This is a genomic window from Pseudomonas sp. RtIB026, assembly GCF_016861355.2.
Classification (GTDB): Bacteria; Pseudomonadota; Gammaproteobacteria; order Pseudomonadales; family Pseudomonadaceae; genus Aquipseudomonas; species Aquipseudomonas peradeniyensis.
Genome location: NZ_AP023348.2, coordinates 4638586 through 4694895, shown reverse-complemented (window position 1 = coordinate 4694895; position 56310 = coordinate 4638586). Strand labels below are relative to the sequence as shown.

Here is a 56310-nt window from a genome sequence, read left to right as displayed (position 1 = left end):
GTCGCCTTCCGGGCCGATCCAGATCAGGCTGGGCGGGCCTGGTACCTGGTAACGCTGCAGCAGTTCGCGGCTGGCCGGGGAGTCGGCGGTCACGTCCAGGCGCAGCAGGTGCACGCCGGCCAGGCTGGCCTGGACATCGCCACGGCCGAACACCTGCTTTTCCATGACCTTGCACGACACGCACCAGTCGGCATAGTAATCCACCAACACCCATTGACCACGGGCCTTGGCAGCGTCGAGTTCAAGCTGCAGGTCGGCCGGTGCGCTCACGGTGACGAAGGCGTCGTGGGCGTTGGCCGGAGCTTGCGCGGTGCCCTTGCCGGCGAAGGGTTGCAGGGGTTGCCACAGGTCGCTGCCCCCGGCTGCGGCGCCCACCAGCAGCAGGCCACCCCACAGGGCACCGAGCAGGGGAATGGCGCGCAAGGCGGGCAGGCGCTGCAGGGCCGGCCAGGCGGCCCAGCCCAGGGCGATCAGCCAGGCACCGGCCAGGGCCAGCACCAGGGTCTGTGCCAGCAGGCCACGCACCGTGTACAGGGCCATGGCCAGGAACACGAAGCCGAACAAGCCCTTGACCAGGTTCATCCAGGCCCCGGGGCGTGGCAGGTAGCGGTTGCCCAGGGTCACCAGCAACAGCAGGGGCACGCCCATGCCCAGCCCGAGGGTGAACAGCACCAGCGCGCCTTGCACCACGTCACCGCTCTGGGCGATGAACAGCAGGGCGCCGGCCAGCGGCGCGGTCATGCACGGGCCCAGCAGCAGGCCCGACAGGGCGCCCAGCAGTGCCGCACCGTACAGGTTGCCGCCACGGGTGCCTTGCCCGGCGCGGTCCAGGCGGTCGCGCAGGGCGGCCGGCAATTGCAGTTCGAAGGCGCCGAACATCGGCAGGGCCAGGAGCACGAACAGGCCGGCCAGGCTGCCCAGCAGCCAGGGCTGTTGCAGCCAGGCCTGCAGGCTTGCCCCCAGCAGCGCGGCGATCACGCCGAGGGCGGCGTAGACCAGTGCCATGCTCAGCACATAGACGCCGGCCAGCCACCAGCCGCGCCGGGCACTGGCGCCATTGCCCATGACCAATCCGGCGAGGATCGGCAGCATCGGCAGCGAGCACGGGGTGAAGGCCAGCAGCAGGCCCAGGCCGAAGAATGCCAGCAGGCTCCAGGCCAGGCTGTCCTGTTGCAGGGTACCGGCCAGGGCCTGGTCGCTGGCCTGGTCGGCAGCGGCGGGTGGCGCAGCGCTGCCGCCCAGGGCGATTGGCGTGGTCTGCGGCGGGTAGCACAGGCCGGCGTCGGCGCAGCCTTGCCAGCCCAGGCGCAGCTCACCGCTGGCGTTGGCCGGGAGCAATAGCTCAAGCTCGGAGCGGTAGACCGCGCTGTCGCCGAAGAACTCGTCATGGTGGTTTTCGGCCTGGGGCAGCGATGGATGCTGCTCGGGAGGCAGGCCGTCGAACTTCAGGCGCTTCTGGTAGAGGTAGTAACCGTCCTTGATCTGGAAATGCAGGCGCATCTGGCCGTTTTCCAGGCGATCGTGGGTCAGGGCGAAGGCCTCGTTGACCGGCAGGAAGTCAGGCTTTACCGCAAAGGGGTTGGCCTGGAGGGGGCCGGCGAGCAGGAATGTCAGGAAGAGCAGGAGAACACGCATGTCGACGCCTTGGCAGAGCTTTGAAGAGCGCCATGCTGGCCTTGGCTTATTAACTGAAGGTTAAGTTGGTCCTAGGACCAGGCCTTTCAAGGTGTTCGCCATGAGCGTTGTGGTGCCTGTGAGACCGAGCGCCGCCCGCGCGGCGCTCGGTCTCACAGGCGTAGCAAGGCTGCGTCTGGCCCTGTTCGCCTCGATGCTATCAGCCCGACGAACATCTCCAAACCCGTTCATAATCCCCCCTTAATCGCCACCCTGTGCAATGCCAGCTTCCCCACCCAGGAGATCCCTTATGCACGTTCTGCTCTGCGAGGACGACGACCTGATCGCCAGCGGCATCTGCGCCGGCCTTTCGGCCCAGGGCCTGACCGTGGACCGGGTGGCCAGCGCCTCGCAGGCCCGGCAGATGCTCGGGACCGCGAAGTTCGACGTGATGATCCTCGACCTGGGCCTGCCCGACGAGGACGGCCTCAAACTGCTGCGCCGCCTGCGCCAGCAGGGCGAGACCCTGCCGGTGCTGGTGCTCACTGCCCGCGACGCGGTCACCGACCGGGTCGACGGCCTGCAGGCTGGCGCCGACGACTACCTGCTCAAGCCCTTCGACCTGCGCGAACTGGCCGCCCGCCTGCACACCCTGCTGCGTCGTGTGGCCGGGCGGGCGGTGAATATCATCGAGCACGGTCCGCTGCGCTATGACCCGAGCAGTTGCGCGGCGACCCTGGCCGGCCAGGTGGTGGATCTATCGCGCCGTGAGCAGGCGTTGCTTCAGGCCTTGCTGCAGAATCCGGGGCGGGTACTGTCCAGCGAGCAGCTCAAGGACTGCGTCTACGGTTTCAGCGACGAGGTCGAAAGCAATGCGTTGAACGTGCATATCCACCACCTGCGGCGCAAACTGGGCAACAGCATCGTCGAGACCGTACGCGGCCTTGGCTACCGCCTGGGGCCGGCCCAGGCACCGGAGGAGCGCGCGTCATGAGCCTGCGGGTTCGCCTTTCACTGATCCTCGGCAGTGTGTTCATCGTCATCTGGGCGCTGGCGGCTGCCTGGATGCTGCGCGACCTGCGCCAGCAGATGATGTTTTCCCTCGACCAGCGCCTGGTGGCGTCGGCGCGTATGGTCGCGGGGCTGATCGACCAGTTGCCGCAACCGTTGACCGCCAAGGGCCAGGACGCGCACTTTTCCGCCGACCAGTTCAGCGTGCCGGACGGCATGGCCTGCCAGGTCAGCTCGCTGCGTGGCGAGATCCTCGCCAGCAACCACAAGCACGATGGCACCATGGACGACGAGCGCAGCGGCTTCCGAGACCAGACCATCGACGGCGCTTCCTGGCGTACCTTCACCTACAACCATGGCGATGTGCGCATCACCACCGCTGACCGTCACCAGGAACGCGAGGCGCTCAATCAGTCGATTCTGCTGGCGGCCTCGGCGCCGGTGCTGATGGCCTTGCTGGGCAGCCTCGGGCTGTTGTGGATCGGTCTGGGCAAGGGGCTGGAACCACTCAATCGCATGCGTGACGCCTTGCGCAGGCGTCGCGCCGACAGCGTCGAGCCCTTGCAGGTGGCCGGCTTGCCCAGCGAGCTGCAACCGCTGCTCGACACCCAGAACCAGCTGTTCCTGCGTATCGCCCAGACCATCGAGCGCGAACGCCGCCTGACCGACGACGCTGCCCACGAACTGCGCAGCCCGTTGACGGCCATCAAGACCCACCTGCAAGTGGCGCGGATGACCGATGGCGCCGTGCGCGAACAAGCGCTCGAGCATGCCGAGCAGGGCACCGACCGCATGCACCGCACCCTGGAGCAGTTGCTGATGCTGGCGCGGGTCGAGGGCAGCCTGTCGTTCGACGATGGCGTGCAGTGCAGTGCCGAGCAGGTCGCCCGGCAGGCCATCGAGGACGCCGGCGGCGGTGACAACCGGCGCATCCACCTGCGTTTGCCCGAGGCCGCGGCCAAGGTCTACCTGAGCATGCCAGCGCCGCTGGCGGTGGCGGCGCTGCGCAACCTGCTGGACAACGCCCTGCGCCATGGTGGCGATGCCGCCGTGGAGCTGGAGGTACAGGCGCAGGACGGGCAGGTGGACTTCCTGGTGCGCGACCATGGGCCGGGCATTGCCCAGGAAGATCTCGAGCACCTGACCGAACGTTTCTGGCGCAACGGCCAGAGCGGTGGTTGCGGCCTGGGGTTGGCGATCGTCCAGGCCATCGTCCAGCGCTGCGCTGGCAGCCTGCGATTCGACAGCCGGGCCGATGGCTTGCGGGTGAGCCTGCAGGTGCCGGCACGTTCGGGGAGTTGAGTTCGGCGTTGTACCCATCGCGGGGCAAGCCCGCTCCCACGCAGCCCTCTTCTGCCGAGTCGGTGCATGAGCCCGTGGGAGCGGGCTTGCCCCGCGACAGAGGCCGCACATCTACAACAAATCCCACGGCAACCGCTAAATCCGCACCTCGCTGAAGCGTTTTTCAAACGATAAGAACCCGACACACATCCGGTTACAGGGCGCGTGGCGGGCACATTCGCTTGCTTGCGAGGGTTTTTCCGATGTCGACCGCTTCCAGCCTTGCCCAGGTGCTGCCGGCCACTGCGCCGCGCCCCCTTTACGAATTCGAGGATTCGCCCTTGCTGCTGCGCCAGCAACAGCAGGAATCCAATGCCCGCAGCTACCCGCGGCGCATCCCCCTGGCGCTCAAGCGCGCCCGTGGCCTGTACGTCGAGGACGTCGAGGGCCGCCAGTTCATCGATTGCCTGGCAGGCGCCGGCACCCTGGCCCTGGGTCACAACCATCCGGTGGTGATCGACGCGATCCAGCGCGTGCTGGCCGACGAGCTGCCGCTGCACACCCTGGACCTGACCACGCCGGTCAAGGACCAGTTTGTCCAGGACCTGTTCGCCCTGCTGCCCGAGGGCCTGCGCCGGGAGGCGAAGATCCAGTTCTGCGGCCCGACCGGTACCGACGCGGTCGAAGCGGCGCTCAAACTGGTGCGCACGGTCACCGGGCGCAGCACCGTGCTGGCGTTCCAGGGGGCCTACCATGGCATGACCCAGGGCGCGCTGAGCCTGATGGGCAGCCTGGGTCCGAAAAAACCGCTCGGCGCGCTGCTGAACAATGGCGTGCAGTTCCTGCCGTATCCCTATGACTACCGCTGCCCGTTCGGCCTCGGTGGCGAGGCGGGCGTGCGCGCCAACCTGCACTACCTGGAAAACCTGCTGTGCGATCCGGAGGCCGGCGTGGCGCTGCCGGCGGCGGTGATCGTCGAGGTGGTGCAGGGCGAAGGCGGCGTGATTCCCGCCGATATCGAATGGCTGCGCGGGCTGCGTCGGATCACCGAGCAGGCCGGGGTGGCGCTGATCGTCGACGAGATCCAGAGCGGTTTCGCCCGTACCGGCAAGATGTTCGCCTTCGAGCACGCCGGCATCGTGCCCGACGTGGTCACCCTGTCCAAGGCCATCGGCGGCAGCCTGCCACTGGCGGTGATGGTCTACCGCGACTGGCTCGACCAATGGTCGCCGGGCGCCCATGCCGGCACCTTCCGTGGCAACCAGATGGCCATGGCCGCAGGCTCCGCGGTGATGAAGTACCTGGTGGAGCACCGCCTGTGCGAGCACGCCGAGGCCATGGGCGAGCGTCTGCGCGGGCATCTGCAACGGTTGCAGCAGGACTATCCGCAGCTTGGCGACATCCGTGGCCGTGGCTTGATGCTGGGGGTGGAGCTGGTGGATCCGGCGGGCAAGCACGACGTCCAGGGCCATCCGCCGGCCTGCCGCAAGCTGGCGCCGAAGGTGCAGCGTGAATGCCTGCGTCGTGGCCTGATCCTCGAGCTGGGCGGTCGTCACGGAGCGGTGGTGCGCTTCCTGCCGCCGCTGATCATCAGCGCCGAGCAGGTTGATGAAGTGGCTGCAAGGTTTGCCGAGGCCGTCGCGGCGGCGGTGTCGGCTGGCTGAGACTCCAAGGCCGGACGCAAACCCTGTGTAGGAGCGGCCCCGACGATCTTTGCATTAACGCTGAAATCCTGGGGCCGCTTCGCGGCCCTTTCGCGGCGCAAGGCCGCTCCTACAGGACGCAGGTACTAGTCGAAGGTGCGTCCGGCACGCCAGTAGCCCATCAGCGTCAGGCTTTCCCTCGGCAATCCGCGTTCCTTGATCAGATGCCGGCGGATATCCATGACGGTCCCCGATTCCCCGGCGATCCAGGCATGGAAGTCGCCATGCTCGCCGCTGGCCTGTTCCCACAGGATACGCTCGTCTATATCCACGTCCTCCAGCTCGACCGTCGACGCACCGCGCACCGCCGGCAGGCTGGCCAGCTCGCGCACGGCGTGCTGCATGCCCTGGCCGTGCTCGCTGCGCAGCAGGTCGCGCGGCAGCCAGTGCAGGCGGGTGGCCGGGCTGTGGCGCAGGTCGAGGCAGTCGGCCTCCAGCGGCACTTCGATGAATGCCTCCACCAGCAGTTCCGGCGCGCTCGCGGCCAACTGCTCGAGGATGCCGGCGATGGCCGGCAGGGCGGTTTCATCACCGATCAGCAGGATGCGCCGGGCACTGTGCGGTGGCTTCCACTCATAGCCGCCGGGGTCTTCGGCGTAGGCCAGGTTGGGGGCGACCATCTGCAGGCGGTCACCCGGGCGGGCGTGGGTGGCCCAGGCCGAGGCCGGGCCATTGACGCCGTGCAGGACGAAGTCCACATCCACCTCGAGGGCATCGCGGCGCAGGGCGCGAATGGTGTAGGTGCGCATGGGTGGCATGTCCTGCGCTGCCAGCTCGCGCCGGGCCTGTTGCCATTGCTCGTGCTTGGGCAGGCTCGGCGGCGCTCCGGCGGGCGTCGGGAATAGCAGCTTGACGCGTTGGTCGGGGGCCAGGGTGGTCATCTGCGCCACGTCCTCGCCGGTGAAGATGAAGCGGCTCAGCGAAGGACTCAAGGGTTCGATGGCCTTGAGGTCGAGGTCGAAGACCCGGTAGGGCGTGGCCTTGACCGGTTGGGTCAGGCGATCGAGCAGGGAGGTCATGGCTATGCCTCTGTCAGCGGGAGATACCCAACAGACGAGCGCGCCGGTTGGTTAATTAGAAGGCTAAATTTCCCCGGTCCGCCTACGTCCTAGCTTGGATAGAAGTCGCGGCACGCGAAGACGGATTGAGGCGCAATGACAATTTCCCGACGAGGATTCATCGCTGGCCTGGCTGTGGCGGGCGCCACAGGCACGGCGGCCTATTACGCGCACAAGCAACTGACCCACGACCCTGAAGACGATATCGTCACGCCCGGCGAAGCCAGCGTGGAGCTGGCCGACTATGCCGGGCAGGTCCTGGCGGACCAGCTGCGCGGCGTTTGGGAGATTCGCTTCGACGGTGCCGAGCGTGGCCTGGACGGCCTGCCCGTGCAGGGGGTCGAGATGTTCCTCGACGTTGCCACCAAGGGCCGTGGCCTGCGCGGATATGTCGATACCGGCGAGGGGCTGCGTGGCGTCGCGGAGCCTGCCTACCGTGTGCTCGGTGACCTGGTCGGTGCCAGCAGCGCCGAGGTGCGTTGGCGCCTGGTCAACCAGCACGGCGGGCCGGGTTATGAGTGCGTGGCCAGCCTCGACGAGGTCTGGGCCGAGTTTGCCAACGCCGGCAGCGGTACGTTGAGCGGCCGCGTGCAGCGCCTGGACCGGCCACTGACCCTGCCGCTGCCTGACAGCCGTTTTGTCGCGGTCAAGCGGCTGTTCCCCGAGGCCCGCGAGCGTCTGCCGTATACCCCCGAAATGCGCGAGTGGGTGATCGGCGCTGAACATCGCCTGTTCCACCAGCTCTGGCACGCCACCCGCGACAAGTGGCACAAGCTGCCGGAGAAAAAGCAGGATGCCCTGCGTGGTCTGGGCTGGCAGCCGGGGCCACGGGACCGTGAGCGCGACGCCCGTGGCCCGCGCAAGCACCGTAATGGCTCCGGTGTCGATTTCCTGTTCATGCACCGGCACATGCTGATGTATGCGCGCACCTTGCAGGACCTGCCTTCCTGGCAGCGCTTCCCGCTGCCGCAGCCGAGCGTCGAGTTCGATCGGGCAGGTTTCGCCCGCTACTTCGACAACCACGACGGCTGCTGCGTGCCGCCAGGCTGGCAGGCCCCGGGCGATGACGCCTATGGGCAGTGGGTCGGGGCGATCAAGGCAGGAGAAACCTATTGCAGCAATTTCCAGGTATGGGAGTCGCAGTACCAGGACCCGGTGTACCTGTCGAAACTGACCCTGGGCGCCTTTGGCTCGGAACTGGAGATGAACCTGCACGACTGGCTGCACATGTGCTGGGCATCGGTGCCGCGCGACCCCAACAATGGCGCACCGGTACCGTTCGCCCGCGACCAGGCGGATTTCGCCGCGCGCTGGTTCGAGCCTGAGAACGACTTCCTCGGTGATCCGTTCTCATCCCATGTGCACCCAGTGTTCTGGGGCTTCCATGGTTGGATCGACGACCGCATCGACGACTGGTTCCGCGCCCATGAGCGCCACCACCCCGGTCAGGTGCGACGTCTGGAAGTCAATGGCGTGCCGTGGTTCGCCCCGGGGCGCTGGGTGGAGGTCGACGATCCGTGGCTGGGCCCGGATACCCATGGTTGCAGCACGCAGCCAGGCATGCGCCTGGGCAAGTCGGTGGAGATGGATGTGGAGACCATGAAGCTGGCCTTGCGCATCACCTTCGGCGCCGACGACAAGATCGAAAACCTGTTGCGCAAGGTGCCGCAACGGCCTTGGTATGCGCGGCACCTGTCAATGAAGAATATTGTCTCCTGAAGCGCCCCTGTAGGAGCGGGCTTGCCCCGCGAAAGCGCCAGACCTGAAAGCATCGTTGTCTGGTCTGGCGCTTTCGCGGGGCAAGCCCGCTCCTACAGGTTTTGCGGCGCCTGCCAGCCTCCGCCCAGTGCCTTGTACAACGCCACGCTCCCGCGCAACTGCTCCAGGCGCAGCTGCGCCTGCTGGTCCTGGGCCAGGTACAGTGTGCGCTGGGTCTCGAGTACGGTGAGCAGGGTCTCGGCACCGGCGGCGTAGCGTTGCTGGGCCAGGTCGAAGGCGATGCGCGCCTGTTCCACTTCCTGGTCCTGCCAGCGGCGCTGGCGCTCCACGCCGGCGATGGCATTCAGGGCTTTCTCCACATCCGAGAACCCGGCCAGGATGCTGGCGCGGTACAGCTCCAGCAGCTCCTGCTGTTCGGCACTGGCCACGTCCCGGGCGGCACTCAGCCGACCGTTGTTGAAGATCGGCGCGGTGAGCCCGGCGGTGAGGGTGTAGTAGGGGCTGTCGAAGATATTGGGCAAGGTCCGGGCGCCACTGCCCAGGTCCGCTCCCAGTATCAGGCGCGGCAGCATCGCCGCCCGGGCCACCTGGATATTGGCGCTGGCCGCCGCCAGGCGGGCCTCGGCGGCGGCGATGTCCGGGCGGCGGCCGAGCAGTTCGCTGGGCACGCCGCTGCCGATGGCCGGCCACTGCACGTTGCCGATGGTTTCGCGGGTGGCGGGCAGCGCCTGCACCGGATCGCCCAGTAGGGTGGCAAGGACGATGCGATTGTCCTGGCGGCGCTGTTCGAGCAGCGGCAGCTGGCGCTCCTGGGCGGCTACCAGGCTGCGCTGCTGGGCCAGTTCCAGGCGGGTGGCCGAGCCCGAGCGTTCGCGGGCTTCGACCAGGCCCAGCACATCGCGGGCGTTGTCCAGGTTCAAGCGGGCGATGCGCAGTTGCTCGTCGAATGCCAGGCCCTGCAGGTAGCTGTCGGCCACGGCGCTGACCAGGGTCAGTTCCACGGTCTGGCGGTCGAAGCGGCTGGCGTCGAGGCTGCGCAGGGCGCTGTCGCGGGTGGCGCGCAGGCCGCCCCAGAAGTCGATCTCGTAGCTGGCGCTCAGGCGGGTGCCGAACGAGGTGCTGGTGCGTTCGCTGCTGCTGGCGTCGAGCTGGCTGTTGCCGTCGCCGCGCAACAGGCGCTGGCGGCTGCCGTTCAGACCCAGCTTCACCTCGGGCAACAGCGGTGCACCGGCGATCACCGCGCTGGCCTGCGCTTTGCGCACCCGCGCGGCGGCCGCCGCCAGGTCGTGACTGTTCAGGCGGGCGCGCTCGACCAGACGGTCCAGCTCGGCGCTGGCAAAGGCGCGCCACCACTGGCTGTCGGGCAGGGGCTGGGCCGTGGTCGGCCCCTGCCAGGCGGGTGGGGTGTCGATGTTCGCCGCCGGGGGCGGCGGGCTGCTGCAGGCGGCCAGGCAAAGGCTCAGGGTCAACAGGCTGATGCGGCTGGGGATCGTCATGAACTATTCGCTGGTAAGGGCCTTGACCGGGTCGAGGCGGGCGGCCTTGCGGGCCGGCATGAAACCGAACACCACGCCGGTGATCACGGCGCAGGCGAAGGCGCCGAGGATGGCGGGCAGGGCGAAGGCCACGGCGATGTCGGCCAGCAGCAGGCTGGCGCCGATGGCCAGGGCCAGGACAATGCCGGTCACCCCGCCGACCATCGACAGCATCACCGCCTCGGTGAGGAACTGGCGCAGGATGTCACGCTGGCGTGCGCCGGTGGCCATGCGGATGCCGATCTCGCGGGTGCGTTCGCGCACGGTCATGAGCATGATGTTCATCACGCCGATGCCGCCGACCAGCAGCGAGATCGCGGCGATCGCCCCGAGCATCAGCGACAGGCTGTTCTGGGTGCGGGCCTCGGCCTGGATCAGTGCGGCGTCGTTGGTCAGGACGAAGTCATACTTGCCCTGGTGACGCTGCAACATGAGGCGTTCGATCGCCTGCTCGGTTTCCTTCACGCGGCTGGAATCCTGGGCGGCGATGGTGACGTACTCCGGATCGCGGCTGCCAAACAGGCGAATGGAGGCGGCGGAGTAGGGCACCACCACGCGCTCGTCACTGTCTTCGCTGCCGGAGCTGGCGCCCTTGCCCTGAAGCACACCGATCACCTGGAACGGCACGTTGCCGATCAGCAGGTACTGGCCGAGCGGGTTGCTCCCCACGCCAAACATCTTCTCGCGCACCTTCTGGCCGATCACGGCCACGGCGGCGGCGTTGGCTTCGTCGGCCTCGCTGTAGAAGCTGCCTTCGACCACCGGCCAGTTGAAGATCTCGGGGAACCCGGTGTTGTTGCCGCCGACATAGAACTGCTCGCCCTTGTTGCCGTGGCGCACCATGAGCTTGTCGCCGATGACCGGCATGACGCGCTTGACCTGCGGCAGTTCGCCGATGGCGTCGACATCGTCAAGGGTGACGATGCCCATCAGTTCCTCGGAGGAGTGCTTGCCGTTGAGGTAGAGGATATTCGAGCCGAAGGCGGCCATCTGCGCCATGACCTGGCGCTTGCTGCCTTCGCCGACCGCCAGCATCACCACCACCGAGGCCACCCCGATGATGATGCCGAGCAGGGTAAGGGCGGTACGGAAGCGGTTGATCCACATCACCCGCCAGGCGGCCTGCAGGGACTCGACCAGCTCGCCCTTCCAGGCACCGCGCTGGGTGGCACCGAAGTCCAGGCGCTGGCGCAGGTCGTCGGCCTGCAGCTGTCGGGGCGGTGCATCGACCGAGGACGGGGTGGCCGAATCGCTGACCACCTCGCCGTCGCGCACCTCGATGATCCGCTGGGCGCGGGCCGCGACTTCACGGTCATGGGTGATGAGGATGATCACATGGCCCTGGCTGGCCAGTTCGTCGAGCAGGGTCATCACCTCGGCGCCGCTTTGGCTGTCGAGTGCGCCGGTGGGCTCGTCGGCGAGGATGATGTGCCCGCCGTTCATCAGCGCGCGGGCGATCGACACCCGCTGCTGCTGGCCGCCGGACAACTGGTGCGGACGGTTGCCGGTGCGGCTGGCCAGGCCCAGGCGCTCGAGCAGGGCGTGGGCGCGGGCATGGCGTTCGGCGGGCTGAGTGCCGGCGTAGATGGCCGGCATCTCGACGTTCTCCTGGGCCGAGCCGGAGGGGATCAGGTGATAGCCCTGGAACACGAAGCCGAAGGCTTCGCGGCGCAGCCAGGCCAGCTCGTCGCTGTCCAGCTCGGCCACGTCCCGACCGGCAAAGCGGTAGCTGCCCGAGGTGGGGCGGTCGAGGCAGCCGAGGATGTTCATCAGGGTCGACTTGCCGGAGCCCGAGGCGCCGACGATGGCGACGAATTCTCCGGGGTGGATGCTCAGGCTGATGCCGCGCAGCACCTCGACCCTGGGCGAATCGACACCGCCGTAGACCTTGCGGATGTCGCACAGCTCGATCAGGGGCGTGGACATATCAACCCCCACTGGCGGCGGGTAGGCCGATGACCAGGCGCTCACCTTCGTTCAGGCCCTCGAGGATCTGCACCCGCAGGCGGTCACTCAAGCCGGTGCGCACCTGGCGCGCCTCGATCTGGCCCTTGTTGTTCAGCACCTGTGCCAGACGCACGCCGTCGCCAGGGGTGTCGTCGAGCGCGGCCAGGGGCGCGCTGAGCACCTGGCTGGCCTGGCCGGCGACGAAAAACACCTGGGTGGTCATCTCCGCCATCAGGGCGCCGTCGGGGTTGTCCACGTCCAGCAGCACGGTGTACTGGACCACCTTGGTGCCAGTGGTGCCGGCCGTGGCGCTGGCCGGGCTGCCCCCGCCCTGGCTGGATTGGTCCAGCGGCTTGGGCGGCACCGGCAGGATCTGCCGGACGGTGCTGGTCCAGCGCCGCTTGCCGCCGGCCAGGGTGTTGAAGTAGGCGGTCATGCCCGGTTTGACCTTGCCGATGTCGGCTTCGGACACCTGGGCCCATACGGTCATCGGCGACAGCTTGGCGATGCGCAGGATCAACGGTGTCTGCTGCTGGGCGTTGAGGGTCTGGCCCTCGCGGGCGTCCACCGCCACCACGGTGCCGCTCATGGGCGCATAAATCCGCGTGTAGCCCAGCTCCGCTTCGTCGCTGCGAAGGCTGGCCTGGGCCTGGCGGATCTGCGCCAGGTACATGTCGATGCGGGCCTGGGTCACCTTCAACTGCGCCGCGGCCGTTTGCAGGTCTTCCTGGCGGCTGGCGCCGGTGGTGGCCAGATCCTGCTGGCGCTTGTACTGCTGCTGGGCGAGCAGGTACTGCGCCCGTTGTTCGGCCAGCTGGGCCTTGAGGTTCTCGATCGAGAAGCGTCCGGCATCGAGCTTGGCTTGTTGTGTTGACGGATCGATTTCAACCAGCAGTTGGCCCTGACGCACCTCGTCGCCGGCTTCCACATGCAGCTTGCGGATCTGCCCCGAGGCCTGGGCGCCGACATCGACATAGCGGCGTGGTTGCAGGGTGCCCAGGGCAGTGACGCTGCTCTCGATATCGGCGCGGGTCACTGGCACGGTGCTGACCGGTGCGCCGCCCAGAGGCAGCGCCTGCCAGGCCACCAGGCTGCCGAGGCCGGCCAGGCCCAAGGCGCCGATCAGCACTCGGCGGCGGGTATTGGATGTGCGTGTCATGCGGGCTTCCAGCCGGAGATAGTGGCCGAGTGCCGCGACGGGGCATGCGCTCGGGGGTCCCAGTTAAACGAATGATCTTGATGACGATTTAGCGCAGCGCGGGGGTGGTCTGCGTGTTGCTGCGAATAATTATAATTTGTAAGATCGCACGCTGACATCATCCAGAACACTGCCCCTGACTACCAACGCTTGAGCAGGGAGACGCCAGGTGCCGTCGTGGAACATTACTATCGCGAATTGGTGAGCTTCCTGTCCGCCCGACTCGGTAATCGCCAGGCGGCCGAAGACGTCGCCCATGATGCCTACATCCGGGTGTTGGAGCGCACGGAGGGCGAGCATATCGAGCATCCACGCGCCTTCCTTTATCGCACGGCCATGAATCTCGTGGTCGATCATCATCGTCGACATCTGGTGCGTCAGGCCGAGCCGCTGGAGGTACTGGACAGCGATGAGCGCTGGCATACCCCTGCTCTGACGCAGAGCATGCAGCTCGACCAGCGCCTGGCGCTGATGCAGCAAGCCCTGGGCGAACTGAGCGGGCCTTGCCGCGACAGCTTCCTGCTGCGCAAGCTCGATGGCCTGTCGCATCAGCAGATCGCCGAGCGCCTGGGTATTTCCCGCAGCCTGGTGGAAAAGCATATTGTCAATGCCATGAAGCATTGCCGCGTGCGCATGCGCCAGTGGGAGTCCTGAGCGAGCCGTCCGTGGAATGTGAAAATTCCGTGAGTTGGCGACTTGATTTCTCCCGGGTTCACGACAACTATCAATAAAGACCCCCCGCTCAGGCGTCCCGTCTGACGTTGCCGTTGCCGGCGCAGTATGGTCATGGAGCCACCGTCACCACCCAACTGCCCAGGTTCGGACGATGCCTAACAAATCCATGCGCATCCTCATCGCCGATGAGCACCCCGGCCAGCGCCTGCAGCTGGAGAAGATGCTCAATGGCCTGGGTTATTACCGGATCGCCCCGGTGGAGAGTTTCGACGACCTGCAGCGTCTGGTGCACAGTGCCCTGGAACCCTTCAACCTGCTGGTGGGCAACATCGAGCTGGCCAGCCATGCCGGGGTCGACCTGGCGCGTTTTTGCCGGGTCAGCTCGCAGATCCAGCACGCGCTGCTGTACCACTCGCCACACCTGAAAGTGCCCGCTGTACCGCCCAACGATCGCCACGCCGTCAGCATCAGCCTGCCCCATGCCCCCGACAGCGAGGCACTGGAATCCTTCATGGCAATCATCGATATGCCGGTGCTGGTCGGGCAGTTGCCGCTGCCGCCGGGGCTGGCGGGGGCGTCGAACCATGCCCGGCGGCGCACCAACCTCGCGCAGACGGTGTTCTGTCGTAACCCCTGAGCAGGGGGTGGATTTGCTATCCTCTGGCCTTTTGCCTCGTTGCGGAAGCTGCCATGACTGCCATCGATACCACCCGTCCGCCACGGTTCAGCCGTCGCGATCACCGGACCCTGGGGCTGGCCGCGCTGGGTGGCGCCCTGGAAATCTACGATTTCATCATCTTCGTGTTCTTCGCGCTGACCCTCAGCCAGCTGTTCTTCCCGCCTGAAATGCCGGAGTGGCTGCGCCTGCTGCAGAGCTTCGGGATCTTCGTCACCGGCTACCTGGCCAGGCCGCTGGGTGGCATCCTCATGGCCCATTTCGCCGACCACCTGGGGCGCAAGCGGGTGTTCAGCCTGAGCATCCTGATGATGGCGCTGCCGTGCCTGCTGATCGGGGTGATGCCGACCTACGCCGACATTGGCTACGCCGCGCCGCTGATCCTGCTGGCCCTGCGCATCCTGCAGGGTGCGGCGGTTGGCGGTGAGGTACCCAGCGCCTGGACCTTCGTCGCCGAACATGCGCCGTCAGGTCGTCGCGGTTATGCGCTGGGCTTCCTGCAGGCCGGGCTGACCTTCGGCTACCTGCTCGGTGCGCTGACCGCGACCTTGCTGGCGCAGCTGTTCACGCCCCAGGAGATCCTCGATTACGCCTGGCGCTATCCTTTCCTGCTTGGCGGCGTGTTTGGCGTGATCGGTGTCTGGCTGCGTCGCTGGCTGAGTGAAACCCCGGTGTTCCTGGCCCTGCGGGCGCAGCAGGAGCAACCGGTGGCCTTCCCCCTGCGACGGGTGCTGGGCACTCATCGACGGGCCTTGATTCCAGCGGCGCTGCTGACCTGTGTGCTGACCTCGGCGGTAGTGGTGCTGGTGGTGATTACCCCGACCGTGATGCAACAGCGGTTCGGCATGACAGCCGGGCACACCTTCGCCCTGAGCAGCGTGGGTATCGTCTTCCTCAATATTGGCTGCGTGCTGGCCGGCTTGCTGGTGGACCGTATCGGTGCCTGGCGGGCGCTGATGCTCTACTGCCTGCTGCTGCCGTTGGGCATCGGCGCCTTGTACGCCAGCCTGGTGGGCCAGTGGGGGCAGCTCTGGGCGGCCTATGCATTGGCTGGCCTGTCCTGTGGCGTGGTAGGGGTGGTGCCGTCGGTGATGGTCGGGCTGTTCCCGGCCGAGATCCGGGTGTCGGGCATCTCCTTCACCTACAACGTCGCCTACGCCCTGTGGGCCAGCACCACGCCGCTGGCGCTGATTGCCCTGATGCCCTGGAGCCCATGGGTGTGTGTCGGTTTTTGTCTGGTCATGGGCATGGTCGGATTGCTGACGGCGCTCTATTTCGGACGCCGCGAGCCGTTGGAGTTCGCTGCGCAGCCGCTGGCGCTCATGTGCGGTGACAAATGAGGCGGTAATGACTGCTGGGCAGTGAGGCAGACTTCCGGGTGGGGGTTATTAAAATAACCTATTGGCCAAGAATAACCTTAAAGGTTAATTTCTCATGGAAAAGAGAACGCCGCACTGCCCGCTGGAAAGGGTGCGAATGTTGATGAGCCAGGGCCGGGTCAGGCCCACCCGGACAGCTATCCAGGACTGTGATGCGCTCGGGCTGAGCCCTCGCCAGATGCTTGAAGTCGTTCGAGGCTTGTCGGCACACGATTTCTACAAAAGCATGACGACCTATCACGATCATCGGATCTGGCAGGATGTCTATCGTCCCCGAACCGTCTTTGGCGATCTCTACATCAAGCTGACGGTGGTCGATGACGTGCTGATCGTGTCATTCAAGGAGCGTTGAAATGAAGTGTCCCGTGTGTGGTGGTGCTGAGCTGGTCGCCCAGGCTCAGGACATGCCTTATCGATACAATGGCCATTCGACGGTGATCCGTGATGTCTTCGGCGATTATTGCCCTGTTTGCGGCGAGGCGGTGCTGAGCATGGCTGAAGCTGAGCGCCTCGGTGATCTGATGCTGGCCTTCAAGCGACAGGTCAATGCCGCCGCTGTCGACCCTGCCTTCATTGCCAGCGTTCGGCGCAAATTCGACCTCGATCAGCGTGAGGCGGGCGAAATCTTTGGCGGCGGGGTCAATGCCTTTTCCCGTTACGAGAACGGCAAGACCCAACCACCGGTCGCACTGATCAAGCTGTTCAAGCTCCTGGATCGTCATCCGGAACTGTTCGAGGAAGTCAGGACTGCCTGATGCGTCCAGGCAGTCAACAGGTCCTACAGGCAGGGTAGGGATTTTGAGCGTCGGCAGCTCTGCACCCCTACAGCGCCTTCGAGGTTGTGCACGTAATTTCGACTGATCGTTGACGGACCCTTCCGTTCATACAGTCAGGAGAAATATGCATGTCCAGTTTCAACATCACCTGGATGACGCGGGCCCAGCTGCCTGCGTTTCCGCCACAGATGAGCTTTTCGGCTGCCAATCCCGCCAGCACGAAACCGGATGATCAGGCCAGGACTCCGGTTATCCGCTGGGGCCGTAGCCTGGCCTGCGTGCTGGAGTCCCGTCACCACCACGACCAGGCCTGGGTGGTGGTCTACGGTGATGGCAAGCAATTGACCGGCGTACACCCGCTGCATGACTTTCGCCATATCAGCCGTATCCAGCTGGCCGCCAACAGCCATGCCGTACTGTTGACCGACAGTGCGCAGCGCCAGCAAACGGTCGAATTCATCCAGCTGAAGGCACTGGATGGCAGTGGTGGTGCCGGGGACCCCGTGAACGGCCTACCCAGCGGTATCCCGTTCATGCTTACCAATGGTCGTGATTACCTGATGGCGGACGAGGAGGGCGTGTGCCTCGCCGTGAACCCGGATCCCAAGGCCATGCAATGGCTCTACAGGGACGGGCAACTGGTCAATGTCACCACCGGGCAGGCCTTGGGGCTCGGGATCTGCGGCAAGGCGAGCGCAGCCTCGGGAGATCGCTGGCGGCTGTCTTCCAAGGGTGAGCTTCTCTATGGCGATGGCACCCGTACCTTGTGCAGTGCTCCGATTTCGGGTGAGGTCTGGCTGCAGCGACGAAGCGAGGTGCTGCCTTCCGACGCCTGGCGGGTGCAACTGCCCCAGCTCCCCCGCCGGGGGCAGGCGCCGAGCATGGTCGTAGACAAACTGAGCGTGTGCCTCGCTGTCTCTGCCGACTACAGTGCCGGAACAGGCGATACCCTTTCGTTCTCGATCAATGGCAGCGAGCACCGCCAGCCGTTGGCCGGCAACTTCGAGCGTGGGGCGCACTTCAAGGTCGAGGTCGACCTGGCCAAGATGTTCCAGCGCAGCGTGATCTATGCCGATGAGCTGCGCTCGGTCGAGATCTACCAGGCCAGTGCCGGGGGGTACGGTCCGGCCTGGAAGATGCAGTCGCTGGACCTGAAGGTCAATGACCAACTGAACAACCGCGTGGTAGGGAGTGACAACCGCTGGATCGAGGCCAGGGACGGCGTGGCATGGCAAGGCCGGGTGAACTGGCTGGACTGGCGCAAGGCCGATATCTCGGCGCCCCTGGACTTTGCCGGCTACACCTACCCGGTGCAGTTGCAGCAATGGCTGATCGACGTGCTGAAATGGCGCAGCTATCAGCCTGAAACCCTCGATGGCGTCTGCCAGCTGATCGGCGAGGAGCGCGGCCAGATACTGGCGTATGAGCTCAAGAGCGGCAGACTGACCTATCTGCGCCCCAATACTGCCCAGGATGCCTACACCTGGGTCTATACCCCGCAAAAAAGCATTCTGGTCAAATTCTGGGACCAGTCCCTGGACCGTACGCGCTATACCCGGCACAGCCAGCTTGGCGGTGGCCAGCCGGTGGTGTGCGCCGGAGAAATGCGCATCGACCGCAAGACCACCAGCAATGCGGTGAGCGACATCCTTGGTCTGGTCAATGATGCCTCCGGACACTACAAGCCCGATGGCGGGCAGTGCCTGGGGCATGTCCTGGAACGGCTCGAACAACTGGGGCTGGACACCACGCACACCGTGGTTTCGTACAAGGGATAGCGACCATGAAAAAGCCCCCGGGTCTCACGACCAGGGGGCTTTTGCTTGCCGCCAGGGCAGGGCTTACATGTTCGGGTAGTTCGGCCCGCCGGCGCCTTCGGGGGTGACCCAGGTGATGTTCTGGGCCGGATCCTTGATGTCGCAGGTCTTGCAGTGCACGCAGTTCTGCGCGTTGATCTGGAAGCGCTTGTTGCCGTCTTCCTGGGTGACCACTTCGTACACGCCGGCCGGGCAGTAGCGCTGTGCTGGTTCGTCGTACAGCGGCAGGTTGCTGGCGATCGGGATGTTCGGGTCGGTCAGCTTCAGGTGGCAGGGTTGTTCCTCTTCATGGTTGGTGCTGGAGAGGAATACCGAGCTGAGCTTGTCGAAGCTGAGCTTGCCGTCCGGTTTCGGGTAGTCGATCTTCTGCGAGTCCGCCGCGAGCTTGAGGCAGGCGTAGTCCGGCTTGGTGTCATGCAGGGTGAACGGCAGCTTGCCGCCGAACCAGTTCTGGTCGATGTAGTTGAACGCACCACCGAGCAACGGGCCGAACTTGTGCAGCGCCGGGCCGAAGTTGCGGCTGGCGAACAGCTCTTCATGCAGCCAGCTGGCCTTGAAGGCGCTGACATAGCCGTTGAGCTGGTCACCGCCTTCGCTGCCGGCGATCAATGCGTCGGCCACGGCTTCGGCGGCGAGCATGCCGGACTTCATCGCGGTGTGGCTGCCCTTGATCTTGGAGAAGTTCAGGGTGCCCAGGTCGCAGCCGATCAGCGCGCCGCCATTGAAGACCATCTTCGGCAGCGAGTTCAGGCCGCCCTTGCAGATGGCGCGGGCGCCGTAGCTGATGCGCTTGCCGCCTTCGAGGTACTGGGCCATCACCGGGTGGTGCTTCAGGCGCTGGAACTCGTCGAACGGTGACAGGTACGCGTTGGAGTAGGACAGGTCGACGATCAGGCCGACCACCACCTGGTTGTTTTCCAGGTGATAAAGGAAGGAGCCGCCGGTGTTCTCGGCGCTCATCACGTCCAGCGGCCAGCCGGCGGTATGCACCACCAGGCCCTGCTCGTGCTTGGCCGGGTCGATTTCCCAGATTTCCTTGAGACCGATGCCGTAGTGCTGGACGTCGGACTCGTTGTCCAGGTCGAAGCGCTTGATCAGCTGCTTGCCGATATGGCCACGGCAGCCTTCGGCGAACAGGGTGTACTTGGCGCGCAGCTCCATGCCCGGGGTGTACAGGCCTTCTTTTGGCTGGCCTTCGCGGTCGACACCCAGGTCGCCGGTGACGATGCCACGCACCACGCCGTTTTCATCGAACAGTGCCTCTTGCGCGGCGAAGCCCGGGTAGATCTCGACGCCCAGGTTCTCGGCCTGCTGGGCCAGCCAGCGGCACAGGTTGCCCAGGGAGATGATGTAGTTGCCGTGGTTGTGCATGGTCTTGGGCACGAACAGGTCGGGGACCTTGGTCGAGCTGTCGGCACTTTTCAGCACATAGATGTCGTCGCGCTTCACTTCGGTGTTCAGCGGCGCGCCGAGTTCTTTCCAGTCGGGGAACAGTTCGTTCAGGGCGCGTGGTTCGAACACCGCGCCGGAGAGGATGTGGGCGCCGACTTCGGAGCCTTTCTCGACCACGCAGACGCTGATCTCGCTACCGGCTTCGGCGGCCTTCTGCTTCAGGCGGCAGGCGGCGGACAGGCCCGCCGGGCCTGCGCCGACGATGACCACGTCGAATTCCATGTATTCGCGTTCCACAGGTTCTCTCCTACTCAAGGCTCATCGCGTTGCTTGTCTTTTATGGGTGTTCACGGTCACGTGCGGCGTGCAGAGGCTGTAGCTTCGCAGGTGATGGACTACACCGTTTTGTCTTGGCCGCGCATTATATCTACACCACTTGGCGGGTCCAATACAAACGTTTGTTTGAATTTGCCGGAGGCCCGTAGAATCGCAGGTAGGCGGCTGGAGGCTGGCCAATTTGCCGTATTGACCGGATTGGGTGTTACGGTCAAGATACGAGCGCTTTCGCGTTCGCCGTAGGCTGACCGTCGGGCGCAGGTGCACCCCTAAAGACCAGGCGTGGAGCAGGGTTTACGGGCCGAATCAGGTTTTGTAGTGGAGTCTACACGCCACGACAGAAAATGACCCGCGGGTTTTGTCCCTGAAGGTCGCAACAAGACTGATTGGTCAACTGAACTTTGTCGGCGTCGGAACGTTTTTAGAGGTGCCCTTGTACCCACGCGCATTCGCCGGGCAGTCCCCAGGCGATCTTCTTTTCACCGGAGAGTAACGAGGAATCCATGAAGGTTCTTGTAGCTGTCAAACGAGTGGTCGACTACAACGTCAAGGTTCGCGTCAAGGCGGACAACTCCGGCGTCGACCTTGCAAACGTCAAGATGTCCATGAACCCCTTCTGCGAAATCGCCGTGGAAGAAGCCGTCCGCCTGAAAGAGAAGGGCGTGGCGAGCGAAATCGTCGTTGTCTCCATCGGCCCGACCGCCGCCCAGGAGCAACTGCGTACCGCCCTGGCCCTGGGCGCCGACCGTGCCATCCTGGTCGAGGCCGCTGACGAACTGAACTCCCTGGCCGTGGCCAAGGCGCTGAAAGCCGTTGTCGACAAGGAGCAGCCGCAGCTGGTCATCCTCGGCAAGCAGGCCATCGACAGCGACAACAACCAGACCGGCCAGATGCTGGCCGCGCTGACCGGCTTCGCCCAGGGCACCTTCGCCTCCAAGGTCGAAGTCGCCGGCGACAAGGTCAACGTCACCCGTGAAATCGATGGCGGCCTGCAGACCGTTGCGCTGAATCTGCCAGCCATCGTCACCACCGACCTGCGCCTGAACGAGCCGCGCTACGCGTCGCTGCCGAACATCATGAAGGCCAAGAAGAAGCCGCTGGAGACCATCACTCCAGACGCGCTGGGCGTGTCCATCGCCTCCACCAACAAGACCCTCAAGGTCGAAGCGCCTGCCGCCCGCAGCGCCGGTATCAAGGTCAAGTCGGTGGCCGAACTGGTCGAGAAGCTGAAGAACGAAGCGAAGGTAATCTAAATGACTATCCTGGTTGTCGCTGAACACGAGAACGGTGCCGTAGCCCCGGCCACCCTGAACACTGTCGCCGCTGCCGCCAAGATCGGTGGTGATATCCACGTGCTGGTCGCCGGCCAGAACGTCGGTGGCGTCGCCGAGTCCGTCGCCAAGATCGCCGGCGTGGCCAAGGTGCTGGTCGCCGATAACGCCGCCTACGCCCATGCCCTGCCGGAAAACGTCGCGCCGCTGCTGGTCGAGCTGGCCAAGGGTTACAGCCACGTGCTGGCCCCGGCCACCACCAATGGCAAGAACATCCTGCCGCGCGTTGCCGCGCTGCTGGACGTCGACCAGATCTCCGAGATCATCGCCGTTGAATCCGCCGACACTTTCAAGCGTCCGATCTATGCCGGTAACGCCATTGCCACCGTGCAATCGAGCGCTGCGGTCAAGGTCATCACCGTGCGTACCACCGGCTTCGACGCCGTGGCCGCCGAAGGTGGTTCGGCCGCTGTCGAAGCCGTCGCTGCCGCCCACGACGCCGGCAAGTCGGCCTTCGTTGGCGAAGAGCTGGCCAAGTCCGACCGTCCTGAGCTGACCGCCGCCAAGATCGTCGTTTCCGGTGGTCGCGGCATGGGCAACGGTGACAACTTCAAGCACCTGTACGCCCTGGCCGACAAGCTCGGCGCCGCCGTCGGCGCCTCGCGCGCCGCGGTCGACGCAGGCTTCGTGCCGAACGACATGCAGGTCGGCCAGACCGGCAAGATCGTCGCGCCACAGCTGTACATCGCCGTCGGTATCTCCGGCGCGATCCAGCACCTGGCCGGCATGAAGGACTCGAAAGTGATCGTCGCGATCAACAAGGACGAGGAGGCGCCGATCTTCCAGGTCGCCGACTACGGCCTGGTCGCCGATCTGTTCGAAGCGGTTCCGGAGCTGGAAAAGCTGGTCTGATCCGCCTGCTTCACTTATAAAGAACCCGGCCCGCCCTTGGCGGTCCGGGTTTTTTCATGGATTTTTTCAGGGGCGGGGAGAGGTTGCATGGCGTTTCGCTGGAGCAAGGGGGGGCTGGCCTGCGTGCTGGCGCTGCTGTCGACGCAGGCCCTGGCGGTGGGCAAGTGCGAGCGTCTGGTGGCCACCGGCAGCCCGGATGCGCCGCCGTACTCCTGGCAGGATCCGCAAGACCCGAAACACCTGATCGGCGCCAATGTCGACCTGCTGCGCCAGGTGGCTGCCGAGCTTGGGGTGAAGGTCGAGGTGCTGCACGCCGGCAAGCGCGAGCAGGCTCTGGAGGAGGTGCGCAGCGGGCGCATGGACCTGTTGCTCGACACGCCGATGCAGGTCACCCAGCTGACCAGTCTGGATTACATCCATCCGGCCTTGCAGCTCAACGAATACCTGGTCTGGACCCGCCATGACGCCACCCTGGTGTTCGATGGCCCGGCTGACCTTGCCCAGTACCGCGGCGCCCTGTCCGAGAAGGCCCGCCTGACCCCGGCCTTCGATGCCTTTGCCAGGACCCAGCTCAAGCTGGAGCCGGCGCAGAACCTGACGCAGGCCTTCCAGAAACTGGTGCTCGGCCAGGTCGACTATGTGCTGGCTGGGCGCTACTCGGGCATGGCCATGGCGCAGAGCCTGGGCGTGGGCAATGACCTCATCGCCCGGGGTTTGCCGGTGGATCGTCCGGGGCTGTACCTGGCGGTCTCGCACAACTCGGCGTGCAACGACAGCTGGTTGCGCGGACAACTGGCGAAAAAACTGACAGAATTGCCGATCTCCGGGGCGAGCGAAGCTGTGCTGCAGCGCAATGTCGAGCGTTGGAAGGCGCAGATGCAGGCGTCGCAGGGTGCCCCCAAACAGTAGGAAGCGTGAGTGAGAATCCAACCCTTGATGCTTGCCCTGGCCGTGCTCGGCCTGGTCGGCTGTGCCAACGACCCGGCACCCAATGAACAGCTGCGCCTGTCGGAACAGGCCTTGGAGCAGGCCAAGGCGGTCGGCGCCAATGAGCAGGTGCCGGAGTTCAAGTTGGCCGAAGACAAGCTGGCCCGGGCCAAGAGCAACATGCTCGGCGAAAGCCACCGCGATGCGCGCATGCGCGCCGAGCAGGCCGAGCTCGATGCGCGCCTGGCCGAGGCGCGGGTGCTGAACCAGAAGAGCGAGGAGCAGCTGCAGGCGATGCAGTCGCGGATCAAGCGCCTGCGTAAGCAACTGGAGGTGCAGCCATGAAGTCTCTCAAGCCCATGGCGGCCCTGGCCTTGCTGGCCCTGGTCGGTCTGCAGGGCTGCGCCAGCCAGCGCAGCGAGTCGGCACTGGACGATGCCAGTGCTGCGTTCCAGAAGGTCAAGGACGATTCCGACGTGCTGCGTAGCGCGCCTCGCGATGTGATCCGCGCCGGCGAGTCGTTGGCGCGCGCGGAGCGCCTGGCGGGCTATGTCGGCACCGGCAGCGATGTTCGTCATTACGCCTACCTGAGTCAGCGCTACAGCGAGATTGCCAGCGAGCATGCCAAGCTGGCGTTGAACCAGGAGCGCCTGGCCAAGCTCGACCTGGAGCGCCAGCGCCTGCAGTTGGCGCTGCGCGAGGCCAAGCTGGCCAGCGTCCAGCAGCAGGGCAAGTTCGTCGAAGCGCAGATTGTCGCGCTGGCGTCGGAGCAGACCGATCGCGGTCTGGTCATGACCCTGGGCGATGTGCTGTTCGATACCGGCCAGGCTGATCTGAAGAACTCGGCCAGCCGTACTGTATTGAAGCTGGTGCAGTTCCTTCAGCTCAATCCACGGCGCGTGGTGCGGATCGAGGGTTATACCGATAGCACCGGTGCGGCGGAGGAGAACCTGAAACTGTCCCGTGATCGTGCGCAGTCGGTGGCCGATATGCTGGTTGATCTGGGGGTGGACGAGAAGCGGATCCAGGTCGAGGGTTATGGTGACCAGTACCCGGTTGAGGCCAATGCTTCGGAGCGGGGCAGGGCGCAGAATCGTCGGGTCGAGATCGTCTTCTCCGATGACAAGGGTAAGCTCGCGCCAGCGCGTTGAATTCTGTTTTGATTTCGAGCAAGCCCGTTCCTGCAAGAAGTTATACATAACTTGTGGAAGCGGGCTTGCACACGATAGGCTTCATCCAGTCAATTCATAGCCAGCCGGCTAACTACCACTTCGCATTTCTTGATCTTGATCTTGATCTTGATCTTGATCTTGCTGTTGCTTCTAAGTGCGCAATAGTTCAGGCGCCGCCAATTGCGACTTCAGGAGGCCGAGCGGAGTTCTTGCGCAGGGAGGTGACGGGCATGGATGCCCGTCAAGCGCTGCGCCCCAGGATGGGGCGTTCAGCGCGGTCCTCCCGGGAGCAAGAACGGAGCGAGGGGACCCCGGAGCGAAGCGTAGGGGCCGGATGAATGGAGCGAGGATTTTTTGGTTCCTTTTTGATCCTTCAAAAAGGGACCCGCCGTAAGGGCGGAAAGGTGACTTTGCGTCACCATCGCAAATGAATGCGCATATAACTTTCAAAACTCATGCTCTAAAAGTCAAAGTCAAAGTCAAAGTCAAAGTCAAAGTCAAAGTCAAAGTCAAAGTCGGCTAGTGCTGGTTTTAATAGTTGTAAGTGCATTCATTTGTGATGTCGACGCATAGTCACCTTTTCGCCCTTACGGCGAGTTCCTTTTTGAAGGATCAAAAAGGAACCAAAAAATCCTCGCTCCATTCATCCGGCCCTCCGCTTCGCTCCGGGTCCCCTCACTCCGGCCTTGCTCCCGGGAGGACCGCGCTGCAGGGCCCATCCTGGGCCCCAGCGCTTGACGGGCATCCATGCCCGTCACCTCCCTCCGCAAGGCCTGCGTTCGGCCTCCTGAAGTCGCGAAGGTACGGGCGGCGCCTGGACTGGCGCAGCTGTCGCTAGCTGGGTGTGGCGCTAGACTCTCGATCGGCAACGGCAACGGCGGGCAGCGTCACCACTCTGTGCGTTCGTCGGCGCGCCGACTCAAACATCGATCGTTTCTCTGTCACGCAACTGTATTGTTGACTATCCTGCGATCTGTCCCAGTACACTTCGCAACTGTTACGGTATTCTGCCTCGGCAGTGAGTCGCACAAGAACAACGATCCCGTCCGCGCTTCGAGAACACGCCATGACCAACCTGCTGCTGTACCAGCGTATCGCCCAGCAACTGGCCGACGACATCCGCCGGGGTGTCTACCAGCCGGGCGAACGGGTGCCGTCGGTACGCAAGATGAGCGCCCAGCTCAATGTCAGCCACGCCACCGTGCTGCAGGCCTATGCCAATCTCGAGGACCAGGGCCTGATCCGTGCCCGCCCGCAGTCGGGCTACTATGTCCACCAGACTCCGGCGCTGACGGCGCAGACCCCGGATATCGCCCGGGTCGAGCGCCCCGGGCTGGTCACCCGGGCGAGCATTATCCAGCAGGTACTGGTTGAGGCGCGCCGCGATGGCGTCTTTCCCTTCGGCGCGGCGGTGCCCCATGTCGACTACTTGCCCGTGCGCGCCCTGCACCAGCAGTTGGCCAAGGTGACGCGCTTCCATAGCCCGCGTGCCTTCAGCTACATGTTCAGCCCCGGCTTCGAGCCGCTGCGCCGGCAGATCGCCATCCGCATGCGCGATGCTGGTGTACTGGTCGATCCCCGTGAAGTGGTGGTGACTCATGGTTGCGTCGATGCCCTGCAGATGTCGCTGCGGGTCCTGACCCGGCCGGGCGACCTGATCGCCGCCGAATCGCCTACCTACTATGGGCTGCTGCAACTGGCGGACCTGCTCGGGCTCAAGGTCATCGAAATCCCCAGCGATCCCTCCACCGGCATCAGCCTGGAGGCCCTGCAACTGGCCGCCAACCAGTGGTCGATCAAGGCCCTGGTGCTGACGGCGCGGTTGAGCAACCCGCTGGGTGGCACCATTCCCGAAGAGCGGCAGAAACAGTTGCTGCGCCTGGCCTCGGATTTCGACATCCAGATTGTCGAGGATGATATCTACGGCGAGCTGATGTTCGAGCAAGGGCGCACCAAGTCGCTCAAGGCGTTCGATCGGCTGGACCGGGTGATCTACTGCTCGAGCTTCTCCAAGACCTTGTCGCCGGGAGTGCGGGTCGGCTGGATGATCGCCGGGCGCTATCAGGACGAGATCCAGCGACTGCAGACCTTCACTACCCACTCGGCGTGCAGCGTCACGCAGATGGCGGTGGCCGCCTACCTGGAGAATGGTGGCTACGATCGGCATTTGCGCTTCATCCGACAGGAATACCGCAAGAACCTCAGCGCCTACCAGCTGGCGGTGCAGCAGCACTTCCCGGAAGGCACGCAGATGACCCGGCCCACCGGTGGCTTCATTCTCTGGGTCAGTCTGCCGGGGCGGGTCAATACCCAGGAACTGCATGTGCGGGCGTTGGAGCAGGGCATCAGCATTGCCCCCGGGCTGATCTTCAGCAATACCGAGCAGTTCAACCACTGTATCCGGCTCAATTGCGGCATTCCCTGGAATCGGGAGGCTGAGCGTGCAGTGATGACGCTGGGGTTGCTGGCCCAGCAATTGTGCCGGGAATCGAACGGCATGCTGTTGTAGGCTTGTCAGACGAGCCGGGAACAGGGAGCATACGCGCTTTACTGCTTGCGTTCCTGGTACCCATGAATCTGTTTCGTCCTCTCGTCATCGCCCTGTGTTTCGCCTTGCCCTGGCTGTCGGTCGGTGCGGTGCAGGCTGCCGAACCGGCGGCCAAGGCGCAGGGTGTGCACAAACCGGCGAACAAGGCGTCCAGCAAGGCCCCTGCCAAACCGCAGGCCAAGCCGGTAACCAAGGCGAAGCCCAAGCCCAAGCCGAAGGCCAGGGCTGTCAGCAAGGCCGTCGCCAAACCGCTGCCCCAGCCGAAGATCGACCTGAGCCTGCCCAGGGACATGGTCAAGCATCTCGAGCCGGACCTCGGCGACGGGCCGGTGGTGCGCAAGCCGCTGTTGCCCTCGATGTTCCCCACCAAGCCCGAATCCGACAGCAGTCCGTTCCAGCTCAACGGCCGGCTGATCAGCAACGAAATGCAGTTGCAGCTGCGCAACGACAGTCGGCGGGACGTGGAGGGCGCAGCCATCGAATTCGAATTCCGCAACTGACTGCCGGGTCATGGGTGATTTCATCCGTCCGGCAATTTCAAACATATGTTTGAGCGGTTAGTATCCAGGGACGTTCGTCCCGTTTTGCTCCTGGGAGACCTGTTGTCATGAAATGCCGCGAGGGCTGCGGTGCCTGCTGCATCGCCCCGTCCATCAGTTCGCCGATCCCTGGCATGCCGCAGGGCAAGCCGGCCGGCGAACGCTGCCTGCACCTGAATGTCGAAAACCTCTGTGCGCTGTTCGGCAGGCCCGAGCGGCCGCAGGTGTGTGGTGGCTTCAAGGCGGAAGCGGACATCTGTGGCAACGATCGTGACGAGGCCATCCGTATCATCGGGTGGCTGGAGCAGATGACGGCGGCGTGACAGGTTGGATCTTCGACAACAAGGAACAAGATGATGAGATCGATCAAAGGTATTGCACTGCTGTGTGGCATGGGCGTCCTGCTGGCACCGACGGCCTGGGCCGAGAACTGGCAGGTGGCCAAGGACGAGGAGGGGATCAAGGTTTCCCTCAGCGAGGTGGCCGGCTCGAAGTACAAGGCCTATCGCGGCGTGACCGTGATCAAGGCGCCGCTGGCCAAGGTCAAGGCGCTGCAGGAAGACGTGGTGGGGGCCTGTGCCTGGATCCACGAGTGCAAGTCGCAGAAGCTGCTCAAGAGCGAAGGCGACCAGAGCTGGACCTACACCCAGTTCAACACGCCCTGGCCGGTGACGCCGCGGGATTCGATCCTGCATGTGACCACGGTCCAGGAGGCTGATGGCAGCCTGACCCGCAAGCTCGAGGGGCAGCCCAAGTACCTGCCTGAGACCGATGGTTTCGTGCGGGTGGCCCAGGTGCAGGGTTTCTGGAAACTGGTGCCCAAGGGTGACAGCACCGAGGTGATCTACCAGGTGCACACCGAGCCGGGTGGTAGCGTGCCGGCGATGGTGGCCAACAAGTTCGTGGTCGATGCGCCGTTCAATACCCTGAAGGGGTTGAAAGAGCGCGCGGAGAAGAACTAAAGGCTGGCTGGCCTGTTCCCTGTAGGAGCGGCCTTGTGCCGCGAAAGGGCTGCGTAGCAGCCCCGGCGATTCTGAGTCTGACACGAGATCCTGGGGCTGCTGTGCAGCCCTTTCCGGCCGGTCCGACGCCTCGGCAAGGCCGCTCCTACACAGGGGAAGGGTATATAGGCCGGAACAAAAAAGGCTGCCCGAGGGCAGCCTTTTTGCGTTCAGCCAAGAGGCTTACTTGCGGTCCTTCAGCTCAACGATGTCACGCTGCTCGTAACCGGTGTACAGCTGGCGCGGACGGCCGATCTTGTACGGGCTGGAGAGCATTTCCTTCCAGTGCGAGATCCAGCCCACGGTGCGTGCCAGGGCGAAGATCACGGTGAACATGCTGGTCGGAATGCCGATGGCCTTGAGGATGATGCCCGAGTAGAAGTCGACGTTCGGGTACAGCGAGCGCTCGACGAAGTACGGATCGGTCAGGGCGATCTCTTCCAGGCGCATGGCCAGTTCCAGCTGCGGATCGTTCTTGATGCCGAGTTCGCTGAGGACTTCGTCGCAGGTCTGCTTCATCACGGTGGCGCGCGGGTCGCGGTTCTTGTACACGCGGTGACCGAAGCCCATGAGCTTGAACGGGTCGTTCTTGTCCTTGGCCTTGGCGATGAACTTGTCGATGTTCGAGACATCGCCGATTTCATCGAGCATGGTCAGTACCGCTTCGTTCGCGCCGCCGTGGGCCGGGCCCCACAGTGCGGCGATGCCGGCGGCGATACAGGCGAACGGGTTGGCGCCCGAGGAGCCCGCCAGGCGCACGGTGGAGGTGGAGGCGTTCTGCTCGTGGTCGGCGTGGAGGATGAAGATCCGGTCCATTGCCTTGGCCAGCACCGGGCTGATCGGTTTGATCTCGCACGGGGTGTTGAACATCATGTGCAGGAAGTTCTCCGCGTACGACAGGTCGTTGCGCGGGTACATCATGGGCTGGCCCATGGAGTACTTGTAGACCATCGCGGCCAGGGTCGGCATCTTGGCGACCAGGCGCACCGCGGAGATTTCGCGGTGCTGCGGGTTATTGATGTCCAGCGAGTCGTGATAGAACGCCGACAGGGCGCCGACCACGCCGCACATCACCGCCATCGGGTGGGCGTCGCGGCGGAAGCCGTTGAAGAACGACTTCAACTGCTCGTGAACCATGGTGTGGTTCTTCACGGTGCTGACGAACTGGGCCTTCTGCTCGGCATTCGGCAGTTCGCCGTTGAGCAGCAGGTAGCAGGTCTCGAGGTAGTCCGACTGTTCGGCGAGCTGTTCGATCGGGTAGCCGCGGTGCAGCAGGATGCCCTTGTCGCCGTCAATATAGGTGATCTTCGACTCGCACGAGGCGGTCGCCATGAAGCCGGGGTCGAAGGTGAAGTGGCCGGATGCCCCCAACCCGCGGACGTCGATAACATCGGGACCAACGGTGCCGGTTAAAATGGGCAGCTCGACGGGGGCAGCGCCCTCGATGATCAACTGCGCTTTTTTGTCAGCCATGTGGCCTCCTATTAATGCTTGAAATCATCAGACAGACCCCCCACGCAGGGCCCGCACCACTATAGAGGGATAAATTCGAATGTCAATTTGCCTAAAGGCTGGTTGAAACGCCCCTTGAAGCCTGGTTTTTCACGAAATTCTCGCCCGTTTACGCCTTTTGTTCACTAAAGGCAATGCGCTATTTGGGCGAGCCCCTCACGTTGTCATAAGCAGCCTAACTGTCTATACTCGGCAGCCGACTCCCAGGGGCTTTCAAGCCCGCCCTGCTGGGTGTCGTCGCTCTCCTGGGTGGTGGGTACCTGACCAGTACACTTACCAACAACTTTGCCCTGTTAGCTAGGGGCTCTTCAGTGTGAAAAAAGCCGTGAAAAGCCAACGACCTGTAAACCTAGACCTAAGGACCATCAAACTCCCGATCACCGCGTACACGTCCATTCTTCACCGTATCTCCGGCGTCATCCTGTTCCTCGGCCTTGCCATCATGCTTTACGCACTGGGCAAGTCGCTGGGTAGCGAGGAAGGCTTTGCCGAGGTGAAGGCGTGTCTGACCAGTCCGCTGGCCAAACTGGTGACCTGGGGCCTGCTGTCCGGCCTGCTGTATCACCTCGTGGCAGGTGTGCGCCACCTGATCATGGACATGGGCATCGGTGAGACGCTGGAAGGCGGCAAGCTGGGCTCGAAAATCGTGATCGTCATCTCCGTGGTGCTGATCGTTCTGGCAGGAGTTTGGGTATGGTAACTAACGTCACGAACCTGTCGCGTTCGGGCCTCTACGACTGGATGGCGCAGCGCGTCTCGGCGGTCGTTCTCGCGGCTTACTTCATCTTCCTGATCGGCTACCTCGCCGCCCACCCGGGCATCGACTACGCCCAGTGGCACGCTCTGTTCACCAACAACGCGATGCGCATCTTCAGTCTGCTGGCCCTCGTTGCCCTGGGCGCCCACGCCTGGGTCGGCATGTGGACCATTGCCACCGACTACCTGACGCCGATGGCGTTCGGCAAGTCGGCGACTGCGATTCGTTTCCTGTTCCAGGCGGTATGCGGCGTAGCGATGTTCGCTTACTTCGTCTGGGGTGTGCAGATTCTCTGGGGTATCTGATTCATGGCTAACATTCCTACGATTTCCTTCGACGCCATCATTATCGGTGGCGGCGGCGCTGGCATGCGCGCAGCGCTGCAGCTGGCTCAAGGCGGCCACAAGACTGCCGTAGTCACCAAGGTGTTCCCGACCCGTTCGCACACCGTTTCCGCCCAGGGCGGCATCACCTGTGCCATCGCTTCGGCCGACCCGAATGACGACTGGCGCTGGCACATGTACGACACCGTCAAGGGTTCCGACTACATCGGTGACCAGGACGCGATCGAGTACATGTGTCAGGAAGGCCCGGCCGCGGTCTTCGAGCTGGACCACATGGGTCTGCCGTTCTCGCGTACCGAGACCGGTCGCATCTATCAGCGTCCGTTCGGTGGCCAGTCCAAGGACTTCGGTAAAGGTGGCCAGGCCGCCCGTACCTGCGCCGCTTCCGACCGTACCGGTCACGCGCTGCTGCACACCCTGTACCAGGGCAACCTGAAGGCAGGCACCACCTTCCTCAACGAGTACTACGCCGTCGACCTGGTGAAGAACCAGGACGGCGCCTTCGTCGGTGTGATCGCGATCTGCATCGAAACCGGCGAAACCATGTACATCAAGTCCAAGGCCACCGTGCTGGCGACTGGCGGTGCGGGCCGTATCTATGCCTCCACCACCAACGCCCTGATCAATACCGGCGACGGTATCGGCATGGCGCTGCGTGCCGGTGTACCGGTGCAGGACATCGAGATGTGGCAGTTCCACCCGACCGGCATCGCCGGCGCCGGTGTACTGGTAACCGAAGGTTGCCGTGGTGAAGGTGGCTACCTGATCAACGCCCACGGCGAGCGCTTCATGGAGCGTTATGCGCCGAACGCGAAAGACCTGGCTGGCCGCGACGTGGTTGCCCGTTCCATGGTCAAAGAGATCATCGCCGGCAACGGCGTGGGCCCGAACAAGGACCACGTGCTGCTGAAGCTGGATCACCTGGGCGAGGAAGTGCTGCACAGCCGCCTGCCAGGTATCTGCGAGCTGTCCAAGACCTTCGCCCATGTCGACCCTGTGGTCGCGCCGGTCCCGGTCGTTCCGACCTGCCACTACATGATGGGCGGCGTTGCCACCAACATTCATGGCCAGGCCATCACCATGGACGCCGAAGGCAAGGACCACATCATTCCGGGCCTGTTCGCGGTCGGTGAGGTGGCGTGCGTATCGGTCCATGGCGCCAACCGCCTGGGCGGCAACTCGCTGCTCGACCTGGTGGTGTTCGGCCGTGCCGCCGGCCTGCACCTGGAAAAGGCGCTGACCGAAGGCGTCGAGTACCGCGATGCCAGCGACACCGACGTCGATGTTGCCCTGAACCGCCTGAACAAGCTCAATGAGCGTACCAGCGGTGAAGACGTGGCAAGCCTGAAGCGCGAACTGCAAAGCTGCATGCAGAACTACTTCGGTGTATTCCGTACCGGCGAATACATGCAGAAGGGTATCGAGCAGCTGGCTGGCCTGCGTGACCGCATCGCCAACGTCAAGATCAACGATAAGTCCCAGGCCTTCAACACCGCGCGTATCGAAGCGCTGGAGCTGCAGAACCTGCTGGAAGTCGCTGAAGCGACCGCCATTGCCGCTGAAGCCCGTAAAGAGTCCCGCGGCGCGCACGCCCGTGAAGACTTCGAAGACCGTGACGACGAGAACTGGCTGTGCCACACCCTGTACTACCCGGGTGAGAAGCGCGTTGCCAAGCGTGGCGTCAACTTTGCGCCGAAGACAGTTCCTGCCTTCGAACCAAAAGTCCGGACTTACTAAGGGTGGCTGCTATGTTGAAAGTCGAAGTTTATCGTTACAACCCCGACACCGACTCGGCGCCCAAGATGGAGTCGTTCGACGTCGATACCGGCGGCAAGGACCTGATGGTTCTGGACGTGCTGGCGCTGATCAAGGAAAAGGACGAGGGCTTCTCGTACCGTCGCTCCTGCCGTGAAGGCGTGTGCGGTTCCGATGGCATGAACATGAACGGCAAGAACGGCCTGGCCTGCATCACCCCGCTGTCGGGTGTGGTCAAGGGCAACAAGCTGGTCCTGCGTCCGCTGCCTGGCCTGCCGGTCATTCGTGACCTGGTGGTCGATATGAGCATCTTCTACAAGCAGTACGAGAAGGTGAAGCCTTTCCTGCAGAACGACACGCCGGCCCCGGCCATCGAGCGTCTGCAGTCGCCGGAAGATCGCGACAAGCTGGACGGTCTGTACGAGTGCATCCTGTGCGCCTGCTGCTCGACCTCCTGCCCGTCGTTCTGGTGGAACCCGGACAAGTTCCTGGGCCCCGCCGCGCTGCTGCAGGCCTACCGCTTCCTGGCCGACAGCCGTGACACCAAGACTCAGGAGCGCCTGGCGTCCCTGGATGACCCGTTCAGCGTATTCCGCTGCCGCGGGATCATGAACTGCGTGAACGTTTGCCCGAAAGGTCTGAATCCGACCAAGGCAATCGGCCACGTACGTAACATGCTGCTGCAAAGCGGCACCTGATTCAAAGCGTTGTACCTGCAGTAAGCCGAGGTGCGGGTGGTGAGCCCGCACTGAGGTAAAACCCGAGCAAGGGCCCAAAAAGCCCGCGCTCATTACCTATGAAGATATGAGACCAGCAGGGGCTTCCGGGCTGGTACCCGGAAAATCAGCAGGATCCAGGTGGCGTGGTTCAGTCGCTGTGTTCGGACTTTTCCAGGTTTGCTGTGGCTCTCGCCGATCAGTCCCCTAACCGAGGGTGACCAAGCATGCAAGAAAGCGTGATGCAGCGCATGTGGGATAGCGCCCACCTTTCAGGTGGTAACGCTGCATATGTGGAAGAGCTTTATGAGCTCTACCTGCACGACCCTAACGCTGTGCCAGAAGAGTGGCGCACTTACTTCCAGAAGTTGCCCGCCGACGGCAGCACCGCTACCGATGTATCGCACTCGACGATCCGCGACCATTTCGTACTGCTGGCAAAGAACCAGCGCCGCGCCCAACCGGTATCCGCCGGGAGCGTGAGCAGTGAACACGAGAAGAAGCAGGTTGAAGTGCTGCGACTGATCCAGGCCTATCGTATGCGCGGCCATCAGGCTGCCAAGCTCGACCCGTTGGGGTTGTGGCAGCGTCCTGCGCCCGTAGACCTGTCGATCAATCACTACGGCTTGACCAATGCCGATCTTGATACGACCTTCCGTGCCGGCGACCTGTTCATCGGCAAAGAGGAAGCGAGCCTACGCGAAATCTTCGAAGCGCTGCAGAAGACATATTGTCGCACCATTGGCGCCGAGTTCACCCACATCGTCGATTCCGAGCAGCGCAGCTGGTTCCAGCAGCGCCTGGAAAGCGTACGTGGCCGTCCGGAATTCTCCGCCGACGTGCAGGCTCACCTGCTCGAGCGCGTCACGGCCGGTGAGGGCCTGGAGAAGTACCTGGGCACCAAGTACCCGGGCACCAAGCGCTTCGGCCTCGAGGGTGGCGAAAGCCTGATCCCGATGCTGGACGAAATGATCCAGCGCTCCGGTTCCTACGGCACCAAGGAAGTCGTGATCGGCATGGCCCACCGTGGCCGCCTCAACGTGCTCGTCAACACCTTCGGCAAGAACCCGCGCGAGCTGTTCGACGAGTTCGAAGGCAAGAAGATGAACGAGCTGGGCTCCGGTGACGTGAAGTATCACCAGGGCTTCTCCTCCAACGTGATGACCCCTGGTGGCGAAGTCCACCTGGCCATGGCGTTCAACCCCTCCCACCTGGAAATCGTCTCGCCAGTGGTGGAAGGTTCGGTTCGCGCCCGCCAGGATCGCCGCAACGACACCGTTGGCGACAAGGTTCTGCCGATCTCCATCCACGGTGACGCAGCGTTCGCCGGCCAGGGTGTGGTCATGGAAACCTTCCAGATGTCGCAGACCCGCGGTTTCAAGACCGGCGGCACCGTGCACATCGTGATCAACAACCAGGTCGGTTTCACCATCAGCAACCCGCTGGACGCGCGCTCCACCGAGTACGCCACCGACGTTGCCAAGATGATCCAGGCGCCGATCCTGCACGTGAACGGCGATGATCCGGAAGCGGTGATGTTCGTCACCCAGCTGGCCATCGACTACCGCATGCAGTTCAAGCGTGACGTGGTCATCGACCTGGTCTGCTACCGTCGTCGCGGCCACAACGAGGCCGACGAGCCGAACGGCACCCAGCCGCTGATGTACCAGCAGATCAGCAAGCAGCGTACTACCCGTGAGCTGTACGCCGAGCAGCTGATCAGCGCCGGTCGCATCGACGCCGAGCGCGCCCAGGCCAAGATCGACGAGTACCGCAACGCGCTGGACAACGGCCTGCACGTGGTCAAGAGCCTGGTCAAGGAGCCGAACCGCGAACTGTTCGTCGACTGGCGTCCGTACCTGGGTCACGCCTGGACCGCGCGTCACGACACCCGCTTCGACCTCAAGACCCTGCAGGAGCTGTCGGCCAAGCTGCTCGAGCTGCCTGAAGGTTTCGTCGTCCAGCGCCAGGTCGCGAAGATCTACGAAGACCGTCAGAAGATGCAGGCCGGTGGCTTGCCGATCAACTGGGGTTATGCAGAGACCATGGCCTACGCCACCCTGCAGTTCGAAGGTCACCCGATCCGCATGACCGGCCAGGACATCGGCCGTGGCACCTTCTCGCACCGTCACGCGGTGCTGCACAACCAGAAGGACGCCAGCACCTACGTGCCGCTGAAGAACCTGTTCCCGGGCCAGCCGCGTTTCGACCTGTACGACTCCTTCCTCTCGGAAGAAGCGGTACTGGCCTTCGAATACGGCTACTCGACCACCACGCCGAACGCGCTGGTGATCTGGGAAGCCCAGTTCGGCGACTTCGCCAACGGTGCGCAAGTGGTGATCGACCAGTTCATCACCAGCGGCGAGCACAAGTGGGGCCGCCTGTGCGGTCTGACCATGCTGCTGCCGCACGGCTATGAAGGCCAGGGTCCGGAGCACTCCTCCGCGCGTCTGGAGCGCTACCTGCAGCTGTGCGCCGAGCACAACATCCAGGTTTGCGTGCCGACCACCCCGGCACAGATCTACCACCTGCTGCGTCGCCAGGTCATCCGCCCGCTGCGCAAGCCGCTGGTCGTGCTGACGCCGAAGTCGCTGCTGCGCCACAAGCTGGCCATCTCGACCCTGGAAGACCTGGCCGATGGCTCGTTCCAGACCGTGATCCCGGAAATCGACACCCTGGATCCGGCCAAGGTCGAGCGCCTGGTCCTGTGCGGTGGCAAGGTCTACTACGATCTGCTGGAAAAACGCCGTGCCGAAGGCCGCGAAGATATCGCCATCGTGCGTATCGAGCAGCTGTATCCGTTCCCTGAGGACGACCTGGTCGAAATCCTCGCGCCTTACACCAACCTCAAGCACGCAGTGTGGTGTCAGGAAGAGCCGATGAACCAGGGCGCCTGGTACAGCAGCCAGCACCACATGCGCCGTATCCTGGGTCGCCACAACAAGGCGCTGGTCCTGGAATACGCCGGTCGCGACGCTTCCGCCGCGCCAGCCTGTGGTTACGCATCGAAGCACGCCGAACAGCAGGAAAAACTGCTGCAAGACGCCTTCACTGTCTAACGCCTCGCGCACCTGAAACCGAATTTAAGGAAACACAGATAATGGCTATCGAGATCAAAGCCCCAACCTTCCCGGAATCGGTTGCCGATGGCACCGTTGCCACCTGGCACAAGCAGCCGGGCGACGCCGTCAAGCGTGACGAGCTGATCGTCGACATCGAGACCGACAAGGTCGTCCTGGAAGTCCTGGCCACCGCCGACGGCGTGCTGGGCGCCATCGTCAAGGGCGAGGGCGACACCGTCCTGTCCGACGAAGTCCTGGGCTCGATCGTTGAAGGTGGCGCCGCCGCCGCAGCTCCGGCTGCCGCGCCTGCCGCTGCTGCTCCGGCCGCCGCTGCCGCCGATGCTGGCGAAGACGACCCGGTCGCCGCTCCAGCCGCGCGCAAGCTGGCTGAAGAGAACGGCATCGACCTGGCTACCGTTGCCGGCACCGGCAAGGGCGGTCGCATCACCAAGGAAGACGTCGTCGCTGCCGTCGCCAACAAGAAGTCGGCCCCTGCCGCTGCACCGGCTGCCAAGCCGGCCGCCGCTGCCGCTGCCCCGGTCGTCGTCGCCGCTGGCGACCGCACCGAGAAGCGCGTGCCGATGACCCGCCTGCGCGCCAAGATCGCCGAGCGTCTGGTCGAAGCACAGTCGAACATGGCCATGCTGACCACCTTCAACGAAGTCGACATGACCGAAGTCATGGCCCTGCGTTCGAAGTACAAGGACCTGTTCGAGAAGACCCACAACGGCGTGCGCCTGGGCTTCATGTCGTTCTTCGTCAAGGCGGCCACCGAGGCGCTGAAGCGCTTCCCGGCGGTCAACGCCTCGATCGACGGCAACGACATCGTCTACCACGGCTTTGCTGACGTCGGCGTCGCCGTCTCCAGCGACCGTGGCCTGGTGGTACCGGTGCTGCGCAACGCCGAATCGATGAGCCTGGCCGAAATCGAGAACGGCATCGCCACCTTCGGCAAGAAAGCCCGTGACGGCAAGCTGTCGATCGAAGAGATGACTGGCGGTACCTTCACCATCACCAACGGTGGTACCTTCGGCTCGATGATGTCGACCCCGATCGTCAACCCGCCGCAGGCCGCGATCCTGGGTATGCACAACATCATCCAGCGCCCGATGGCCATCAATGGCCAAGTGGTGATCCGCCCGATGATGTACCTGGCGCTGTCCTATGACCACCGCCTGATCGACGGCAAGGAAGCGGTAACCTTCCTGGTGACCATCAAGAACCTGCTGGAAGATCCGTCTCGCCTGCTGCTGGACATCTAATCAACTAGCCGCGCGCCGCCGGCCCCGCTCTTCGCAAGAGGCGGGGCCGTGCGGTAGGCGGCCTGTAGCTTGTAGCTGATAAGGAATCTTTTATGACCCAGAAATTCGACGTAGTGGTGATTGGTGCAGGTCCTGGCGGCTATGTTGCCGCCATCAAGGCTGCCCAACTCGGTCTGAAGACTGCCTGTATCGAGAAATACACCGACGCCGAGGGCAAGCTGGCCCTGGGCGGCACCTGCCTGAACGTGGGTTGCATTCCGTCCAAGGCGCTGCTGGACAGCTCCTGGAAGTACAAGGAAGCCAAAGAGAGCTTCAACGTGCACGGTATCTCCACTGGTGAAGTGAAGATGGACGTTGCCGCGATGGTTGGCCGCAAGGCCGGCATCGTCAAGAACCTGACCGGTGGCGTCGCCACCCTGTTCAAGGCCAACGGCGTCACTTCGATCCAGGGCCACGGCAAGCTGCTGGCCGGCAAGAAAGTCGAAGTCACCAAGGCTGACGGCACCACCGAAGTCATCGAAGCCGAGAACGTGATCCTGGCCTCCGGTTCGCGTCCGATCGACATTCCGCCGGCCCCGGTCGACCAGAACGTCATCGTCGACTCCACCGGCGCCCTGGAATTCCAGAGCGTACCGAAGCGCCTGGGCGTCATCGGTGCCGGCGTGATCGGCCTGGAGCTGGGCTCGGTATGGGCTCGCCTGGGTGCCGAAGTCACCGTCCTGGAAGCCCTGGACACCTTCCTGATGGCTGCCGACACCGCCGTGTCGAAAGAAGCCCAGAAGACCCTGACCAAGCAAGGCCTGGACATCAAGCTGGGCGCTCGCGTCACCGGCTCGAAAGTCAACGGCAACGAAGTCGAAGTCACCTACACCAACGCCGAAGGCGAGCAGAAGATCACCTTCGACAAGCTGATCGTCGCGGTCGGCCGTCGTCCGGTGACCACCGACCTGCTGGCCGCCGACAGCGGCGTGACCATCGACGAGCGTGGCTACATCTTCGTCGATGACCACTGCGCCACCAGCGTTCCGGGCGTCTACGCCATCGGTGACGTGGTGCGCGGCATGATGCTGGCGCACAAGGCCTCGGAAGAGGGCATCATGGTCGTCGAGCGCATCAAGGGCCACAAGGCCCAGATGAACTACGACCTGATCCCGTCGGTCATCTACACCCACCCGGAAATCGCGTGGGTCGGCAAGACCGAACAAGCCTTGAAGGCCGAGGGTGTTGAGGTTAACGTAGGCACCTTCCCGTTCGCGGCCAGCGGCCGTGCGATGGCAGCCAACGATACCGGTGGTTTCGTCAAGGTCATCGCCGACGCCAAGACCGACCGCGTCCTGGGTGTTCACGTGATTGGCCCGTCGGCTGCCGAACTGGTACAGCAGGGCGCGATCGCAATGGAATTCGGCACCAGTGCCGAGGATCTGGGCATGATGGTCTTCAGCCATCCGACCCTGTCCGAAGCGTTGCATGAAGCAGCGCTGGCGGTGAATGGCGGTGCCATTCACGTCGCCAACCGTAAGAAGCGTTAATTATAAGAAACCACGGCGGTCTGCCCGTCGTGGGTCTTGCGTGCAAGACTCACCGCGGAACGTCCGCCGGACCGGATCACATGGGAAAACCCGGGGTCAACGGTCACAGGTGGTGCGGCGCCAGTAATGGCGCAGCGCCGAAGCGCAGTACCTAACGAAGACGGTAAAAAGCATGAATCTTCACGAGTATCAGGGTAAGCAGCTGTTCGCTGAATACGGCCTGCCAGTTTCCAAGGGTTTCGCAGTCGACACCCCTGAAGCTGCAGCAGAAGCCTGCGACAAGATCGGCGGTTCCGAGTGGGTTGTAAAAGCCCAGGTTCACGCGGGTGGTCGCGGTAAAGCGGGCGGCGTCAAGCTGGTTCGCAGCAAGGAAGACGCCAAGGCGTTCGCTGCCCAGTGGCTTGGCAAGAACCTGGTTACCTACCAGACCGACGCCAATGGTCAGCCAGTTTCCAAGATCCTGGTCGAATCCTGCACTGACATCGCCAAAGAGCTGTACCTGGGTGCTGTAGTCGATCGTTCGAGCCGCCGCATCGTGTTCATGGCTTCCACCGAAGGTGGCGTGGACATCGAGAAAGTCGCTCACGACACTCCTGAGAAGATCCTCAAGGCCACCATCGATCCGCTGGTCGGCGCTCAGCCGTTCCAGGGTCGCGAGCTGGCGTTCCAGCTGGGCCTGGAAGGCAAGCAAGTTCAGCAGTTCGCCAAGATCTTCGTAGGCCTGGCCAAGCTGTTCAAGGATCACGATCTGGCCCTGCTGGAAGTGAACCCGCTGGTGATCAAGGCCGACGGCGATCTGCACTGCCTCGATGCCAAGATCAACATCGACGCCAACGCCATGTACCGTCAGCCGAAGCTGAAGACCTTCCACGACCCGTCGCAGGACGACGCCCGTGAAGCCCACGCCGCCAAGTTCGAACTGAACTACGTTGCCCTTGAAGGCAACATCGGCTGCATGGTCAACGGTGCCGGCCTGGCCATGGGTACCATGGACATCGTCAACCTGCACGGCGGCAAGCCAGCCAACTTCCTCGACGTGGGCGGCGGCGCTACCAAAGAGCGCGTTACCGAAGCGTTCAAGATCATCCTGTCCGACAGCAATGTCGCGGCCGTCCTGGTCAACATCTTCGGCGGCATCGTTCGCTGCGACATGATTGCCGAAGGCATCATCGGCGCTGTGAAAGAAGTCGGCGTCAAGGTTCCGGTTGTCGTTCGCCTCGAAGGCAACAACGCCGAACTGGGCGCTAAAGTACTGGCAGAAAGCGGTTTGAACATCATTGCGGCAACCAGCCTGACCGACGCTGCTCAACAAGTTGTCAAAGCTGCGGAGGGCAAGTAATGAGCGTCCTGATCAATAAAGACACCAAAGTCATCTGCCAGGGCTTCACCGGCTCGCAGGGTACTTTCCACTCCGAACAAGCCATCGCCTACGGCACCAAGATGGTCGGCGGCGTCACCCCGGGCAAGGGTGGCACCACCCACCTGGGCCTGCCGGTGTTCAACACTGTGAAAGAAGCTGTAGAAGCCACCGGCGCTGACGCGTCGGTCATCTACGTACCGGCTCCTTTCTGCAAGGACTCGATCCTGGAAGCCGCCTTCGGTGGCATCAAGCTGATCGTCTGCATCACCGAGGGTATTCCTACCCTCGACATGCTGGACGCCAAGGTCAAGTGCGACGAGCTGGGCGTGACCCTGATCGGCCCGAACTGCCCAGGCGTGATCACTCCGGGCGAGTGCAAGATCGGCATCATGCCGGGTCACATCCACCTGCCAGGCAAGGTCGGTATCGTTTCGCGTTCCGGCACCCTGACCTACGAAGCTGTGAAGCAGACCACCGACGCCGGCTTCGGCCAGTCGACCTGCGTCGGCATCGGCGGTGACCCGATCCCGGGCTCCAACTTCATCGACATCCTGAAGCTGTTCCAGGAAGATCCAAAGACCGAAGCGATCGTCATGATCGGTGAGATCGGCGGTTCCGCTGAAGAAGAAGCCGCGGCCTACATCAAGGCCAACGTGACCAAGCCTGTCGTTTCCTACATCGCCGGTGTTACCGCACCTGCGGGCAAGCGCATGGGCCACGCTGGCGCCATCATCTCCGGTGGCAAGGGTACTGCGGACGAGAAGTTCGCCGCCCTGCAGGACGCCGGTGTTAAAACCGTGCGTTCCCTGGCTGACATCGGCAAGGCCCTGGCCGAGCTGACTGGCTGGGAAGTCAAGAAGTAAGTAACACGCAGTACCCCCCACGCGCACAAAGGCCACCTTCGGGTGGCCTTTGTCGTTGTTGCGGCTGTGCCGGCCTCTTCGCGGGTAAACCCGCTCCCACAGGGCATCACACAACCCCTGTGGGAGCGGGTTTAGCCGCGAAGAGGCCGGCACAGGTGATGGGGAAAATTCGATCACCTCAATCAGGATTTTCAACCAGACATCTACCCAAATGAGCAATAAATTGTCGCCTAACACGTTCAACCAGACGACAAACACATACGCACATCGGACAAGCAGCACTGTGCCAGTGCGTTTGTCAGGCAAAACAGGTAGGCTACGCGTTCACTCTGTGCCCGTACCCCAAAAGGGAACGACACGCTAAACGGGTCTGGCTCACCAAGCCGGGCAGCATTTCCCTTCATCCTATGGGAAATCCCCTCCGACTCCCGATTTCAGCAGTGTGGTATTTCCTTAAATGAAAGTGTTAAAAGGCCAGGATATCCTGGCACTTGGCTTTATGACGTTCGCGCTGTTCGTCGGCGCCGGCAACATCATCTTCCCGCCCATCGTCGGCCTGCAATCCGGCCCGAACGTATGGATGGCCGCACTCGGCTTCCTGGTCACCGCCGTAGGCCTGCCGGTCATCACCGTCATCGCCCTGGCCAAGGTCGGTGGCGGCATGGACGCCCTGAGCAGCCCGATCGGCAAGTTCTTCGGTGGCCTGCTGGCGGCCGTGTGCTACCTCTCCGTCGGCCCGCTGTTCGCCACTCCGCGTACCGCGACCGTGTCGTTCGAAGTGGGCGTTGCACCGCTGACCGGCGAGAGCCCGACGGCGCTGCTTATCTACAGCATCGTGTACTTCGCCGTGGTGCTGGCCGTGTCCATGTACCCGGGCAAGCTGCTCGACACCGTGGGCCGTTTCCTCGCGCCGTTGAAGATCATCGCCCTGGCGGTGCTGGGCATCGCGGCCTTCGCCCTGCCGGCCGGCACCATTGGCGAGGCCCAGCCTGCCTACGCCGCCGCTGCGTTCTCCAAAGGGTTCTCCGATGGCTACCTGACCATGGACACCCTGGGCGCCCTGGTCTTCGGTATCGTCATCGTCAACGCCATCCGCTCACGTGGCGTCGAGTCGCCGAAGCTGATCACCCGCTATGCCATCATCGCCGGCCTGATTGCCGGTGTCGGCCTGGTGCTGGTGTATGTCAGCCTGTTCCGCCTCGGCGCGGGCAGCCATGACATCGCCGCCGACGCCACCAACGGCGCGATGGTCCTGCATGCCTACGTGCAGCACACCTTCGGTTCCCTGGGCAGCGGCTTCCTCGCCGTGCTGATCGCCCTGGCCTGCCTGGTGACCGCCGTTGGCCTGACCTGCGCCTGCGCCGAGTATTTCAGCCAGATCCTGCCGTTGTCGTACCGCACCCTGGTGGTGATCCTGGCCGGCTTCTCGCTGGTGATCTCCAACCTGGGCCTGACCAAGCTGATCATGTTCTCGATTCCCGTGCTGACGGCGATCTACCCGCCGTGCATCGTGGTCGTGGGCCTGAGCTTCGTGAAGGACCTGTGGAATTCGCCAACCCGCATCCTGGCCCCGGTCATGCTGGTGTCGCTGGTGTTCGGCGTTGTCGATGCGATCAAGGGCAGCAGCTTTGCCCACGTACTGCCTGACGCCTTGGCCCATCTGCCGTTCAGCAACGAAGGCATGGCCTGGCTGGTGCCTTCGGTGGTCACCCTGGCCGCCGCCGTGGTCTTCGACCGCATGTTGGGCAAGCCGCGCGAGGCGCTGGCCTGATGGATTGAAACCTGAAGGGCAGGGCGCTGGCCACAAGCCGAAGGGCGCCTGACCAAGGTGGATATCGAAACCCCGCTTCCTGTGAAGGAGCGGGGTTTTTTATTACCTGTGCCGGCCCTTTCGCGGGTAAACCCGCTCCCACAAGCACCGTGCGATCCCTGTGGGAGCGGGTTTACCCGCGAAGAGGCCAGTGCAGGAAAAGCCAAAAATGGCGCACATGTGTCTTATGGCGAATCCGGACGTCGAAAACCGGTCTGTTTCTCTTTCACGGGATTCCTGCATGAGCTTCATCCAAAACAACCTGGGCAACCTCCTGGCCGCCTGCTGGTTCGCCATCTGCTGGGGCGGCTACACCCGCTACGCCATCTGGAAAGGTCGCGACACGGCGTGCCTGGCCAGCGTGCTGCACTTGTACCGCGAAGACTGGATGCGCCGCATGCTGCTGCGCGACAACCGCATCGCCGATGCCAGCGTGATCGGCAACCTGGAGCGCAACGCGTCGTTCTTCGCCTCCAGTACCCTGATCATCCTCGCCGGTATCCTCACCGTGCTCGGTGCATCGGATCGGGCGCTGTCGCTGCTGGCCGACCTGCCATTGGTACAGCAGGCCTCGCAAGGCATGTCGGAAATCAAGCTGCTGTGCCTGGCAACGGTATTCGTCTACGCCTTCTTTACCTTCAGCTGGTGCATGCGCCAATACAACTTCGCCGCGGTGCTGGTGGGCTCGGCCCCGATGATCGGCGAGCGTCTGGTCAACGAACTCGAACGCAAGGCTTTCGCCTCTCGGGCCGCACGAGTACTGTCGCTGGCCGCCAACCAGTTCAACCTGGGGTTGCGTTCGTATTACTTCGGCATGGCCATGTTGAGCTGGTTCATCAGCCCCTGGTTGTTCATGGTCATGAGCGTCGGCGTTGTATTCATCCTGTATCGCCGCGAGTTCCATTCCCATGTGCTGGAAGTGATGGTGTTCACACCGACCGAAAGTGTGTCGGTAGAGCCAGGCAAGGACACTTCCGGTATTGCCGGCTGAAGCCTTTCAGCGTTAAACGCAGGTACAAAAAAACCCGACATTGTCGGGTTTTTTTGTACTGCGCGATTACTGCTTGGCAGGTTCGGCAGGTGCAGTGGTCGGCGCTGGGGTAGTCGGCGCGGCTTCCTCGGCGGCCTTCTGCTGCGCTTCGGCCTGATCTTTGGCGGCTTCGGCGTTTTCCTTGGCGGCTTCGTTCATCTTATCCTGAGCTTCGCCCATCTTCTCTTGGGCTTGCTCGGCGTGTTGCTGTGCGTCCTGGGCTTTGTCTTCGCTCGCTTTATCGCAAGCAGCCAGGCCCATGGCAGCGGCCAGCATCAGAGCAAAAGCAAAAGGTTTACGCATGGGGTGTTTCTCCTGGGTGGAATAACTTTACTTGTACCTTCGAGTTCGCCGGGTACGAATAAGTTCCACAAAGGTTACAGATATATAACTGCCCGACCTATATAGACTTTTTATCCATTTTATGCAGCGAGGGACAATGAACGAGACGCAGTTGATGGCGATGGCCGAGCGTTTTCTCTCGGCGCTGAAACATTGCCAGGTATTGCAGATGCGCGTGCACCACGCCGATGCCGACGGCATGACGCTGGTGCTGCCCTGGCAGCCGGCGATTGTCGGCAATCCGCAGAACGGCGCGGTGCATGGCGGCGTGCTGACCACGCTGATGGACACCACCTGCGGCATGGCCACGCTCTGCGCGCTGCCCCGTTTCGAAGTGTGCCCGACCCTGGACCTGCGCATCGATTACATGCACCCAGCCGAGGCGGGCAAGGATATCTACGGTTACGCCCAGTGCTACCGGGTAACCCGCGATGTCATCTTTACCCGTGGCACCGCCTACCAGGACGACCCTGCGCAGCCGATCTGCCAGGTGGTCGGTACCTTCATGCGCCTGGGGCAGGACGTCAAGGGTGGCATCCGCTTCGGCAACAGCCTCAAGGAGGGCCGCGCGTGATTCCTGCCGACATCCGTCAACAGCTGAACCAGGCCCATGCCCGCGGCGACTACCAGCCCCTGCTGGCGTTGATCCCGTATGCCGGGCTGATCGGCATCGAATGCGAGCGCCAGGGCGACGACCTGCTGTTCCGCCTGCCGGCCAACCCCGACAACATCGGCAATCCGTTGCTGCCGGCGATCCATGGTGGCGTCATCGCCGGGTTCATGGAGCTGTCCGCGGCGCTCTACCTGCTGATCTACAGCGAGAGCGCGAGTATTCCGAAGATCATCGATTTCTCCATCGACTACCTGCGCGCCGGGTATTTTCGCGACACCTATGCCCAGTGCCAGCTGTGGCGCCAGGGGCGGCGGGTGACCAACGTGGCGATCACCGCCTGGCAGGGCGATCGCGACACGCCGATCGCCACGGCGCGCGCGCATTTCAAGATCGAACCGGAAAAGCCCTTGAAATAGTCGGGGCTGCCCCCATCTGTTGGACATCCGCCATCAAAAGCAGGCCAGACGGCCGCCAGGCGCCAACAACCAACAGATTGGAGTTTTGAAGACCATGAGTGTGGAGACTCAAAAACAAACCCTGGGCTTCCAGACCGAGGTAAAGCAGCTGCTGCACCTCATGATCCATTCCCTGTATTCGAACAAGGAGATCTTCCTGCGCGAGCTGGTCTCCAACGCCTCCGACGCCGTCGACAAGCTGCGTTTCGAGGCCCTGGCCAAGCCTGAGCTGCTCGAAGGCGGCGCCGAGCTGAAGATCCGCGTGAGCTTCGACAAGGCCGCCAATACCGTGACCCTCGAGGACAACGGTATCGGCATGAGCCGCGAAGACGTCATCGCCCACCTGGGCACCATTGCCAAGTCCGGCACTGCCGACTTCATGAAGAACCTCACCGGTGACCAGAAGAAGGACTCGCACCTGATCGGTCAGTTCGGCGTGGGCTTCTACTCCGCGTTCATCGTCGCCGACAAGGTTGATGTGTTCAGCCGTCGCGCCGGGCTGCCGGCCGCCGAAGGCGTGCACTGGTCGTCCAAGGGCGAGGGCGACTTCGAAGTTGCCACGGTCGACAAGCCAGAGCGCGGCACCCGCATTGTCCTGCACCTGAAGAAGGGCGAGGACGAGTTCGCCGATGGCTGGCGCCTGCGCAACATCATCAAGAAATACTCCGATCACATCGCCTTGCCAATCGAGCTGCCGAAAGAGCAGGCAGCGGCCGCCGAAGGTGAAGAAAAGCCGGCGCAGGAGTGGGAAACCGTCAACCGCGCCAGCGCCCTGTGGACCCGCCCGCGTACCGAGATCAAGGACGAGGAATACCAGGAGTTCTACAAGCACATCGGCCATGACTTCGAAAACCCGCTGGCCTGGACCCACAACAAGGTCGAAGGCAAGCTCGAATACAACTCGCTGCTGTACGTGCCGGCCCGCGCGCCGTTCGACCTGTACCAGCGTGAAGCGCCACGCGGCCTGAAGCTGTACGTGCAGCGCGTGTTCATCATGGACCAGGCCGAGTCGTTCCTGCCGCTGTACCTGCGCTTCATCAAGGGCGTGGTCGACTCCAACGACCTGTCGCTGAACGTTTCCCGCGAGATCCTGCAGAAGGATCCGATCATCGATTCGATGAAGACCGCGCTGACCAAGCGCGTCCTGGACATGCTGGAGAAGCTGGCGAAGAACGAGCCCGAGCAGTACAAGGGCTTCTGGAAGAACTTCGGCCAGGTGCTGAAGGAAGGCCCGGCCGAGGACTTCGCCAACAAGGAGAAGATCGCCAGCCTGCTGCGCTTTGCCTCCACCCAAGACGACAGCGGCGAGCAGAGCGTCGCCCTGGCCGACTACCTGGCCCGCGCCAAGGAAGGCCAGGACAAGATCTACTTCCTGACCGGCGAATCCTATGCCCAGGTCAAGAACAGCCCGCACCTTGAAGTCTTCCGCAAGAAAGGCATCGAAGTGCTGCTGCTGACCGATCGCATCGACGAGTGGCTGATGAGCTACCTCAGCGAGTTCGATGGCAAGGCCTTCGTCGACGTCGCCCGTGGCGACCTGGACCTGGGCAAGCTGGACTCCGAAGAGGACAAGAAGGCCCAGGAAGAAGTCGCCAAGGACAAGGAAGGCCTGGTCGAGCGCCTCAAGGGCGCGCTGGGTGACAGCGTGGCGGAGGTGCGTGTCTCGCACCGCCTGACCGACTCGCCGGCAATCCTGGCCATCGGCGAACAGGACCTGGGCCTGCAGATGCGCCAGATCCTCGAAGCCAGCGGGCAGAAGGTGCCGGAGTCCAAGCCGATCTTCGAGTTCAACCCGACCCACCCGCTGATCGAGAAGCTCGATGGCGAGCAGAGCGAAGATCGCTTCGCCGAGCTTTCGCACATCCTGTTCGACCAGGCGGCCCTGGCGGCCGGCGACAGCCTGAAGGATCCGGCGGCCTATGTGCGTCGCCTCAACAAGCTGCTGGTCGAGCTGTCCGCTTGATCTGACGCAGACAAAGCCCGCTTCGGCGGGCTTTTTCATTTCTGGCGGGGGCAAGCCCGCTCCCACGAATACATCTATCATGTGCTGACCCGTGAAGCCCAAGGAGAGCTGAATGAGCAAGGTCATCGTCGAATCGCTGGTCTATCACCTGTCAGGCAAAGCCTACGAGAGCCGTCTGGTTTACACCCAGGGCGCGCTGCCGCAGCCGGGGCTGGTGATGGCGCCGAACTGGATGGGTATCGGCGAGGGCGCCGAACGTATCGCCAGGGAAGTGGCCGAGCAAGGCTATGTGGTGCTGATCGCCGACCTGTACGGCCAGTCGGTACGTCCGTCCAATGCCGACGAGGCGGGCGCGGCGATGATGCCGCTGAAGAACGATCGCGCCGAGCTGCGCAAGCGCATGCAGGAGGCGCTGGCGCAACTGGTGGGGCAATCGAAGGCCTTGCTGGAGCCCGGCAAGGTGGCTACCTTCGGCTTCTGCTTCGGCGGCTGTTGTGCCCTGGAGCTGGCCCGCACCGGTGCCGACCTGAAGGCCGCTGTTTCATTCCATGGCACCCTGGATACGCCAAACCCCGAGGATGCCAAGCGTATCAAAGGCTCGGTGCTGGTCCTTCATGGCGCCTCCGACCCGCTGGTGCCCAAAGAGCAGCTACCGGCCTTTGAGGAGGAGATGAACGCCGCTAAAGTCGACTGGCAGTTGCTCAGCTACGGCGGTGCGGTGCACTCGTTCACCGACCCGAATGCCAATGTGCCGGGCAAGATGCAGTATGACCGGCGTACGTCGGAGCGGGCGTTCCGCTCGATGCATAACCTGCTCAAGGAAGTGTTCCAGCGCTGATACCGCAGGGGGACGCTTCGCGGCACAAGGTGAACTGGCCTAATGATTTTGGACACCTTCATCGGGCGCTATGATGGCGCCCAATTGGAGGCAAAATCAGTGCGTAAATCTTATTCAAGAGAATACAAAGTCCAAGCTGCCGAAATGGTGCTGGACGGTGGGCAGTCAGTTCCTGAGGTCTGTGCCGCCCTTGGGCTGGGCCCTACCGCGCTTCGCCGCTGGGTTGATCAGGTGCGTGAAGAGAGAGCCGGTAAGGTTCCGGCTGGAGCCAAAGCGATCACACCCGAGCAGCAACGAATTGAAGAACTCGAAGCGCTGGTTCGGCAAAAGGATCGGGATATCGAAATCCTAAAAAAGGCCAGTGCTCTCCTGCTTCGGGACTCCAAAGATCGTTCTCGCTGATCAACGAGCTGAGTGAGCAATACCCTGTTGTCGACTGCTGCCGCGTGCTTGGGGTTAAGCGCAGCAGTTTCTATGCGTGGCGTAAACGGCAAGGACGTGAAAACCCGGCAAGAGATGCGCTACGCCTGCTGGTAATCAAGCACTTCAACGCATCGCGAAGTGCTTCTGGCTCGCGAACCCTGGCGCAGGAATTGCGGCACGAAGGCCATGAAATAGGACGATACAAGGTGCGTGCGCTAATGCGTGAAGCTGGCCTGAAGTGCAAACAGCGCAGGCCGCACCGCTATCGGTCATCAGGGGCAGAAGCGTTGATCGCCGAGAATCAGCTGAAGCGCAATTTCAAGGTTTCGGCGATCAATGAGGTTTGGTGTGGCGATGTGACCTATATCCAGGTTGGCAGGCGCTGGCTGTACCTAGCCGCCGTGATTGACCTCTATGCCCGTCGCGTAGTGGGTTGGGCATTCTCGATGATTGCAGATGCCAACTTAGCTTGTAACGCCCTGCGCATGGCCGCTGAGTCGCGGGGTAGGCCGGCGGGCGTAATGTTTCATTCAGACCAGGGCTGTCAGTACACCAGCCATAAATTCAGAGCCGCGCTCGATGAGTACAACTTGAACCAGAGCATGAGCCATCGAGGCCAATGCTGGGATAACGCTGCCATGGAGCGATTCTTCGGAGCATTGAAATCAGAATGGGTGCCGGCAGAGGGTTACGAGACCGAAGCGCAGGCACGAGTGGATATCCAGGCTTATCTGATGCGCTACAACCTCAAGCGCCTCCACAGCTACAACGGCTATGAAACGCCAGTAGCCATGGAGGAAAAGCTCAAGGCAGCGGCATGAACCTTAACCGGTGTCCAAAATTACTTGACCAGTTCAAGGCCGCTCCTACAGGGGGCGCGTATTTCTGTAGGAGCGGCCTTGTGCCGCGAAAGGGCTGCAAAGCAGCCCCAATTCAGCGGGGTAACTCGATTCTCGAAGTTTCCCCCAGCACCGTCGGCCAATCCCCCGCAGCCCACTTGGCCCGCGCTCGCTCGATCAGTTCCGGATCACTGGCCACGAAATTCCAGTTCATCCGCCGCGGCCCATCCAGCGCCGCACCACCGATCAGCACCAGCTGGCACGCTTCTTCGGCGTACAGCACCACATCTTCGCCCTCCGGCAGCACGACCAGGCTGCAGGCCTCCGCGCGCTCGTCGTTGAGCGACAGTTCACCGTCCAGCACATACAGGGCGCGTTGCTCATGCTCGGCTGGGACTGTCAGCGTCGTGGCCGATTGCATGTGCACGTGGGCATACAGGGTAGGGGAGAGCACCGGCACTGGCGACTCCAGGCAAAAACCATTGCCGGCAATCATGCGGATCTGCACGCCCAGGCTGTCACTGACCGGCAGGCTCGCCGCCGGATGATGGCTGTAGCTCGGCTTGCCCTGCTCGTGCTCGCGAGGCGACGCCAGCCAGACCTGCAGCCCGTGCAGTCTTGAACCCTTGGCCAGCAGATCGGCTGGCGTGCGCTCGACATGCGCCACACCCGCCCCGGCAGTCATCCAACTGACGTCCCCGGGGCCCACGCGCTGGTCCGAACCCAGGCTGTCCTTGTGCTGGATTTCACCCTCGAACAGGTAGGTGAGGGTGGACAGGCCGATATGCGGATGCTGACGAATGTCCATGCCATGCCCCGGCGCGTAGTCGGTTTCCAGCATATGGTCGAAGAACACGAATGGGCCGACGCTGCGGCACTGCGCCGAGGGCAGCGGGCGCAGGATCGGCTGGCCCTCGACCGATTCGGCGCGTGGGCGGATGACCAGGGGACTGCTCATGGCGACACTCCTTGAGGGATGCCTGCAAGCATAGCGTTTCGCCGCCCGTGGCTGAACCGTCGCGGGCGCTGTCCGGTCTACTCTTGCGGGACCGGCAAAGGAGGCTCCGATGATCGCCCGCACACTGGCTTGCCTGCTGCTGAGCACAGGCCTGTTCGACACCGCGCAGGCCCGCGACTACCGCTACAGCGACGCGCACCTGCACTACGTGGACTTTTTCCAGGAAACCGAGGGCATGCCGGCGCTGCTCAAGGCCATGGATGCAGCTGGGGTTGAACAGTCGATGATTTCCGGCATCCCGGTGGCGAAGAAGTGGCATGAGGACGAGCCCAAGCGCCCGCGCTATTACGCCGGAGATGACGCCGACGCCTACTGGTACAGCGCCACCGACCTGTACGTCGCCGACGCGTTGCAGAAGCTGCCAGCGCAGCAACGCCGTCGCTTCCACCCATTCCTCACCGGCTTCAATCCGGTGGACAAGAACGCCGTCAACCATATCGAGCGCATGCTCGAGCTTTATCCGGGGCTGTGGCAGGGCATCGGCGAAGTATTCACCCGCCACGACGACCTCACCGCCTTGACCAGCGGCGATACGCCGCGGGCCAACAACGAAGCCATGACTCGCATCTATCACCTGGCCGCCGAGCGCGATTTGCCGGTGCTGCTGCATTCGAACATCACCTCCAAGCGCGAGCGCAACCCGCTGTACCTGGCCGAGATCGAGGAGCCGCTGCGCAACCACCCGCATACCCGCTTCATCTGGGCCCACGCCGGCAGCAGCCTGGAGATCCACCGCCACCAGGAACAGATGGATTTTCTCCTGCCGGTGCTGACCCGGCTGCTGGAGGACTACCCGAACCTGTATGTCGACCTGTCCTGGAGCGTCCTCAAGCCCTACCTGCTCGACTCGCAGGGTGTGCCGCGCCAGGACTGGGTGACGTTGGTGAAGCGCTTCCCGCAGCGTTTCGTACTCGGCTCCGACCTGGTGGGGCGGTTTGACAGCCTGGGTGAGCAGATGCACGGTTTCGACCCCTTCCTCGATGCCTTGCCGGCAGCGGTGGCGGAGCAGGTGAGTCGGACTAATTTTGTCAATCTGCTGCCAAAAGCGGCGAAGTAGCGCGTTTTAGCAGTAGATAGCTTTTTGATATCGCCTTTTCGTCTTACGCAATTTTCAGGCGGCCCGATACCTTCATTAAGCGACGGAACAACGCTTTTGGGAGGGATCCTGGAAATGAGCCTGAGACGCTTGAATATCGCCCCGCGCGCGGGCCTGGGTTTCGGCATCATGGCGCTGCTGGTGGTGGCGCTGGGCGGCTTCGCGCTGCAGCAGATGACCAGCATGCGCCAGCAGTCCGAGCAGGTCGACAACAACTGGCTGCCGAGCGTGATCTCGGTGGGCCGCATGACCCAGGACATGCTGCGCATCCGCGCCTTGACCCTGCGCCTGCTGGTCAACACCGACCCGGCGGCCCAGCAGCAGAACCGTGCCCGCATCGAAGAGATCAAGGGTGGCTTGAGCAAGGCCCAGAACCACTACGATGGGTTGATCGTGCTGCCTGAGGAGCGGACCTTGTTCGACCGCTACCAGGTCCTCGAGCGCCAGTACATGATCTTGCAGGGGCAGGTGGTGCAGTTGGCCACCGATGGGCATGTCCAGGCGGCGGCGGCGCTGGTCAACGGCGAGATGAACCAGCTGGCCGACCAGATGACCGCCACGCTCAACGAGCTGATCGAGCTGAACAACCACCAGGCCAACTCCGCCACCGACCTGGCCGAGGCCGTGTACAACGGCGCGAAGGTCTGGGTCGGCGTGCTGCTGGTGATCGCCCTGAGCCTCACCGTGGTGCTCGCCCTGGCCCTGACCCGTAGCATCGTGCGGCCGCTCGGGCAGTCGCTGAAGGTCGCCGAGACGGTCGCGACGGGCGATCTCACACCGCAGATCACCGTGCAGGGCGACGATGAGCCGGCGCGCCTGCTGGCGGCGCTCAAGAGCATGCAGCAGAGCTTGCGCGAGACCATCGGGCGGATTTCCGACTCGGCCAGCCAGCTGGCCTCGGCCTCCGAGGAACTGAGCGCGGTCACCGAGGACGCCACCCGCGGCCTGCAGCAGCAGAGCATGGAAATCGAGCAGGCGGCGACCGCGGTGAACCAGATGACGGCGGCGGTGGAGGAGGTGGCGAGCAATGCGGTGGCCACCTCGGAGGCTTCCCGCGAATCCGACCAGATTGCCCGTCGCGGGCGTGAGCAGGTGCAGGCCACGGTCACCGCCATCGAGGCGCTGGCCAATGGCGTGGCGGGCAATGCCGAAGAGGTGGGGCAGCTGGCCCAGCAGGTACACGACATCAGCAAGGTGCTGGATGTGATCGGCTCGATCGCCGAGCAGACCAACCTGCTGGCGCTCAACGCCGCCATCGAGGCGGCGCGGGCCGGAGAGGCCGGGCGCGGGTTCGCCGTGGTCGCCGACGAGGTGCGGGCGTTGGCCCATCGCACGCAGTCTTCGACCCAGGAGATCGAGCAGATGATCGTCGCCATCCGCAGCGGCGCCGAGCGAGCGGTGCAGGGTATGCAGCACAGCGATGCCCAGGCCCGTTCGACCCTGGATGGCGCCCATGCCGCCGGCCAGGCGCTGGAGGCGATCGCCGCGGCCATCGGCCAGATCAACGAGCGTAACCTGGTGATCGCCAGTGCCTCGGAGCAGCAGGCCCAGGTGGCGCGGGAGGTGGACCGCAACCTGACCACCATCCGCGATTTGGCGCACCAGTCCTCGGCCGGGGCCGAGGAAACGTCTGCCGCGAGCCAGGCGCTGTCGCGTTTGGCGGTGGACCTGAACACCCTGGTGCAGCGTTTCTCCGTGTAAAAGGCCTGACCCGTGTAGGAGCGGCCTTGTGCCGCGAAAGGGCCGCAAAGCGGCCCCGGAATATCGACCTCACAGATGAATCGCCGGGGGCGCTTTGCGCCCCTTTCGCGGCACAAGGCCGCTCCTACAGGTGGGCGTGCTTCGTCTGGCAGCACAAACAAAAACGCCCGGACCAAGGTCCGGGCGTTCTCGTTCAGCAGATCAAGCGATCACTTGCCAGTCCAGCGCTTGAGCACCAGGGTGGCGTTGGTGCCGCCGAAGCCGAAGCTGTTGCTCATGACCGTGTCGATCTTGGCGTTCTCTTCGGTCTTGCGCAGTACCGGCAGGTCGGCGACTTCCGGGTCCAGCTCGTCGATGTTGGCGGAGCCGGCGATGAAGTTGTTCTCCATCATCAGCAGGCAGTAGATCGCCTCGTGCACGCCCGCGGCGCCCAGCGAGTGGCCCGACAGGCTCTTGGTCGAGCTGATCTTCGGTGCCTTGTCGCCGAACACTTCACGCACGCCCTTCATTTCGGCGACGTCGCCGACCGGGGTGGAGGTGCCGTGGGTGTTCAGGTAGTCGATCGGGGTGTCGACGGTGGACAGCGCCTGCTGCATGCAGCGGATCGCGCCTTCGCCGCTTGGGGCGACCATGTCGTAGCCGTCGGAAGTGGCGCCGTAGCCGACGATCTCGGCGTAGATCTTGGCGCCACGGGCCAGGGCGTGCTCGAGCTCCTCGACCACCACCATGCCGCCGCCGCCGGCGATGACGAAGCCGTCACGGTCGGCATCGTAGGCGCGCGAGGCCAGTTCCGGGGTTTCGTTGCGCTTGGTCGACAGGGCGCCCATGGCGTCGAACAGGAACGACTGGCTCCAGTGCTCTTCTTCACCGCCGCCGGCGAAGACGATGTCCTGCTTGCCCCACTGGATCTGCTCCAGGGCGGTGCCGATGCAGTGCGCGGAGGTGGCGCAGGCCGACGAGATCGAGTAGTTGATGCCCTTGATCTTGAACGGAGTGGCCAGGCACGCCGACACGGTGCTGCCCATGGTGCGGGTGACGCGGTACGGGCCGACGCGCTTGACGCCTTTTTCGCGCAGGGTGTCCAGGGCTTCCATCTGGTTCAGGGTGGAAGCGCCGCCGGAGCCGGCAACCAGGCCGGTACGCGGGTTGGAAACCTGCTCTTCGGTCAGGCCCGAGTCCTTGATCGCGTCCTGCATCGCCAGGTAGGCGTAGGCCGCGGCGTGGCCGACGAAGCGATAGACCTTGCGGTCGATCAGCTCTTCGAGGTTGAGGTCGATGGAACCGGAAACCTGGCTACGCAGCCCCATTTCCTTGTATTCCGGGTTGTAACGGATACCCGGACGGCTGTTGCGCAGGTTTTCGGTGACGGTAGCTTTGTCATTGCCCAGGCACGATACGATGCCCAGACCAGTGATCACGACGCGGCGCATGCGAATAACCCTTAGAAATTGTCAGTGGAGGTGAACACGCCGACCCGCAGGCCTTCGGCGGTGTAGATCTCGCGACCGTCGACGCTGACCGAGCCATCGGCGATGGCCATGTTCAGCTTGCCCTTCAGGACGCGCTTGATATGAATGTTGTAGGTGACTTTCTTGGCGGTAGGCAACACCTGGCCGAAGAATTTCACCTCGCCCGAACCCAGGGCGCGACCACGGCCCGGCAGGCCCTGCCAGCCGAGGAAGAAACCGACCAGCTGCCACATGGCGTCCAGGCCCAGGCAGCCCGGCATCACCGGATCGCCTTCGAAGTGGCAGGCGAAGAACCACAGGTCCGGATTGATATCCAGCTCGGCGACCAATTCACCTTTGCCGAACTTGCCGCCTTCCTCGCTGATATGGGTGATGCGATCGACCATCAGCATGTTCGGGGCGGGCAGTTGCGCATTACCGGGGCCGAACAGCTCACCGCGACTGCAGCGCAGCAGGTCTTCCCGAGTAAAGGCGTGTTGTTTGGTCATGCGAGCTCCTCAATAACCCCCTGCGGCAGGGGATGAATCTTCCCGGCCGGCCCAAAGCGCTTGGCATTCGAGGCGGCAGCCTACAGGTAGACTATTGCGTTGTGGTGAAAGTCACAGCGCACCTGGCAAAAGAAGTACAGGTGTGCACTGAAATGTTATTTTCCGGCCCTGAGGCGGTCCTGTCCAGTCCTTAAGACTGCCGCACTTTAGCATTTATCGCCAGTCGCGGCTGTCCGACCCGGCAACCAGCGCTGCAGGATGCGCTGCAGATCGGTGCGTTTGAACGGCTTGCTCAGGTAATCGTTCATTCCGGCGGCCAGGCAGCGTTCGCGGTCGCCCTGCAGCGCGCTGGCGGTCAGGGCGATGATCGGCAGGCCCTCGGTGCGCGGCAACTGGCGGATGCGCCGGGTCGCCTCGTAGCCGTCGACATTCGGCAGGCGGCAATCCATCAGCACCGCGGCAAAGCGCTGCTGGCCGACCAGGTCGACCGCCTGGGCACCGTCCATGGCCAGGCTCACCTCAAAACCAAGGCTGCGCAGCATCGCCTCGATGACGCTCTGGTTGACCGGGTTGTCTTC

50 protein-coding genes and 1 pseudogene (2 of these 51 cut by a window edge) are annotated in these 56310 nt (G+C 63.5%); 39 read left to right on the top strand and 12 right to left on the bottom strand.

The window, feature by feature from the left end:
• A protein-coding gene (gene dsbD / locus PRtIB026_RS21040; RefSeq protein WP_203651785.1) for a protein-disulfide reductase DsbD crosses the window boundary here: on the bottom strand, positions 1-1635 show its 5' portion. Its footprint begins 84 nt before the window's first position; the window shows 1635 of its 1719 coding nt (coding positions 1-1635); the start codon lies at positions 1633-1635; its stop codon lies off the left edge, out of view.
• A gap of 289 nt (positions 1636-1924) precedes the next feature.
• Here dsbD and PRtIB026_RS21035 point away from each other — a divergent pair, with 289 nt between their 5' ends.
• From PRtIB026_RS21035 to PRtIB026_RS21025, 3 genes are all read left to right on the top strand, one after another.
• On the top strand, positions 1925-2608 hold the full coding sequence (locus PRtIB026_RS21035) for a response regulator transcription factor (protein ID WP_203651787.1): 684 nt from the start codon (positions 1925-1927) through the stop codon (positions 2606-2608).
• Entirely contained in the window at positions 2605-3927 is a 1323-nt protein-coding gene (locus PRtIB026_RS21030; protein WP_203651789.1) for an ATP-binding protein, read from the top strand. The genes PRtIB026_RS21035 and PRtIB026_RS21030 overlap by 4 nt, the downstream gene beginning before the upstream one ends.
• A gap of 242 nt (positions 3928-4169) precedes the next feature.
• Positions 4170-5570 (top strand): aspartate aminotransferase family protein, encoded by a 1401-nt coding sequence (locus tag PRtIB026_RS21025; RefSeq protein WP_203651791.1) that lies wholly within the window; start codon positions 4170-4172, stop codon positions 5568-5570.
• Between the two features lie 125 nt (positions 5571-5695).
• On the opposite strand, the gene PRtIB026_RS21020 is transcribed toward PRtIB026_RS21025, so the two are convergent.
• Positions 5696-6628, bottom strand: coding sequence for a siderophore-interacting protein (locus tag PRtIB026_RS21020; RefSeq protein WP_267812853.1), 933 nt, complete (start codon positions 6626-6628; stop codon positions 5696-5698).
• A 135-nt stretch (positions 6629-6763) separates the two neighbouring features.
• Here PRtIB026_RS21020 and PRtIB026_RS21015 point away from each other — a divergent pair, with 135 nt between their 5' ends.
• Positions 6764-8386 carry a twin-arginine translocation signal domain-containing protein gene (locus PRtIB026_RS21015; RefSeq protein ID WP_203651793.1) on the top strand — a complete coding sequence of 541 codons (1623 nt, stop codon included), beginning with the start codon at positions 6764-6766 and terminating at the stop codon, positions 8384-8386.
• A gap of 92 nt (positions 8387-8478) precedes the next feature.
• On the opposite strand, the gene PRtIB026_RS21010 is transcribed toward PRtIB026_RS21015, so the two are convergent.
• The 3 genes from PRtIB026_RS21010 to PRtIB026_RS21000 are packed head-to-tail and all read right to left on the bottom strand — an operon-like array spanning position 8479 to position 13027.
• Positions 8479-9882 (bottom strand): efflux transporter outer membrane subunit, encoded by a 1404-nt coding sequence (locus tag PRtIB026_RS21010; RefSeq protein WP_267812852.1) that lies wholly within the window; start codon positions 9880-9882, stop codon positions 8479-8481.
• Between the two features lie 3 nt (positions 9883-9885).
• Positions 9886-11847: a MacB family efflux pump subunit gene (locus PRtIB026_RS21005; protein ID WP_203651795.1), complete on the bottom strand. Its 1962-nt coding sequence runs from the start codon at positions 11845-11847 to the stop codon at positions 9886-9888.
• Position 11848: 1 nt separating this feature from the next.
• Entirely contained in the window at positions 11849-13027 is a 1179-nt protein-coding gene (locus PRtIB026_RS21000) for an efflux RND transporter periplasmic adaptor subunit (RefSeq protein WP_203651797.1), read from the bottom strand.
• A 216-nt stretch (positions 13028-13243) separates the two neighbouring features.
• Here PRtIB026_RS21000 and PRtIB026_RS20995 point away from each other — a divergent pair, with 216 nt between their 5' ends.
• From PRtIB026_RS20995 to PRtIB026_RS20970, 6 genes are all read left to right on the top strand, one after another.
• A complete protein-coding gene (locus PRtIB026_RS20995) occupies positions 13244-13720 on the top strand; it encodes a sigma-70 family RNA polymerase sigma factor (protein ID WP_186732870.1) in 477 nt (158 codons plus the stop codon).
• A gap of 172 nt (positions 13721-13892) precedes the next feature.
• Positions 13893-14378 carry a histidine kinase gene (locus PRtIB026_RS20990; protein WP_232856744.1) on the top strand — a complete coding sequence of 162 codons (486 nt, stop codon included), beginning with the start codon at positions 13893-13895 and terminating at the stop codon, positions 14376-14378.
• 53 nt (positions 14379-14431) lie between these two features.
• Positions 14432-15757 carry an MFS transporter gene (locus PRtIB026_RS20985; protein ID WP_232856743.1) on the top strand — a complete coding sequence of 442 codons (1326 nt, stop codon included), beginning with the start codon at positions 14432-14434 and terminating at the stop codon, positions 15755-15757.
• Positions 15758-15851: 94 nt separating this feature from the next.
• Positions 15852-16148: a type II toxin-antitoxin system MqsR family toxin gene (locus tag PRtIB026_RS20980; protein ID WP_203651799.1), complete on the top strand. Its 297-nt coding sequence runs from the start codon at positions 15852-15854 to the stop codon at positions 16146-16148.
• Position 16149: 1 nt separating this feature from the next.
• Positions 16150-16551 carry a type II toxin-antitoxin system MqsA family antitoxin gene (locus PRtIB026_RS20975; RefSeq protein WP_203651800.1) on the top strand — a complete coding sequence of 134 codons (402 nt, stop codon included), beginning with the start codon at positions 16150-16152 and terminating at the stop codon, positions 16549-16551.
• Between the two features lie 149 nt (positions 16552-16700).
• Positions 16701-18350 (top strand): hypothetical protein, encoded by a 1650-nt coding sequence (locus PRtIB026_RS20970; protein ID WP_203651801.1) that lies wholly within the window; start codon positions 16701-16703, stop codon positions 18348-18350.
• Between the two features lie 63 nt (positions 18351-18413).
• On the opposite strand, the gene PRtIB026_RS20965 is transcribed toward PRtIB026_RS20970, so the two are convergent.
• Positions 18414-20078 carry an electron transfer flavoprotein-ubiquinone oxidoreductase gene (locus PRtIB026_RS20965; protein ID WP_203651802.1) on the bottom strand — a complete coding sequence of 555 codons (1665 nt, stop codon included), beginning with the start codon at positions 20076-20078 and terminating at the stop codon, positions 18414-18416.
• Between the two features lie 542 nt (positions 20079-20620).
• Here PRtIB026_RS20965 and PRtIB026_RS20960 point away from each other — a divergent pair.
• From PRtIB026_RS20960 to PRtIB026_RS20920, 9 genes are all read left to right on the top strand, one after another.
• Positions 20621-21370, top strand: coding sequence for an electron transfer flavoprotein subunit beta/FixA family protein (locus PRtIB026_RS20960; protein WP_028692905.1), 750 nt, complete (start codon positions 20621-20623; stop codon positions 21368-21370).
• A complete protein-coding gene (locus tag PRtIB026_RS20955) occupies positions 21371-22300 on the top strand; it encodes an electron transfer flavoprotein subunit alpha/FixB family protein (protein ID WP_203651803.1) in 930 nt (309 codons plus the stop codon). It begins immediately after the preceding gene.
• 87 nt (positions 22301-22387) lie between these two features.
• Positions 22388-23209 (top strand): substrate-binding periplasmic protein, encoded by an 822-nt coding sequence (locus PRtIB026_RS20950; protein ID WP_232856739.1) that lies wholly within the window; start codon positions 22388-22390, stop codon positions 23207-23209.
• Between the two features lie 9 nt (positions 23210-23218).
• A complete protein-coding gene (locus PRtIB026_RS20945; RefSeq protein ID WP_203651804.1) occupies positions 23219-23572 on the top strand; it encodes a DUF4398 domain-containing protein in 354 nt (117 codons plus the stop codon).
• Positions 23569-24378 (top strand): OmpA family protein, encoded by an 810-nt coding sequence (locus tag PRtIB026_RS20940; RefSeq protein ID WP_203651805.1) that lies wholly within the window; start codon positions 23569-23571, stop codon positions 24376-24378. The genes PRtIB026_RS20945 and PRtIB026_RS20940 overlap by 4 nt, the downstream gene beginning before the upstream one ends.
• A gap of 1087 nt (positions 24379-25465) precedes the next feature.
• Positions 25466-26908: a PLP-dependent aminotransferase family protein gene (locus tag PRtIB026_RS20935; protein ID WP_203651806.1), complete on the top strand. Its 1443-nt coding sequence runs from the start codon at positions 25466-25468 to the stop codon at positions 26906-26908.
• A 62-nt stretch (positions 26909-26970) separates the two neighbouring features.
• Positions 26971-27447 (top strand): hypothetical protein, encoded by a 477-nt coding sequence (locus PRtIB026_RS20930; RefSeq protein WP_203651808.1) that lies wholly within the window; start codon positions 26971-26973, stop codon positions 27445-27447.
• Positions 27448-27554: 107 nt separating this feature from the next.
• Entirely contained in the window at positions 27555-27809 is a 255-nt protein-coding gene (locus PRtIB026_RS20925; protein ID WP_203651810.1) for a YkgJ family cysteine cluster protein, read from the top strand.
• Between the two features lie 30 nt (positions 27810-27839).
• Positions 27840-28448, top strand: a complete 609-nt coding sequence (locus PRtIB026_RS20920) for an START domain-containing protein (RefSeq protein WP_420713590.1) — start codon at positions 27840-27842, stop codon at positions 28446-28448.
• 222 nt (positions 28449-28670) lie between these two features.
• Here the strand turns inward: PRtIB026_RS20920 and gltA are convergent, their stop codons facing one another.
• The gene (gltA, locus tag PRtIB026_RS20915) at positions 28671-29960 is read right to left on the bottom strand and encodes a citrate synthase (RefSeq protein WP_203651814.1); all 1290 of its coding nucleotides are present in this window, start codon (positions 29958-29960) and stop codon (positions 28671-28673) included.
• Positions 29961-30312: 352 nt separating this feature from the next.
• On the opposite strand from gltA, the gene sdhC reads away from it, so the two are divergent.
• The 11 genes from sdhC to PRtIB026_RS20860 all read left to right on the top strand — a co-directional run bounded on the left by sdhC (position 30313) and on the right by PRtIB026_RS20860 (position 44448).
• Positions 30313-30699: a succinate dehydrogenase, cytochrome b556 subunit gene (gene sdhC, locus PRtIB026_RS20910; RefSeq protein WP_011534755.1), complete on the top strand. Its 387-nt coding sequence runs from the start codon at positions 30313-30315 to the stop codon at positions 30697-30699.
• On the top strand, positions 30693-31061 hold the full coding sequence (sdhD, locus tag PRtIB026_RS20905) for a succinate dehydrogenase, hydrophobic membrane anchor protein (protein WP_023628896.1): 369 nt from the start codon (positions 30693-30695) through the stop codon (positions 31059-31061). Before sdhC ends, sdhD begins: the two co-directional genes overlap by 7 nt.
• A 3-nt stretch (positions 31062-31064) precedes the next feature.
• Entirely contained in the window at positions 31065-32837 is a 1773-nt protein-coding gene (gene sdhA / locus PRtIB026_RS20900; protein WP_023628895.1) for a succinate dehydrogenase flavoprotein subunit, read from the top strand.
• Between the two features lie 11 nt (positions 32838-32848).
• A complete protein-coding gene (locus tag PRtIB026_RS20895) occupies positions 32849-33553 on the top strand; it encodes a succinate dehydrogenase iron-sulfur subunit (RefSeq protein WP_012315348.1) in 705 nt (234 codons plus the stop codon).
• A gap of 245 nt (positions 33554-33798) precedes the next feature.
• Positions 33799-36630, top strand: a complete 2832-nt coding sequence (locus PRtIB026_RS20890) for a 2-oxoglutarate dehydrogenase E1 component (RefSeq protein WP_186734737.1) — start codon at positions 33799-33801, stop codon at positions 36628-36630.
• A gap of 41 nt (positions 36631-36671) precedes the next feature.
• Positions 36672-37895 carry a 2-oxoglutarate dehydrogenase complex dihydrolipoyllysine-residue succinyltransferase gene (gene odhB / locus PRtIB026_RS20885; RefSeq protein WP_110739477.1) on the top strand — a complete coding sequence of 408 codons (1224 nt, stop codon included), beginning with the start codon at positions 36672-36674 and terminating at the stop codon, positions 37893-37895.
• Positions 37896-37987: 92 nt separating this feature from the next.
• On the top strand, positions 37988-39424 hold the full coding sequence (gene lpdA, locus PRtIB026_RS20880; protein ID WP_028690460.1) for a dihydrolipoyl dehydrogenase: 1437 nt from the start codon (positions 37988-37990) through the stop codon (positions 39422-39424).
• Positions 39425-39596: 172 nt separating this feature from the next.
• A complete protein-coding gene (gene sucC, locus PRtIB026_RS20875; RefSeq protein ID WP_023629628.1) occupies positions 39597-40763 on the top strand; it encodes an ADP-forming succinate--CoA ligase subunit beta in 1167 nt (388 codons plus the stop codon).
• Positions 40763-41647: a succinate--CoA ligase subunit alpha gene (gene sucD, locus PRtIB026_RS20870; RefSeq protein ID WP_004376004.1), complete on the top strand. Its 885-nt coding sequence runs from the start codon at positions 40763-40765 to the stop codon at positions 41645-41647. The genes sucC and sucD overlap by 1 nt, the downstream gene beginning before the upstream one ends.
• A gap of 457 nt (positions 41648-42104) precedes the next feature.
• Complete coding sequence (gene brnQ / locus PRtIB026_RS20865) at positions 42105-43418, top strand: branched-chain amino acid transport system II carrier protein (RefSeq protein WP_110739479.1); 1314 nt, start codon at positions 42105-42107, stop codon at positions 43416-43418.
• A 280-nt stretch (positions 43419-43698) separates the two neighbouring features.
• Positions 43699-44448 (top strand): DUF599 domain-containing protein, encoded by a 750-nt coding sequence (locus PRtIB026_RS20860; RefSeq protein ID WP_203651816.1) that lies wholly within the window; start codon positions 43699-43701, stop codon positions 44446-44448.
• Between the two features lie 66 nt (positions 44449-44514).
• Here the strand turns inward: PRtIB026_RS20860 and PRtIB026_RS20855 are convergent, their stop codons facing one another.
• Positions 44515-44790, bottom strand: a complete 276-nt coding sequence (locus tag PRtIB026_RS20855; RefSeq protein ID WP_050706517.1) for a hypothetical protein — start codon at positions 44788-44790, stop codon at positions 44515-44517.
• 136 nt (positions 44791-44926) lie between these two features.
• Here PRtIB026_RS20855 and PRtIB026_RS20850 point away from each other — a divergent pair, with 136 nt between their 5' ends.
• The 6 genes from PRtIB026_RS20850 to PRtIB026_RS20825 all read left to right on the top strand — a co-directional run bounded on the left by PRtIB026_RS20850 (position 44927) and on the right by PRtIB026_RS20825 (position 49942).
• The gene (locus tag PRtIB026_RS20850; protein ID WP_203651818.1) at positions 44927-45403 is read left to right on the top strand and encodes a PaaI family thioesterase; all 477 of its coding nucleotides are present in this window, start codon (positions 44927-44929) and stop codon (positions 45401-45403) included.
• A complete protein-coding gene (locus PRtIB026_RS20845; RefSeq protein WP_203651819.1) occupies positions 45400-45858 on the top strand; it encodes a PaaI family thioesterase in 459 nt (152 codons plus the stop codon). The genes PRtIB026_RS20850 and PRtIB026_RS20845 overlap by 4 nt, the downstream gene beginning before the upstream one ends.
• A 94-nt stretch (positions 45859-45952) precedes the next feature.
• Positions 45953-47860, top strand: a complete 1908-nt coding sequence (gene htpG, locus PRtIB026_RS20840) for a molecular chaperone HtpG (RefSeq protein WP_203651820.1) — start codon at positions 45953-45955, stop codon at positions 47858-47860.
• Positions 47861-47972: 112 nt separating this feature from the next.
• On the top strand, positions 47973-48698 hold the full coding sequence (locus PRtIB026_RS20835; protein ID WP_203651821.1) for a dienelactone hydrolase family protein: 726 nt from the start codon (positions 47973-47975) through the stop codon (positions 48696-48698).
• A 42-nt stretch (positions 48699-48740) separates the two neighbouring features.
• Complete coding sequence (locus PRtIB026_RS20830) at positions 48741-49100, top strand: transposase (RefSeq protein WP_075043813.1); 360 nt, start codon at positions 48741-48743, stop codon at positions 49098-49100.
• Positions 49097-49942 (top strand): IS3 family transposase, encoded by an 846-nt coding sequence (locus PRtIB026_RS20825; protein ID WP_324256565.1) that lies wholly within the window; start codon positions 49097-49099, stop codon positions 49940-49942. The genes PRtIB026_RS20830 and PRtIB026_RS20825 overlap by 4 nt, the downstream gene beginning before the upstream one ends.
• Positions 49943-50054: 112 nt before the next feature.
• On the opposite strand, the gene PRtIB026_RS20820 is transcribed toward PRtIB026_RS20825, so the two are convergent.
• The gene (locus tag PRtIB026_RS20820; protein ID WP_203651822.1) at positions 50055-50918 is read right to left on the bottom strand and encodes a pirin family protein; all 864 of its coding nucleotides are present in this window, start codon (positions 50916-50918) and stop codon (positions 50055-50057) included.
• A gap of 109 nt (positions 50919-51027) precedes the next feature.
• On the opposite strand from PRtIB026_RS20820, the gene PRtIB026_RS20815 reads away from it, so the two are divergent.
• The 3 genes and pseudogenes from PRtIB026_RS20815 (at position 51028) to PRtIB026_RS26715 (ending at position 53775) form a co-directional block, all read left to right on the top strand.
• A complete protein-coding gene (locus tag PRtIB026_RS20815; protein WP_203651823.1) occupies positions 51028-52035 on the top strand; it encodes an amidohydrolase family protein in 1008 nt (335 codons plus the stop codon).
• Positions 52036-52149: 114 nt separating this feature from the next.
• Positions 52150-52872: pseudogene (locus PRtIB026_RS26720) on the top strand (MCP four helix bundle domain-containing protein); the annotation flags it as partial.
• A 39-nt stretch (positions 52873-52911) separates the two neighbouring features.
• Positions 52912-53775 carry a methyl-accepting chemotaxis protein gene (locus tag PRtIB026_RS26715; protein ID WP_420713669.1) on the top strand — a complete coding sequence of 288 codons (864 nt, stop codon included), beginning with the start codon at positions 52912-52914 and terminating at the stop codon, positions 53773-53775.
• 209 nt (positions 53776-53984) lie between these two features.
• On the opposite strand, the gene fabB is transcribed toward PRtIB026_RS26715, so the two are convergent.
• The 3 genes from fabB to PRtIB026_RS20795 all read right to left on the bottom strand — a co-directional run.
• Positions 53985-55205, bottom strand: coding sequence for a beta-ketoacyl-ACP synthase I (gene fabB, locus PRtIB026_RS20805; RefSeq protein WP_050706509.1), 1221 nt, complete (start codon positions 55203-55205; stop codon positions 53985-53987).
• An 11-nt stretch (positions 55206-55216) separates the two neighbouring features.
• The gene (fabA, locus tag PRtIB026_RS20800) at positions 55217-55732 is read right to left on the bottom strand and encodes a 3-hydroxyacyl-[acyl-carrier-protein] dehydratase FabA (RefSeq protein ID WP_102684717.1); all 516 of its coding nucleotides are present in this window, start codon (positions 55730-55732) and stop codon (positions 55217-55219) included.
• Positions 55733-55938: 206 nt separating this feature from the next.
• Positions 55939-56310 carry the 3' portion of a response regulator gene (locus tag PRtIB026_RS20795; protein ID WP_203651825.1) on the bottom strand. 1557 nt of this gene lie beyond the right edge of the window, so 372 of the gene's 1929 nt are visible here — the last part of the coding sequence; its start codon lies beyond the right edge, outside the window; its stop codon occupies positions 55939-55941.

Bases quoted from the DNA above. Each gene is read 5' to 3' on its own strand.
- PRtIB026_RS20820 (WP_203651822.1), bottom strand. From the start codon at position 50,918: ATGAGCAGTCCCCTGGTCATCCGCCCACGCGCCGAATCGGTCGAGGGC.
- PRtIB026_RS20860 (WP_203651816.1), top strand. From the start codon at position 43,699: ATGAGCTTCATCCAAAACAACCTGGGCAACCTCCTGGCCGCCTGCTGG.
- PRtIB026_RS21025 (WP_203651791.1), top strand. From the start codon at position 4,170: ATGTCGACCGCTTCCAGCCTTGCCCAGGTGCTGCCGGCCACTGCGCCG.
- PRtIB026_RS20920 (WP_420713590.1), top strand. From the start codon at position 27,840: ATGATGAGATCGATCAAAGGTATTGCACTGCTGTGTGGCATGGGCGTC.
- PRtIB026_RS20950 (WP_232856739.1), top strand. From the start codon at position 22,388: ATGGCGTTTCGCTGGAGCAAGGGGGGGCTGGCCTGCGTGCTGGCGCTG.
- PRtIB026_RS21010 (WP_267812852.1), bottom strand. From the start codon at position 9,882: ATGACGATCCCCAGCCGCATCAGCCTGTTGACCCTGAGCCTTTGCCTG.
- PRtIB026_RS26715 (WP_420713669.1), top strand. From the start codon at position 52,912: ATGCAGCAGAGCTTGCGCGAGACCATCGGGCGGATTTCCGACTCGGCC.
- PRtIB026_RS20980 (WP_203651799.1), top strand. From the start codon at position 15,852: ATGGAAAAGAGAACGCCGCACTGCCCGCTGGAAAGGGTGCGAATGTTG.
- PRtIB026_RS20835 (WP_203651821.1), top strand. From the start codon at position 47,973: ATGAGCAAGGTCATCGTCGAATCGCTGGTCTATCACCTGTCAGGCAAA.
- PRtIB026_RS20935 (WP_203651806.1), top strand. From the start codon at position 25,466: ATGACCAACCTGCTGCTGTACCAGCGTATCGCCCAGCAACTGGCCGAC.
- PRtIB026_RS20975 (WP_203651800.1), top strand. From the start codon at position 16,150: ATGAAGTGTCCCGTGTGTGGTGGTGCTGAGCTGGTCGCCCAGGCTCAG.
- PRtIB026_RS20850 (WP_203651818.1), top strand. From the start codon at position 44,927: ATGAACGAGACGCAGTTGATGGCGATGGCCGAGCGTTTTCTCTCGGCG.
- PRtIB026_RS21015 (WP_203651793.1), top strand. From the start codon at position 6,764: ATGACAATTTCCCGACGAGGATTCATCGCTGGCCTGGCTGTGGCGGGC.
- brnQ (WP_110739479.1), top strand. From the start codon at position 42,105: ATGAAAGTGTTAAAAGGCCAGGATATCCTGGCACTTGGCTTTATGACG.
- odhB (WP_110739477.1), top strand. From the start codon at position 36,672: ATGGCTATCGAGATCAAAGCCCCAACCTTCCCGGAATCGGTTGCCGAT.
- sucD (WP_004376004.1), top strand. From the start codon at position 40,763: ATGAGCGTCCTGATCAATAAAGACACCAAAGTCATCTGCCAGGGCTTC.
- PRtIB026_RS20985 (WP_232856743.1), top strand. From the start codon at position 14,432: ATGACTGCCATCGATACCACCCGTCCGCCACGGTTCAGCCGTCGCGAT.
- fabA (WP_102684717.1), bottom strand. From the start codon at position 55,732: ATGACCAAACAACACGCCTTTACTCGGGAAGACCTGCTGCGCTGCAGT.
- lpdA (WP_028690460.1), top strand. From the start codon at position 37,988: ATGACCCAGAAATTCGACGTAGTGGTGATTGGTGCAGGTCCTGGCGGC.
- PRtIB026_RS20940 (WP_203651805.1), top strand. From the start codon at position 23,569: ATGAAGTCTCTCAAGCCCATGGCGGCCCTGGCCTTGCTGGCCCTGGTC.
- PRtIB026_RS20955 (WP_203651803.1), top strand. From the start codon at position 21,371: ATGACTATCCTGGTTGTCGCTGAACACGAGAACGGTGCCGTAGCCCCG.
- PRtIB026_RS21000 (WP_203651797.1), bottom strand. From the start codon at position 13,027: ATGACACGCACATCCAATACCCGCCGCCGAGTGCTGATCGGCGCCTTG.
- PRtIB026_RS20990 (WP_232856744.1), top strand. From the start codon at position 13,893: ATGCCTAACAAATCCATGCGCATCCTCATCGCCGATGAGCACCCCGGC.
- gltA (WP_203651814.1), bottom strand. From the start codon at position 29,960: ATGGCTGACAAAAAAGCGCAGTTGATCATCGAGGGCGCTGCCCCCGTC.
- htpG (WP_203651820.1), top strand. From the start codon at position 45,953: ATGAGTGTGGAGACTCAAAAACAAACCCTGGGCTTCCAGACCGAGGTA.
- PRtIB026_RS20830 (WP_075043813.1), top strand. From the start codon at position 48,741: ATGATTTTGGACACCTTCATCGGGCGCTATGATGGCGCCCAATTGGAG.
- PRtIB026_RS20970 (WP_203651801.1), top strand. From the start codon at position 16,701: ATGTCCAGTTTCAACATCACCTGGATGACGCGGGCCCAGCTGCCTGCG.
- PRtIB026_RS20815 (WP_203651823.1), top strand. From the start codon at position 51,028: ATGATCGCCCGCACACTGGCTTGCCTGCTGCTGAGCACAGGCCTGTTC.
- PRtIB026_RS20895 (WP_012315348.1), top strand. From the start codon at position 32,849: ATGTTGAAAGTCGAAGTTTATCGTTACAACCCCGACACCGACTCGGCG.
- PRtIB026_RS20855 (WP_050706517.1), bottom strand. From the start codon at position 44,790: ATGCGTAAACCTTTTGCTTTTGCTCTGATGCTGGCCGCTGCCATGGGC.
- PRtIB026_RS20960 (WP_028692905.1), top strand. From the start codon at position 20,621: ATGAAGGTTCTTGTAGCTGTCAAACGAGTGGTCGACTACAACGTCAAG.
- PRtIB026_RS21030 (WP_203651789.1), top strand. From the start codon at position 2,605: ATGAGCCTGCGGGTTCGCCTTTCACTGATCCTCGGCAGTGTGTTCATC.
- PRtIB026_RS21005 (WP_203651795.1), bottom strand. From the start codon at position 11,847: ATGTCCACGCCCCTGATCGAGCTGTGCGACATCCGCAAGGTCTACGGC.
- sdhD (WP_023628896.1), top strand. From the start codon at position 30,693: ATGGTAACTAACGTCACGAACCTGTCGCGTTCGGGCCTCTACGACTGG.
- sucC (WP_023629628.1), top strand. From the start codon at position 39,597: ATGAATCTTCACGAGTATCAGGGTAAGCAGCTGTTCGCTGAATACGGC.
- PRtIB026_RS21020 (WP_267812853.1), bottom strand. From the start codon at position 6,628: ATGACCTCCCTGCTCGATCGCCTGACCCAACCGGTCAAGGCCACGCCC.
- PRtIB026_RS20890 (WP_186734737.1), top strand. From the start codon at position 33,799: ATGCAAGAAAGCGTGATGCAGCGCATGTGGGATAGCGCCCACCTTTCA.
- sdhA (WP_023628895.1), top strand. From the start codon at position 31,065: ATGGCTAACATTCCTACGATTTCCTTCGACGCCATCATTATCGGTGGC.
- fabB (WP_050706509.1), bottom strand. From the start codon at position 55,205: ATGCGCCGCGTCGTGATCACTGGTCTGGGCATCGTATCGTGCCTGGGC.
- PRtIB026_RS20930 (WP_203651808.1), top strand. From the start codon at position 26,971: ATGAATCTGTTTCGTCCTCTCGTCATCGCCCTGTGTTTCGCCTTGCCC.
- PRtIB026_RS21035 (WP_203651787.1), top strand. From the start codon at position 1,925: ATGCACGTTCTGCTCTGCGAGGACGACGACCTGATCGCCAGCGGCATC.
- PRtIB026_RS20925 (WP_203651810.1), top strand. From the start codon at position 27,555: ATGAAATGCCGCGAGGGCTGCGGTGCCTGCTGCATCGCCCCGTCCATC.